At 39.5% G+C, this 57671-nt stretch carries 44 protein-coding genes and 1 tRNA gene (1 of these 45 running past the window's edge); 19 read left to right on the forward strand and 26 right to left on the reverse strand.

The genetic code is table 11. The features are described 5' to 3' along the window. The 3 genes from ACHEVO_RS01410 to ACHEVO_RS01420 all read right to left on the reverse strand — a co-directional run. A partial coding sequence (locus ACHEVO_RS01410) for a hypothetical protein (RefSeq protein ID WP_394123627.1) occupies positions 1–1065 on the reverse strand: 1065 nt, incomplete at its 3' end. Positions 1066–1991: 926 nt separating this feature from the next. Further along, positions 1992–2675, reverse strand: a complete 684-nt coding sequence (locus tag ACHEVO_RS01415) for a cupin domain-containing protein (RefSeq protein ID WP_394123628.1) — start codon at positions 2673–2675, stop codon at positions 1992–1994. A gap of 92 nt (positions 2676–2767) precedes the next feature. Next, complete coding sequence (locus tag ACHEVO_RS01420; protein ID WP_057760594.1) at positions 2768–3631, reverse strand: universal stress protein; 864 nt, start codon at positions 3629–3631, stop codon at positions 2768–2770. 363 nt (positions 3632–3994) lie between these two features. Here ACHEVO_RS01420 and ACHEVO_RS01425 point away from each other — a divergent pair, with 363 nt between their 5' ends. The 7 genes from ACHEVO_RS01425 (at position 3995) to ACHEVO_RS01455 (ending at position 12519) form a co-directional block, all read left to right on the forward strand. Then, complete coding sequence (locus ACHEVO_RS01425; RefSeq protein WP_394123629.1) at positions 3995–4528, forward strand: DUF2058 domain-containing protein; 534 nt, start codon at positions 3995–3997, stop codon at positions 4526–4528. 455 nt (positions 4529–4983) lie between these two features. After that, entirely contained in the window at positions 4984–5388 is a 405-nt protein-coding gene (locus tag ACHEVO_RS01430) for a hypothetical protein (protein ID WP_102078490.1), read from the forward strand. Between the two features lie 362 nt (positions 5389–5750). Next, the gene (locus ACHEVO_RS01435) at positions 5751–7799 is read left to right on the forward strand and encodes an FAD-dependent oxidoreductase (protein WP_394123630.1); all 2049 of its coding nucleotides are present in this window, start codon (positions 5751–5753) and stop codon (positions 7797–7799) included. Between the two features lie 196 nt (positions 7800–7995). After that, a complete protein-coding gene (locus tag ACHEVO_RS01440) occupies positions 7996–9294 on the forward strand; it encodes an ABC transporter substrate-binding protein (RefSeq protein ID WP_394123631.1) in 1299 nt (432 codons plus the stop codon). Beyond that, on the forward strand, positions 9291–11054 hold the full coding sequence (locus tag ACHEVO_RS01445; RefSeq protein WP_394123632.1) for an ABC transporter permease: 1764 nt from the start codon (positions 9291–9293) through the stop codon (positions 11052–11054). The genes ACHEVO_RS01440 and ACHEVO_RS01445 overlap by 4 nt, the downstream gene beginning before the upstream one ends. Positions 11055–11179: 125 nt before the next feature. Further along, on the forward strand, positions 11180–11812 hold the full coding sequence (locus tag ACHEVO_RS01450) for an ATP-binding cassette domain-containing protein (RefSeq protein WP_394123633.1): 633 nt from the start codon (positions 11180–11182) through the stop codon (positions 11810–11812). Positions 11813–11892: 80 nt separating this feature from the next. Beyond that, entirely contained in the window at positions 11893–12519 is a 627-nt protein-coding gene (locus ACHEVO_RS01455) for a CDP-alcohol phosphatidyltransferase family protein (protein WP_394123634.1), read from the forward strand. Between the two features lie 43 nt (positions 12520–12562). Here the strand turns inward: ACHEVO_RS01455 and ACHEVO_RS01460 are convergent, their stop codons facing one another. From ACHEVO_RS01460 to speB, 6 genes are all read right to left on the reverse strand, one after another. After that, positions 12563–13174 (reverse strand): TetR/AcrR family transcriptional regulator, encoded by a 612-nt coding sequence (locus tag ACHEVO_RS01460; protein ID WP_394123635.1) that lies wholly within the window; start codon positions 13172–13174, stop codon positions 12563–12565. Between the two features lie 248 nt (positions 13175–13422). Further along, entirely contained in the window at positions 13423–14964 is a 1542-nt protein-coding gene (locus ACHEVO_RS01465) for an aldehyde dehydrogenase family protein (protein WP_394123636.1), read from the reverse strand. 156 nt (positions 14965–15120) lie between these two features. Then, positions 15121–16527 carry a YjiH family protein gene (locus tag ACHEVO_RS01470; RefSeq protein WP_290165634.1) on the reverse strand — a complete coding sequence of 469 codons (1407 nt, stop codon included), beginning with the start codon at positions 16525–16527 and terminating at the stop codon, positions 15121–15123. Beyond that, positions 16508–18319 carry a D-lactate dehydrogenase gene (gene dld, locus ACHEVO_RS01475; RefSeq protein ID WP_394123637.1) on the reverse strand — a complete coding sequence of 604 codons (1812 nt, stop codon included), beginning with the start codon at positions 18317–18319 and terminating at the stop codon, positions 16508–16510. Before dld ends, ACHEVO_RS01470 begins: the two co-directional genes overlap by 20 nt. Before the next feature lie 105 nt (positions 18320–18424). After that, positions 18425–20146: a 5-guanidino-2-oxopentanoate decarboxylase gene (locus ACHEVO_RS01480; protein WP_394123638.1), complete on the reverse strand. Its 1722-nt coding sequence runs from the start codon at positions 20144–20146 to the stop codon at positions 18425–18427. Between the two features lie 149 nt (positions 20147–20295). Further along, on the reverse strand, positions 20296–21264 hold the full coding sequence (gene speB, locus ACHEVO_RS01485) for an agmatinase (RefSeq protein ID WP_379544586.1): 969 nt from the start codon (positions 21262–21264) through the stop codon (positions 20296–20298). A gap of 320 nt (positions 21265–21584) precedes the next feature. Here speB and ACHEVO_RS01490 point away from each other — a divergent pair, with 320 nt between their 5' ends. Further along, positions 21585–22505, forward strand: coding sequence for a LysR family transcriptional regulator (locus ACHEVO_RS01490; protein ID WP_201567603.1), 921 nt, complete (start codon positions 21585–21587; stop codon positions 22503–22505). Between the two features lie 147 nt (positions 22506–22652). Here ACHEVO_RS01490 and ACHEVO_RS01495 read toward each other — a convergent pair whose 3' ends face one another. The 3 genes from ACHEVO_RS01495 to ACHEVO_RS01505 form a co-directional block, all read right to left on the reverse strand. Continuing rightward, positions 22653–24443: a potassium/proton antiporter gene (locus tag ACHEVO_RS01495; RefSeq protein WP_379544587.1), complete on the reverse strand. Its 1791-nt coding sequence runs from the start codon at positions 24441–24443 to the stop codon at positions 22653–22655. Positions 24444–24706: 263 nt separating this feature from the next. Next, positions 24707–25042 (reverse strand): GlpM family protein, encoded by a 336-nt coding sequence (locus ACHEVO_RS01500; protein WP_394123639.1) that lies wholly within the window; start codon positions 25040–25042, stop codon positions 24707–24709. Between the two features lie 189 nt (positions 25043–25231). Further along, positions 25232–26902, reverse strand: a complete 1671-nt coding sequence (locus tag ACHEVO_RS01505) for an alpha-keto acid decarboxylase family protein (protein ID WP_394123640.1) — start codon at positions 26900–26902, stop codon at positions 25232–25234. 260 nt (positions 26903–27162) lie between these two features. Between ACHEVO_RS01505 and ACHEVO_RS01510 the strand changes: the two genes are divergently transcribed. Next, positions 27163–27237: transfer RNA gene (locus ACHEVO_RS01510), tRNA-Gly, on the forward strand. Positions 27238–27721: 484 nt separating this feature from the next. Here ACHEVO_RS01510 and ACHEVO_RS01515 read toward each other — a convergent pair. Both ACHEVO_RS01515 and ACHEVO_RS01520 read right to left on the reverse strand, forming a co-directional pair. Then, complete coding sequence (locus ACHEVO_RS01515) at positions 27722–28204, reverse strand: tetratricopeptide repeat protein (RefSeq protein ID WP_394123641.1); 483 nt, start codon at positions 28202–28204, stop codon at positions 27722–27724. Positions 28205–28466: 262 nt separating this feature from the next. Further along, positions 28467–28802 carry a helix-turn-helix domain-containing protein gene (locus ACHEVO_RS01520; protein WP_394123642.1) on the reverse strand — a complete coding sequence of 112 codons (336 nt, stop codon included), beginning with the start codon at positions 28800–28802 and terminating at the stop codon, positions 28467–28469. A 23-nt stretch (positions 28803–28825) separates the two neighbouring features. Here ACHEVO_RS01520 and ACHEVO_RS01525 point away from each other — a divergent pair, with 23 nt between their 5' ends. From ACHEVO_RS01525 to ACHEVO_RS01540, 4 genes are read left to right on the forward strand one after another with little or no spacing between them, the layout of a single operon-like run. After that, on the forward strand, positions 28826–29041 hold the full coding sequence (locus ACHEVO_RS01525; protein WP_021815097.1) for a hypothetical protein: 216 nt from the start codon (positions 28826–28828) through the stop codon (positions 29039–29041). A 26-nt stretch (positions 29042–29067) separates the two neighbouring features. Beyond that, positions 29068–30312, forward strand: coding sequence for an Arm DNA-binding domain-containing protein (locus tag ACHEVO_RS01530; RefSeq protein ID WP_394123643.1), 1245 nt, complete (start codon positions 29068–29070; stop codon positions 30310–30312). Further along, entirely contained in the window at positions 30309–30602 is a 294-nt protein-coding gene (locus tag ACHEVO_RS01535) for a hypothetical protein (RefSeq protein WP_394123644.1), read from the forward strand. The genes ACHEVO_RS01530 and ACHEVO_RS01535 overlap by 4 nt, the downstream gene beginning before the upstream one ends. A 10-nt stretch (positions 30603–30612) precedes the next feature. Further along, the gene (locus ACHEVO_RS01540) at positions 30613–30921 is read left to right on the forward strand and encodes a hypothetical protein (RefSeq protein WP_394123645.1); all 309 of its coding nucleotides are present in this window, start codon (positions 30613–30615) and stop codon (positions 30919–30921) included. Between the two features lie 332 nt (positions 30922–31253). Here the strand turns inward: ACHEVO_RS01540 and ACHEVO_RS01545 are convergent, their stop codons facing one another. Together ACHEVO_RS01545 and ACHEVO_RS01550 are read right to left on the reverse strand one after the other, a co-directional pair. Further along, positions 31254–33797 (reverse strand): hypothetical protein, encoded by a 2544-nt coding sequence (locus ACHEVO_RS01545; RefSeq protein ID WP_394123646.1) that lies wholly within the window; start codon positions 33795–33797, stop codon positions 31254–31256. Positions 33798–33808: 11 nt separating this feature from the next. Continuing rightward, entirely contained in the window at positions 33809–36709 is a 2901-nt protein-coding gene (locus ACHEVO_RS01550; RefSeq protein WP_394123647.1) for a hypothetical protein, read from the reverse strand. A gap of 364 nt (positions 36710–37073) precedes the next feature. Between ACHEVO_RS01550 and ACHEVO_RS01555 the strand changes: the two genes are divergently transcribed. Then, on the forward strand, positions 37074–37322 hold the full coding sequence (locus ACHEVO_RS01555; RefSeq protein ID WP_394123912.1) for an IS630 transposase-related protein: 249 nt from the start codon (positions 37074–37076) through the stop codon (positions 37320–37322). A 13-nt stretch (positions 37323–37335) separates the two neighbouring features. Continuing rightward, positions 37336–37815 carry a transposase gene (locus tag ACHEVO_RS01560; RefSeq protein WP_394123648.1) on the forward strand — a complete coding sequence of 160 codons (480 nt, stop codon included), beginning with the start codon at positions 37336–37338 and terminating at the stop codon, positions 37813–37815. A 17-nt stretch (positions 37816–37832) separates the two neighbouring features. Here the strand turns inward: ACHEVO_RS01560 and ACHEVO_RS01565 are convergent, their stop codons facing one another. The 7 genes from ACHEVO_RS01565 to ACHEVO_RS01595 all read right to left on the reverse strand — a co-directional run bounded on the left by ACHEVO_RS01565 (position 37833) and on the right by ACHEVO_RS01595 (position 46943). Further along, positions 37833–38372, reverse strand: a complete 540-nt coding sequence (locus ACHEVO_RS01565) for a tetratricopeptide repeat protein (protein WP_394123649.1) — start codon at positions 38370–38372, stop codon at positions 37833–37835. Between the two features lie 516 nt (positions 38373–38888). Continuing rightward, the gene (locus tag ACHEVO_RS01570) at positions 38889–40103 is read right to left on the reverse strand and encodes a DUF3427 domain-containing protein (protein ID WP_394123650.1); all 1215 of its coding nucleotides are present in this window, start codon (positions 40101–40103) and stop codon (positions 38889–38891) included. A gap of 126 nt (positions 40104–40229) precedes the next feature. Beyond that, the gene (locus tag ACHEVO_RS01575; RefSeq protein ID WP_394123651.1) at positions 40230–42680 is read right to left on the reverse strand and encodes a GAP1-N1 domain-containing protein; all 2451 of its coding nucleotides are present in this window, start codon (positions 42678–42680) and stop codon (positions 40230–40232) included. Then, complete coding sequence (locus tag ACHEVO_RS01580) at positions 42673–43518, reverse strand: TRAFAC clade GTPase domain-containing protein (protein WP_394123652.1); 846 nt, start codon at positions 43516–43518, stop codon at positions 42673–42675. The genes ACHEVO_RS01575 and ACHEVO_RS01580 overlap by 8 nt, the downstream gene beginning before the upstream one ends. Continuing rightward, complete coding sequence (locus ACHEVO_RS01585; RefSeq protein WP_201591437.1) at positions 43511–44488, reverse strand: TRAFAC clade GTPase domain-containing protein; 978 nt, start codon at positions 44486–44488, stop codon at positions 43511–43513. Before ACHEVO_RS01585 ends, ACHEVO_RS01580 begins: the two co-directional genes overlap by 8 nt. Positions 44489–44490: 2 nt before the next feature. Further along, positions 44491–45621 (reverse strand): GTPase-associated system all-helical protein GASH, encoded by a 1131-nt coding sequence (locus ACHEVO_RS01590; RefSeq protein ID WP_394123653.1) that lies wholly within the window; start codon positions 45619–45621, stop codon positions 44491–44493. A gap of 17 nt (positions 45622–45638) precedes the next feature. Then, positions 45639–46943 (reverse strand): 5'-methylthioadenosine/S-adenosylhomocysteine nucleosidase family protein, encoded by a 1305-nt coding sequence (locus ACHEVO_RS01595; protein ID WP_394123654.1) that lies wholly within the window; start codon positions 46941–46943, stop codon positions 45639–45641. Positions 46944–47359: 416 nt separating this feature from the next. Here ACHEVO_RS01595 and ACHEVO_RS01600 point away from each other — a divergent pair, with 416 nt between their 5' ends. From ACHEVO_RS01600 to ACHEVO_RS01615, 4 genes are all read left to right on the forward strand, one after another. Next, the gene (locus tag ACHEVO_RS01600) at positions 47360–48244 is read left to right on the forward strand and encodes a hypothetical protein (protein ID WP_394123655.1); all 885 of its coding nucleotides are present in this window, start codon (positions 47360–47362) and stop codon (positions 48242–48244) included. Between the two features lie 610 nt (positions 48245–48854). Beyond that, positions 48855–51161: a hypothetical protein gene (locus ACHEVO_RS01605; RefSeq protein WP_394123656.1), complete on the forward strand. Its 2307-nt coding sequence runs from the start codon at positions 48855–48857 to the stop codon at positions 51159–51161. Continuing rightward, complete coding sequence (locus ACHEVO_RS01610) at positions 51158–52561, forward strand: hypothetical protein (protein WP_394123657.1); 1404 nt, start codon at positions 51158–51160, stop codon at positions 52559–52561. Before ACHEVO_RS01605 ends, ACHEVO_RS01610 begins: the two co-directional genes overlap by 4 nt. Beyond that, positions 52554–53102 (forward strand): condensin complex protein MksE, encoded by a 549-nt coding sequence (locus ACHEVO_RS01615; protein ID WP_394123658.1) that lies wholly within the window; start codon positions 52554–52556, stop codon positions 53100–53102. The genes ACHEVO_RS01610 and ACHEVO_RS01615 overlap by 8 nt, the downstream gene beginning before the upstream one ends. A gap of 206 nt (positions 53103–53308) precedes the next feature. Here ACHEVO_RS01615 and ACHEVO_RS01620 read toward each other — a convergent pair whose 3' ends face one another. The 3 genes in view from ACHEVO_RS01620 to ACHEVO_RS01630 are tightly spaced (each overlapping or abutting the next) and all read right to left on the reverse strand, a layout consistent with a single transcriptional unit that may run on beyond the window. After that, the gene (locus ACHEVO_RS01620; protein ID WP_394123659.1) at positions 53309–54127 is read right to left on the reverse strand and encodes an efflux RND transporter periplasmic adaptor subunit; all 819 of its coding nucleotides are present in this window, start codon (positions 54125–54127) and stop codon (positions 53309–53311) included. Then, entirely contained in the window at positions 54124–56139 is a 2016-nt protein-coding gene (locus ACHEVO_RS01625; RefSeq protein ID WP_394123660.1) for a preprotein translocase subunit SecA, read from the reverse strand. The genes ACHEVO_RS01620 and ACHEVO_RS01625 overlap by 4 nt, the downstream gene beginning before the upstream one ends. Then, positions 56132–57671, reverse strand: partial view of a hypothetical protein gene (locus ACHEVO_RS01630; protein WP_394123661.1) — the 3' portion only. 656 nt of this gene lie beyond the right edge of the window; the window shows 1540 of its 2196 coding nt (coding positions 657–2196); its start codon lies beyond the right edge, outside the window; the stop codon is at positions 56132–56134. Before ACHEVO_RS01630 ends, ACHEVO_RS01625 begins: the two co-directional genes overlap by 8 nt.

Here is a 57671-nt window from a genome sequence, read left to right on the forward strand (position 1 = left end):
TGCTTCATTGGTTAAGGTGATGATGTCACCTGCGGTACCAGTGCCGGTCACATTAAACCCAGCACCTGCTTCAATCGTATTGATAATGTCATCGCCTGTGACTGCATTGATGACAGGCGCATCAGCATCCGCGTCAGCATCAGCATCAGCATCAGCATCAGCATCAGCATCAGCATCAGCATCAGCATCAGCATCAGCATCGGCATCAGCATCAGCATCGGCATCAGCATCGGCGTCAGCATCGGCGTCAGCATCGGCATCAGCGTCGGCATCAGCGTCTGCATCAGCGTCTGCATCAGCGTCTGCATCAGCGTCTGCATCAGCGTCTGCATCGGCGTCTGCATCGGCATCGGCATCAGCATCGGCATCGGCATCGGCATCGGCGTCTGCATCGGCGTCTGCATCGGCATCGGCATCGGCATCAGCGTCGGCATCTGCATCGGCATCAGCGTCGGCATCAGCGTCGGCATCAGCGTCGGCATCTGCATCAGCGTCGGCATCGGCATCTGCATCTGCATCTGCATCTGCATCTGCATCAGCATCAGCATCAGCATCAGCATCACTATCATCGCCACTGCTAGAAAAAGCAGCGGATGCTAAACCTAGTCCTGCTAGACCCAATAACCATGGTGCAAGATTGTTTTCTTCACTATTTGTGAAACTTTGCCACCAAGTATTCGTTTGTACGTTCTCGCTAACTAATTGGTCCTGAACATCACTTCCTTGTAACTCATTTGCATAATCTACAATTTGACCTGTTTCAGTCGAATAATAGTGATAACTGCCGTCTTCAGCAATACCTACAATTGCACTGTCAATAGTATCGTAAAATTCTTTAATAATTAGATCAGGATTTACGCTTTCTCCTTCAAATGAAACATGAAGATCTTTGTCTACTCTTTTAGTAGCGATACTTTTTGGCGCGCGGCCTGCTGTTTCATCAAAAAACTCATAGTTTGTTTTGTCGATAGCTTGAATGACTGTGGGTTGGTTACTCTGGGTAAATACTTTGTGCTCAGTAATTGTTTGAATTTTATCATTTACTTTAACTGTGATAGTGCTCATAGGATCATCCTTGATTAATTAATTCTAAATACATATCAATCTAGAATAATGTTTTCGTTTATTAGTATTGTTTACATAATCTTTTATTAAAAAAACTACAGTATCATTTGTATAAAAAGTCGCTCTAAAATATCAATATATTTAATAAAACACATATTTAAATAAAATATTAGTTAAACCTTAATATCAATGTATAAGAAATAACAACCTCACATAATGATGCATTCTATCAACAAAAATCTAATTCACAAATAGTTTAGAGAACTTTTGTTACTTATTATTAGACTTTGTAAATATTCATTTTTTCGTTAGAAAATACTTGTATACGTTTCATAGCAAGCTACGGATATATTTTATGCTGTTACTTTTATAATAATATGCTAGGTTTATAGGTCAACAGAGTTTGTTTGCTTATTTGTAAATAATATTCTATTTTTCGAATATAATCTGATTTTAAAAGGTATATTATCTTTAGATTAACCTGTATAAATACGTTTCAGTAGTTAACCTTATAGATAACAAGTAGGTTTGATAAGAGAATAGAACTACAATGAATATTTTTTATAAACCAAGATTCTTTAGTAAATAGATAATAAAAATATAAATAATATTCATTCTCATCTATTATAGAAATAAATAGAATTTTTGATGGTAAAAAGACAAGATCAGCCAAAATCGCTATTTAAAAGCACTTTATCTAATTACTTAGGCTAATTTTCTAGAAGAAACTATTTGGAAGGTTAGAATTTTTCGAAGGCAGATAAAAAAAAGATGATACTTGGTATCTTTTTTTATGAAGTTCACACGAAAGTGAGTATTACTTATAATATATTACTTTTTTGAAGTGATAATTTGGTACGTCATGATTAAGAACTAGAGGTACCAAATTATTTTTATATTTTGTCTATACAATTAATAAGTGCTATTTAAGTTTCCTCAATGTCTAAACCGATGACATGATTAAGATGGCCAGTTTTTAAGTATATGGTCGCACCCTCCATCCCTGCTTTTATTTGTACGCTTTCATCTACCGGTAGGCGTATCCAGCTATTCTGCTGATATACCTGTCCACCCTCTATTAGCTCGCCTGCTACAACTAATATTTCTGCACCGCCATGGACTGTCTCGGTGAATAGCAACTCGCCTGCATCGATACGCTGTAGACTAACGTGCTCTAACCCATCGGAAAAAAGCGGGCAGATAGTACGACTACCTTGTTGCTGCCAATTAGCATCTTTATAAGTGTCGATAGCCACGTGCTGCGTTTCGTCAGACGACATTTGCCTCAATTTAACGAAAATGACAGCACCTTCGTCACTATAAGGTCGATGACCTGAAGACGGTGGATTACGTAGATACCAACCTGCTGGATAATGAGTGTCATCTGCAGAAAAAGTGCCTGACAATACCAATATCTCTTCGCCGCCTGGATGCAGATGATGCGGGAAGTAAGAGTTTGGCGCGTAACGCACAAGACTGGTAGCGCGAGCCTTCTCCGCGCCCACACGATCAAGCATCACACGCTCTACACCATTTTGTGGTGACTTAATCCATTGATGTGCTTCGGGGGCCAGTGAAGCACGTTGTGAAAAATCTGCATTGATAAGCATAAAGTATTCCAAAGGTATTAAATGATTAGGGCGTACCCACAATATAAGACTGAAGACACGCCCTAGACGATAAACACAAATATATGACGTTATTACCGCACGAGAATGACCGGCGATAACGTGCTAGCGATAATTTCTGTCGTTGTACTTCCGAGAAACAATTGCTGCCATTTCGAATGTCCGTACGCACCCACCACCATAATGTCGACATTGTTCTCTACCTGAAATTTTAGCAATCCATCCACCGCATCAGAAGCAGATAAGTGATGTGCTTCAACGACAAATCCTGCATCTTCTAACTGTGCGGCGGCGGCGCTCATACTTTGTTTGGCGGCGTCATTATGATTGCCCACCATCACGATGTGACCTTTTAAACCTTTTAATAGTGGACTTTTTGACACCATTCGTGCCGCTTTAATAGAAGTTTTACTACCATCAAAGGCAATCATATAAGAACTTGGCTCTTCAAATTTTTCTGAGCAAATCAATATAGGAATATCTGACCCGCGAGCGACTGTCTCGATCTGACTACCAATATTAATCCGACTGTTCTTATGATCCTCTCCGCGGCGTCCCATCACAATCGCACGATTTTCTTCTTTGAAATGCTCAATACTAGGAAGCAGTTTGCCATGGCGTTGATAAACGCGAACATTGACATCAGCGAAACTGCTTTGAATGTGGCTTTTGGCATCTTGTACCAACGCATTACTATAGCTGTTGACGACTTTTGCTCTTTGCTCATCCAACTGGGACAACTCTTCTAATAAAAACTGACGGCTGTTTATGCCTATAGCACCTGATAAATCTCGTCTGGTCGATGCTGGTATGTCACTGACATGCAATAATCCAACAGGTACGTTTAGTTTACTGGCATACCATGCTGCATAGTCACAAACCGATTCAGTCACTGCCGAGCCGTCAATACAGGCCAAAATGTGCTGTGATGTTGTCATAATCTGTCCTTAAATTAATTATTTAATCCTATACAGCTTGTTAGATCTAACCAAGCTATGCTCTTCGACTAGGGTATGTTTCATTTACCTTATAATAGTTACCCTTTTAAAAATTACCTTATTAAGTAAATTTACCCCTTCATTTGATAATAACCAATTTACACAGCTTCATCCAGCGATGTGTGCGACCCTTTTGCAATAATTGCAATTTGTTACTGACAGCATCGTGCATGGCTCACCGCAGACTGATACCTAGCTATATATAAAGTCTTATCATCGTCTGACCACATGCGCTAGCAAAGTTTGCTACAATGTATTTTTTAATATTTATGATTTCGGTATCGTTATTTAGGTGATTGGATTATGGCAAAAAATGCCCTACAGGCTCAATTATTAAAGGCTGGCTTGGTTGATAGCAAAAAGGCCAAGAAGATCAGCAAGCAAACGCAACATGCCAAGCGTACTGGTGACTCAGAAAGCGTCGAAGCAAAGAAAGCGCTGGCAGAGGCGCAAGCTCAAAAGCTAGAAAAGGATCAAAAGCTTAATCAAGAGAAACAGCGCGTATTGGAAGAGAAAGCATTAAAGGCCAATATTGTCCAAATGATTAAGCAGCATCAGATTACTGAGACAGAAGGTGAAGTTAGCTATCAGTTTGTCGATGAGTCCAAAGTAAAGAAAATCGCTATCACTCAGAAACTCTACGATCAAATCGTGGCCGGTCACGTGGTTATCACACGTTTGGAAGAGAGCTACGCGCTATTGCCTCGTCCATTGGCTGACCGTATCGATTCAAAAATGGAAGGCTTTATGGTTGTGTCAAACGACACTGCTGAGGAAACATTGGCAGAAGACGATCCGTATGCCGCTTATGTGATTCCAGATGACTTGATGTGGTAAGGCATTATTTTACTGCTGTTGGCTTTACTATAGTGTTATAAGCATTCCCTCAAAAGCCCTTTATGGAATTTACGTTCTATAAAGGGCTTTTTGCGTTTATACGGGTTATGCAAATCTTTATAGCGCAAAATAAACGTTAAATGTGTCGATAGACTCAATCAAACGTACACAAATCGGGCTTCTTTAACCTAACATTGCTGGTTTGGTTAAAGAAAGTAACCTAGTCATATAATTGCCAGAATATGGATATAATCAACTTGAACAGTTATTCAATAACCACTACAATGCGTTTTTAGTACATTTTGTGGTAATACTTTGTTTATTTTTGAGTAATCACTCAACATTGTTCATATTTTACCTGTGTTTGTTACCTGATAGTTCGGTGCCATCGTGCCCGTTTTATTTGCTTAATTTGTTCCAATTCACTTTTACTTTTTCTCAAAAAGAGATAATTCATGCCAAAACATTTGCCACTCTCACTATTGTTTCTTCGCCTTGGTGTTTTCATCGTGTTCTTCTTTTGGACACTCGACAAATTCGTAAACCCTGAGCATGCCGCCAATGTGTTTGCTAAATTCTACGCACTAGAAAACTTGGGCATCACTATTGTTTACCTGATTGGTAGCTTGCAAATTATTCTTATCTTCTCGTTTGTCATGGGTCTATTCAAAAAATGGACATACGGCATTATCTTATTACTACACGCCGCTTCTACTTTTGCCTCCTTTGGTCTTTACTTAACGCCTTTTGATAACTTGTTGTTCTTTGCCGCCTGGCCAATGCTGGCAGCCTGTTTGGCGCTATTCCTAATGAGAGACTATGACACCCTAACATTGGGTAAAAATACGTCTCCAGTATAAATGTCAGCGGCAGTGTTTATTGCTTAAGTAGTATAAATATCAGACAGCAAGACATAATTTATATACTATTAAGCCTGCCGACTTAAATTTTTTATCGTAGTTAGGCGATTTAGATGATTCGATTTGATCGCCACGTTACTCAACTATAATTACTTAGGTATTGTTACTTAAGTTTAGTTATTCAGATGATGAGTATTCTACTGTTTGAGTAATAACTACGATTTTAGCCTTCGCTCCCTTATTTGGCCGGATTTTCCATGATTAAAAGAATATTTTTAATACTATTAATATTGATATTAGCGGCAAGCTTTTTTTATTTTGACCTAAATCAATTATTGACGCTTGATGGCTTAAAAGGGTCGATGGCGCAATTTAATGAATACAAAGCGCAGTCACCGCTGTTGATTATCGGTGGGTTTTTCTTACTATATGTTGTCGTTACTGCCCTCTCCTTACCAGGCGCTGCGATTTTGACGCTAGCCGCGGGTGCGCTATTTGGTTTGGTTCAGGGCTTACTCGTTGCCTCATTTGCATCGAGTATTGGTGCGACCATTGCCTTCTTGGCATCGCGGTATTTACTGCGTGATACCATCAAACAGCGCTTTCCTGAGCGGTTGGCAGCTATTGATGCAGGTGTCGAAAAAGAAGGTGGATTTTATTTATTTACCTTACGTCTGGTACCCATATTTCCATTCTTTTTGATTAACCTACTGATGGGTGTGACGTCTATTAAAACATGGACTTACTACTGGGTCAGTCAAATCGGTATGCTGGCTGGGACGTTTGTCTTTGTCAATGCAGGGACACAGCTGGCACAGATAGACAGCTTATCAGGTATTTTATCTTTCAACTTAATTGTCTCGTTTGCGTTATTAGGTTTCTTCCCATTAATAGCAAAAGGAGTGTTGAACATGTTTAAAAAACGCCGTGTTTATAAAAACCATACCAAACCTAAAAAGTTCGATCGCAATATGATTGTGATTGGCGCAGGCGCTGGAGGATTGGTTACAAGCTACATTGCTGCTGCCGTCAAAGCAAAAGTCACGCTGATTGAAGCAGGTGAGATGGGTGGTGATTGTCTAAATTATGGCTGTGTACCTAGTAAGGCCATCATTAAAAGCGCAAAAATCGCTGATCAAATTCGCCATGGTGAAAACTACGGTCTAGAGAATACTGTACCGCAGTTTTCGTTCAAAAAAGTGATGGCACGCGTACAGCAAGTAGTGGCTGATATCGCACCGCACGATAGTGTTGAACGCTATACCAATCTGGGCGTCGATGTGGTCAAAGGATATGCCAAATTGATTGACCCATGGACAGTAGAAATTCAACTAAATGACGGCGGTATGCAAACCCTAACAGCGCGTACTATCGTGATCGCCACTGGCGCTCGCCCATTTGTACCACCTCTGCCAGGTATAGAAGAAACAGGTTACGTAACCAGCGACACGCTATGGACTAAGTTTGCTGAACTAGAAGAAGCTCCGAAAAAGCTAGTAGTACTGGGCGGTGGTCCAATCGGTAGCGAGCTTGCTCAAAGCTTTGCTCGATTGGGTTCTAATGTGACGCAAATTGAGATGAGCGATCGCATTATGGGTAAAGAAGACCTTGAAGTGTCTACCTTTGCTCACCAGTCGCTTACTGAAAGCGGTGTCAATATTTTGACCTCACATCAAGCAATGCGCTGCGAAATACGTGATGGTAAAAAATACATTATCGTCAAACACAATGAAACAGAAATCGATATCGAGTATGATGAGCTACTTTGTGCCGTTGGCCGTAGCGCACGCCTTGAAGGTTATGGTTTAGAGGCGCTAGGTATCGAAACCAATCGTACGATCGTAACTAATGAATATCTCGAGACGTTATATCCTAATATTTTTGCTGCAGGCGATATCGTTGGCCCATACCAGTTTACTCATGTTGCTGCCCATCAGGGTTGGTACGCCGCAGTGAATGGTTTATTTGGCAACCTGAAAAAGTTTAAAGTAGATTATCGCGTCATTCCTTGGGTTACGTTTATCGATCCCGAAGTCGCTCGTGTCGGTATCAACGAGCAAGAAGCCATTGATAAAGGCATCGATTACGAGATTACTCGTTTTGAGTTTGAAGAGCTCGATCGCGCCATTACGGATAGCGCGGCTAAAGGCTTTATCAAAGTCATTACGCCAAAAGGTAAAGACAAAATATTGGGTGTTACGGTAGTGTCTGAACATGCAGGTGACCTAATCGCTGAGTTTGTACTGGCCATGAAACATGGTCTGGGTCTCAATAAAATATTGGGCACCATTCATAGCTACCCTACTTGGGCAGAAGGCAACAAATACGCCGCTGGTGAGTGGAAACGTGCTCATGCCCCTGAGACCGTATTAAGCTGGTTAGAAAAATACCATACTTGGCGTCGCGGTTAATTAGTGATAGTTAGTTAATATCAGTTAATTAAGGGCAGTTTGCTGATCAACGTCATTAAATGATGCAATTAGCAGCAAAGTGTTAAAAGACTCCAATAAAGCTGGTTTAGATTTTGTGGTATCTGTTTGGTTTGACATGGCAGACTATAAAATCTTTACCAGCTTTACTAACATTTAAATCATAACGGAAACTTGAATGCGCGTTATTACCACTTTACCGATGCTCAAACGTCTTACGCGATATAGCACCTACGCTATGGTGATGAGCATTTGTATTGGTATATCAGCAAGCACAGCATCGCCAACTACTGCCAATATTAACCAAGACCTATCACCTTGGCAGCAGATAGAAGCCCAAGGCAGCAACCAAGATGTTTACTTTTATGCATGGGGCGGTGATCCGCAAATTAACGCCTATCTACAATGGGTCGCCGATCAAGTCGATGATAAATATAATATCAACTTAGTCCATGTCAAATTGAGCGATACCAGCGAAGCAGTCAGTCGTGTACTGGCAGAAAAATCTGCTCATAATGACGATCAAGGCAGTGTGGATCTCATCTGGATTAATGGTGCTAACTTTGCCACCATGAGTGAGAGCTCATTACTACTCAAGCAATGGGCAAACAAGCTGCCCAATTTTGCGTTGACTGATCCGGACAATAATCCAACCGTAAACTTTGACTTTGGTGTGCCGACCAACGGTATGGAAGCACCATGGGGACAAGCCTCTCTGACGTTTTATTATGACAGCTTATCGACCAGTAAACCGCCAACAACGCTAACTGAACTGACCACTTGGACAGCAAAAAACCCTGGCCGCTTTAGCTACCCAAAGCCGCCTGATTTTTTGGGTATGAGTTTCTTAAAATACGTCTTAGTTATGCTGCATGAGCAACAAGACGCTCAAACGGGTAAAAACACTAGCGCACAGCTCAACTTGCCTGCCACTGAAGAAAATGCCGCGCTCGTATTAGATCCGCTATGGGCGTTTTTGGATGACTTTCATCCAACCTTATGGCGTAAGGGCGAGCAGTTCGTGCAGACAGGTGCGCAGATGCGGCGCTTGGTCGATGATACGGAGCTGAGTCTCGCGTTTACCTTTTCAGCACCAGAGGTTCCTGCGGCCGTACAGCGCTATGACTTACCCCAGAGCATTCGCAGCTATGCCATGAGCGACGGCAGCTTAAGCAATACTCATTTTGTCGCCATTCCTTATAACGCTAGCCATCCTCAGGCGGCACAATTAGTAGCCAACTTTTTGATGAGTCCAGAAGCCCAAGCAAAAAAACAAACCCCTTCGGTATGGGGTGACAAAAGCGTACTGGTTCAGTCTACACTTAGCCCTGCACAACAAGCATTATTCAAAACCAAGCAGCCTCATCCAAGCGCTCTGCCCTTTGACAGTGTCAAACGCACGGTAAGCGAGCCGCATCCAAGTTGGGTAGAGGCCATTCAGCAAGGCTGGCAAGCACGTTATGGGGTGAGTCCATGAGCCACGGTTTTGATAAAATAACGAAAAAAGGTGATAGTCCTAGACCTATTACGCTTGAGAAAAAAGACCTGTTTACGCGTATCGTGTCTTTTAGTCCCAAACTCTTAATTCTTATATTAATATTACCGGTACTCTGTGGCCTCATCTGTGTACTACTGCCTGCCCTAAGCTGGCTTCCTGCCCTAGAAAAGACGACCTTGAATCTGCAAGGGTTTATAGACCTGTGGCAAACGCCTGGCATCATGCAGATGGCTGCATTAAGTCTTGCTACAGGACTTATCAGCACCCTACTCGCTTTTGTCATTGCCCTGATGATATTGGCCGCGTTTTTTAACAGTGTTTGGTTGCAGCGTATTGAGCATTTATTAAGCCCTATCTTGGTCATTCCTCATGCAGCTGCAGCCATTGCCGTTGGGTTTTTGATTGCGCCGTCTGGTATGTTTGCACGGCTCATCTCCCCATGGCTAACTGGTTGGGAGATGGCACCCGATGGTATGTTTCCGCATGATCCATACGGTATCAGTATCATCTTAGGCTTAACCTTAAAAGAGCTGCCGTTTTTATTATTAATGGCACTGGGCGCGCTTTCTCAGCCTGAGCTTGGCAAAAAATTGCGCCAACAATATACCGTTGCACTCAATTTAGGTTATTACCCAATTACTGCTTTCTTTAAAGTGGTCTTGCCCCTGTTATATCCTTTTCTACGTTTACCGATTTTGGCCGTGTTGGCCTATGCCAGTGCGAGCGTTGAGATGCCGTTGATATTGGGCCCTAACACACCACCAACGCTTGCTGTCTCTATCATACAATGGTTCAATGATGTTGATCTTACTCTACGTATTAAGGCATCAGCAGGCGCATTATTGCAGCTCGTACTGACAGCAGGTTTAGTCGCTTTTTGGCTGGGTGGCGAAAAAGCGATCAAAGCAATATTTAATGTTTCATCAGTCAATGGCAAACGTCATTATGCAGATACTATCTGGCAAAAAGTCACCGCTATACTTACCGTAGGCGTGATTGGTTTTATGCTACTGTCACTCGCTGGCCTTGTATTATGGGCATTTGCAGGATTTTGGCGGTTTCCGGCGATGCTACCAGAGCAATTCGTAATATTACACTTTCAAAGTGCCTTTACCCAAATGAGCACACCATTGGTCAATACGCTTAGCATTGGTGCCGTTAGTACTGCCTTTGCTGTTTTTCTGACTTTACTATGCTTGGAAGCTGAGCAACTGAGTGCTAAGCCATTGTCACACTTCACCAGTTTTATTATTTACTTACCGCTATTGGTGCCAAGTATCGCATTTCTATTCGGCTTGGTATGGTTACAGCAGTTGGCCAATCATCAATCAGAATTTTTTAACGTGGTATTCGCCCATCTTTTATTCGTGCTACCGTACGTGTTTTTATCATTGGCCAGTAGTTATCGACGCTTAGACTCACGTTTCGCTCATGTGGCCGCCAGCCTTGGTGCTGCACCAATGAAAGTATTTTTTCAGATAAAGCTGCCGCAGTTATTTGCCCCTATTTTAATTGCTATAGCGCTCGGTCTAGCGATCAGCTTTGGCCAGTACTTGCCAACTCTATTGGCGGGTGGCGGACGTATTGCCACTATCACAACAGAAGCAGTGACACTGGCAAATGGAGCCAGTAGGCGCACCAGTGCTGTCTATGCCATTATGCAAATGGCGCTACCGCTCATCGGTTTTATATTGGCTTGGGTGCTACCCAAATACTTCTTTAGAAGTGGCGCGCGGTAGCAAGCTGCTCATGAATAAGAACAGTTGTGAAAAGTATCAGCTATCGAAAACAGCCGTTATGAAAAAACTAGCTGCTAAAAATACTAAAATAATTAGTCATAGAAAACGCAAATAAAGGGTTCCTGATGCCATCATCTCTACAGATAAAAGACTTACAGCTGTTTCGTCAAAACGAGCAGTTATTGAGTATCAATGAGCACATCGCTGGTGGCGACATCCTAACCGTGATGGGCCCTTCTGGTAGTGGCAAATCCAGCTTACTAAACTGGCTAACAGGCACTTTGGCTAGCGATTTTACCGCGACTGGTACTGTCTGGCTAAACGATGAAAATGTGACTCACCTGCCTGCGCATTTGCGCCGGATTGGTGTTCTGTATCAAGACGCATTGCTGTTTTCGCATCTATCAGTCGCAGGCAACATTGCTTTTGCCATGCCAAAAGGAAATAAAAAACAGCGAGTTGAAAAAATAGCGCAGTCTTTAGCGCAAGTGGGCTTAGAAGGGATGGGAGATCGTCATCCTGACAATCTATCAGGTGGCCAACAAGCACGTGTCGCCCTACTACGCACGTTACTGAGTGAGCCCAAAGCGATACTACTTGATGAGCCGTTTAGCAAACTTGATACTCAATTAAGAATGGATACACGGCAATTGGTATTCGATCAGATTCGTACTCATAAGCTGCCTGCTATTATGGTCACGCACGACCAAAGCGACGCCGAAGCAGCCAATGGCAAAGTTATTTATGTAGGACGATAATTTTAAATATCAGAGTCAAATATCAACGCTAAAAACCCAATCAAAGTATCAAAATAAGCAAAATACAAAAGGCAGCTCGCATGTTAGACAAGTTTATTACGCCCGTTATCAAGCCACTGCTAACCCCAATAGTAGCGACATTGCATAAGCTCGGTATTACGGCTGATCAGCTCACGGTAGCTGGATTCTTGGTTGGTATGTTGGCATTACCACTCCTCGCGTTTGAGCTATGGTATGGCGCACTGGCAGTGATTATATTGAATCGTATTTTTGATGGGCTGGATGGCGCAATGGCACGCTATGCCCAGCAAAGCTCAAGCGCAGGCGGCTATTTAGATATCACCCTCGATTTTTTGTTTTATGCTGCGGTACCACTCGGGTTTATTTTGGCCAACCCTGCACAAAACGCTATTGCAGGTGCCTTGTTGTTAGCGGCATTTATTGGGACAGGTTCGAGCTTTTTGGCTTTTGCGATTTCTGCAGAAAAATTTCAATTAGATAAGCCTCAGTTTAAATATAAGAGCTTTTATTATCTCAACGGCCTCACCGAGGGCACCGAGACTATTGCTCTTTTTATTGCTCTTTGCATTTGGCCTCAGCATTTTGTGCTACTTGCTGGTATCTTTGCTACTGCCTGCGCTGTTACTATTTTTACTCGTATACATGGTGGATATCATACCCTCAAGCAGCTCGAATCTACCAAGTAAGCGTCTGAGATATACGCCGTATCAAAACCCAGTCATCATACCGCTAAGCATTTACCGAATCATCGAGTCGCAGTGCTTCTATAGATAAAGCCATATCTTCAGCAAGGGCGTGTACCGTCGAGCTCTCTATGTCACGCTGTGCAAAGGCACGCAGTCCCATGACTTCTGCCTGTAAGCGGCGACCAAGTCTAACCGGATCAAGCTCACTATCCATCTCACCGACATTCTGCGCTTCTCTAAAGCATTCTATAAATCGCGTCTCCATACCTGCCAGCAGCATTTCCACCTTGGTTAACGCTGTCTGCTCACGCGCGCCCAGCTCCAGTAAGCTTTTGACCAACATACAGGCTCGGCTCGGTAACGCCTTATCACGAATCCCACCAAGCTGACGTATATAAGCGGCCAGCCCTAATAAAGGCGTTTCATGATGGCTCAACACTCGCTCAAGCTCAGTCAATCCTAGACGCGCATAGTATTCTAGCGCTTCTTGAAACAGGCCTTCTTTATTACCGAAAGCGGCATAGATACTGCCTGGGCGCATATCGAGCGCTTGCTCGATATCTTTTAGAGACGTGGCATGAAAGCCCTTTTGCCAAAAAAGCTGTAGCGCACGCTCCAAGGCGTCATGACGGTTGTAAAGTGCGGTGCGTGACATAATGTGCCCCATTTAAAAAGCCGTGACCTCATATAGAAATGGGCACGGCTATAAAACTTGAATGATTGCTCAATTTTATCCTGAATGGGTGCGACAGTAAAGTTAATATAAGAAACGGTCTGGTAAACAAACGTAATGCTAGGGCGCGACTTAGCTATCAACAATCACTCTACAATAATTCAACAGTCATGCTGATAGCTAGTAAATGGTCTCTACAGTGGCTAATGACAATCTAGTTAAAAATCCAATTAATCGGTCAACAATACATGTTTGCTCTTCTGATAAGCGGACAAACCATCACCGCCCAACTCACGGCCGATACCGCTTTGCTTAAATCCGCCCCAGCCTGCTTCTGGCAGTACGATTTGTTGCTCGTTAATCCAGATATGCCCGGCTTTTATTTGTAGCGCCATCTCAAGCGCGGCAGTCTCATCAGCGCTCACGATGGTTGCTGCTAAAGCAAACTTGCTATCATTGGCTAGGCGAATAGCCTCTGCGTCGTCAGTAAAGGTTGCACAGACTAATACAGGGCCAAACACTTCTTCCGTCCACAATTGACTGGTCGTTGGCACATTCGTATAGACAGTTGGCGTTACAAAATAGCCAGATGCTTCTAATAGTTCACCGCCGGTTAAACAGTCCAGATTTTCAGCTGTCGCAATATCAAAGAATTTCTTAACTTGATTCAGCTGCTGCTCGCTCACCAATGGACCCATTTGCGTCTCTGTCGCAAAACCATCACCAATTTGCAGACTTTCCGTTTTGACTTTTAATGTGTCAAACAGCTGCTCAGCGATATCTTGATGTACAACCAATCGCGACGTGGCCGAGCATATCTGACCTGCATTGGTAAATATACCGCCAATGATTAAATCACAAGCATAATCAATATCAGCATCTGCGCATACCACGATGGCAGACTTACCACCCAACTCTAGGCTAATGTCTTTGATGCCTTTTGCTGCTTGAACCATCACCTTTTCGCCGACTACATTACTACCAGTAAACGATACTTTATCAATCAACGGATGGCTGGTCATAGCAGTGCCCACTTCAGCAGCACCCGGTAAGATATTAACCACCCCTTTTGGCAAGCCTATCTCAGATAGGATATTACCTAGCATAAGCTCTGGTAATAATGTCACTTCAGACGGTTTCAATAGCAAGGTACAGCCTGCCGCTAGCGCAGGTGCCAGCTTCCAAGAAGTCGTCACCATTGGGAAGTTCCAAGGGGTAATCAGCGCACAAATACCCACTGGCGAGTATGTCTTTAACAAGCGTATACCTGACTCAAGCGTTGAGACTTTAGACCATGTGGCCTGATCTGTGATGAGATTGGCATAGTAGCGATAGCAGGCAATAGCATCCCCTACGTCTATCTTTGCCTCTTCAATTGGCTTGCCGTTGTTTAATACAGACAGTCCAACCAACTTATCGAATTGCTGTTCCATAGACTCCGCAATCGCATTTAGATAGCGGGCACGCTCACTTACACTAACCTGTGACCAGCTAGCAGACGCTTCGGAAGCCGCTTGGACTGCCGGCTCTACATGAGTACTGGTGCATAAGCGCGTCGTTGCAATCACCTCGCCTGAATTTGGATCATATAGGGCATGGTTTTCTGCATTATCAGAGTCTATATTATTAGAAGATATACCATCAGCATCAGTCGTAAGCGCTTCAATCGTCACCCAGTTGCCATTGATATAAGCGGCATTTAATACGACTTCATTTTGCGCCGTTTGTATGGCAGTTTCTCTGGTCAAATCTATAGAATTCAGCATTTCCATGATGGTCAATCGCCTTATATTTTTTTAAAAAACTGTTTTTATGTGCGTAACGTCCGTAATATGATTGGCTAAATGGTCGGTTTAACTGACTACAGAAAAACCGACCATTTGTATATTATCGTCAGGCTAGATGCCTTGTGAATACTAGACACGCCACTAATACAGTAGATGCGCCACAGACGTAATTACTACCAAGCTGATAAGCGTACGAAGGATAAAGATTAAAAATAGCTCTAATACATTTAGCTTAATATTTGACTTCAAAATCAACGCACCCACTTCAGACATGTAGATAATCTGAGTGATTGAGGCCGCACCAACGATGAATCGTGTCATCTCACTCTCGATACTTTTTCCGACCAAGGCTGGCAAGTACATATCCGCAAAGCCCATGATCATGGCAGGTGCTGCTTTTGCTGCCTCTGGAATCTGCAACCATTCAAGCAGCGGTACTAGCGGTGTGGCCAACCAGTTAAAGACTGGTGTGTATTCTGCTAAACCAAGGCCAATCGTACCAATCGCAAAAATAACAGGGATTAGACCAAAGTAGATATCAAACAGGTTGTTTACACTGCCCTTGAACACGTGACCCAAGCTAGGCATAGAGTGTGCACGAGTGACAGCGCGATTGACCGCCCATTGGTACGTTGTATATTCAGCAGGAATGCCTTCGTCCAGCATGCTTTTGCCCGAGTGATACGTATCTGGCTTGAGTGACAATGGCGGTATACGCGGCATAATAATCGCAGCGATGAAACCTGTTAGCGCGATGGTCAGATAAAAGAAGACAAAGTTATTGTCCACGCCAATGGTTTTGGCAACCACATAGGTAAAGGCGATAGAAGTGACAGAAAAGGTGGTCGCGATGACTGCGGCTTCACGCTGGCTGTAAAAACTCTTGTCATACTCTTGCATGGTGACCAGCAAACCGATAGAGGCAGCACCAAACCAAGAAGACATCGCATCAACCGCAGAACGACCAGGCAGTTTGAAAAGCTTGATAAATACTTTACTGGCTAAAGTACCCAAGAACTCCATCAGACCAAAATCAGTCAAAAACGGCAGTGATAAAATGGCAAAGAAGAACAACGGAATCAGAATAGGAATCAAATCTTCAAAAATGACACCGCCCGTATTGCGATTGATAATAAACTCGGGGCCGACTTGTAGATAAATCATCCAAACAAACAGCATGCCTAAAAATCGAGTTGCTAGCCAAAACCAATCAATATCAAAGAGTTTTTTGGTCAGCGAGCCTTCATCTAGATTGGGTTTTAGTACCTTGACTGCCAACGCCCCAATACAGGATATCGACACAATCGCCATTGTAATGTATGCCACATAACTGCCTAACGCGGCTTGTAGAGCATCGGTCAACACACCCAATAAAATCGTGACTTTACCATCCCATTGAAACGGTATGATAAATAACGCAATACCCAATGCTGAGAATAATAAAAACTTCCACATTGCTGCTCGCCACTGACCTGCTTTTGGCGTCTCTGGATCGACCGTATTATTCCCTAAAATCGGCTGCTGCGACTTATCCATATAGTTCGACATTTAACTTCTCCTTGATGGGCGATGATTGCCAGTTTTTCCATTTCTCTGTCTGACCAATACCTGGGTTGAGCGAATTGGTTGGATCCAGTTTTTTATAAAAATAATGTAGCTCAGTTTTAGCAGGATACGCATGCCCCACATTGTGCTCAGCAGGATACTCAATATGACGCTTATCATAAAATGCCAGCAGTTCATCCTTGAACTGCTTGGCATTGGTCTTAGGTTTCAATAAATAGTCTTGGTGCATGACATGACAGAAAAAATGCCCCAAATAAAAGGTTTTTCTGACTTGTTCTTGCAAGTGTTCAGGTAGAGTCTCATCCCAATCTACGGCATTTCTAGGTAAGGCAATATCGGTCGATAGCAGCTCGCCAAATTTATCTTGATTTAAATTATGATAACGAAACATGGCAGCGGTGGCGGCACTGCGAAATACCAATAACGATTGTGATTCAAGCTCTGTACATATATGCAGCGCACCTTGATACTGCTGTAGATGGTTTTGCAAAAAATTCTGCGCAGCGGCGATATTGTTGCCATCATTTTTATCAGAATTTTTATTAATGCCATTATCAAAACCATCTGCGACTTTTATAATCAAATGGTATTTATATGAGCATGCCTGCGTGGTCAAAATGGCTGGTAATGACGGCGGCATAAACTTAGATGTTAGTTGCAGTATCCAATCTGGCAGCGTCTTTGGGAGATGCCACTTATCCAGATAGTAGCCAATCTTTGCTTGCAGTCGATATAGCGACCCTATCTTGCTGGCAGGGAGCTTACGCATACTCAAGCAAGTGTCTCGGCCATAGTGCATGGTAATGTCGTTATAGTCTTTATGCATATACTCAGCCGACACAGGCAATTTCAACTCGCTTTTTAACCATTGTTTTCTGAGTGTGGTCAAGGTATCAGCGTCGTTGGTCGAGATATAAAACGTTTGCTCGTTTTTAGGCTTGGCAAAGGTCGCTACCCTCACCGCAAATACAATGACCTTGCCAGCTGAACCAGATGCTTCATACAGACCGTTGGGATCATTGTTAAATCGAGCAGGTGTCCCTGCCTCACAATCACGGACTTCGTGTTGATAATGGTAGTTGGTACATGCTTTACTGTTCGTACTATTCAGATTTTCATTGAATGTACCAGCCTGTAGAGTTTCAAGCATTTCCTCTGGGCGTGTACCTAAATCAACTCCTAAGTGATTGATTAACTCAAACTGCCCTGAGGTATTACGTTTGGCAAATAACGCCATCTCAGTATAAGCAGGTCCACGCTGCACCAACATCCCGCCCGAGCTATTGCAGATGCCGCCTATCACCGATGCGCCCACACAACTAGAGCCCAGTACTGAATGCGGCTCACGCCCTAATGGAGCAAGAATAGACTCTAATTGCTGCAAAGTAGCGGCTGGCAAAGCAACCAGTTCTGCTGCATCGTTGAGTAAATGCACGCCGCTCAATAACTGCATAGAGATTACGATTAGTGATCGATCATAATCTCCATTCGGCGTTGAACCACCCGTCAGACCTGTATTGGCCGCTTGAGCAATGATAATCACATCAAAAGCTGCACAGATATTAATGACGCGCCATAGTGCCACAAGAGAGTGCGGTATCACAACTGCTACGGTCGCGTCCGTGACAGCCTCAATCGCACCTTGCACATAAGACTGCTGTTGGCTAGGTTTTGTCAATACATTGGTCGTACCAACGACAGCAGCAAGCTCCGTCAACAAACGCGGTATTTGCTCATGTCTACTTTCTGACATTTCTCTAGCATTGGGCGTCATGAACGTCTTTCCTTGCGTAACCAGAGTTTGTCATTTTTTTGTCGTTTTTTAGACCTGTGACTATCAGTCTCGTTATTATCCGTGGCATTAGCGCCAGTATTACTGTTAATTAAAATAAGTCACTGTCTTAGCCATTTCTTTTAGAAAGTCATCTGCTTCATCAATCTCATAAATGATTGGCTGTTTACCCTTCGTGTCTGTCTTTAATGCGTCTAGCAATTGCTGCTTATCGGTGATTCTACGATAGCCAGCGCCAAACCCTGCTGCTAGTGGCTCAAAGTTTGGTGTTTTGATATTGACGCCAATTAGTGGTAAACCGCCCTCTTCCATGTAACGACGAATCTCACCGTAACCTTGGTTGTTCCATAGCAAAACAATCAATGGTAGCTCAAGCTCAGCGGCGCAGATGAGCTCGGCAATCGTAAATTGAATACCGCCGTCACCCATTAGACTGACGACAGGTAGATTTGAGCCAACCATGGCCCCAATAGCAGCAGGCAACCCATAACCTAATGTGCCAAAACCTGTCGATGAGTTAAACCATTTACGCGTCGCCAAGGCTTCAAGACCAAGGTTACCGCTATAGACAGGCTGCGTTGAATCACCAACGAAAATGACGTCTTCTACCTCATCTCTAATCAGCTTCAGTAATGCATTTTGACCCGCAAAGTCTGTCATTACGTCCTTCAAGATGGCATGCTTTGCCTCATTGACACGTGATAATGCTTGATGATCGAATGTCTGACCTTCTAAGCGACTATATAAACCACTAATCGCCATCTGCGCGTCGGACAGTACCGCGATATCTGCTCTAAATGGACGCTGCAATTGCTGGGCATCACAGTCGATACGTACCAGCGTGCCATTTATCTTAAACTCACCATTAAAGAACACATCATAGTCAGTCTCCCCAAGCTCAGTCCCAATCGCTAATACCCAGTCCGCCTCGGTAATCACGGCTCGGCCTGCGTCTAATGACTGGTTGCTACCTAAACTTAATGGATGACCAGGTGGCAGCAAGCCTTTGGCATTAATCGTCAAAAACGTTGGCGCATCTATCAACTCTGCCAATCGCTGTGCATCGTGATCGACATCGACGCAGCCGCCCCCATAAAGTATTACGGGGTTTTTTGCGGTTTGTAGTGACTGTACGATTAGGTCTAATTGTGTAGGATTCGGCAATGGTCTTGTGACCTGCGGTAGGCTCAAACTATTTATATCGGTTTGGCTATTTGCTACAGCATTTAAACTAGGCGGCTTAGCAACATGGCTGGCATCAGCAGTGATGATATCGATAGGCAGCTGAATATGTACAGGGCCAGGACGCGCACCATTAAATAAGGCAAAAGCTTCTGCAATGACTTTTGGTAGCGATTCAGGTTGCCAAATAGTCTTACTCGTCAATGCTACTTTACTAATCATGCCTTGCTGATCATGCAACTCATGCAAATGCCCTTCCTCACTACCCGTGTCTTTGACTTTATTGACACTAGAAATCACTAGCATCGGTATCGAATCAGCCAGTGCTTGCGCCATCGCCGTCATAATGTTGGTCATACCAGGGCCAGTGATGATGAAACATACGCCAATCTTGCCAGAGGCACGGTAGTAACCATCTGCCATAAACCCAGCACCTTGTTCATGACGCGGTGTCACATGACGGATATTGGTACTAGGCAAGCCGCGATACAGCTCTACCGTGTGTACACCAGGGATACCAAAAACGGTCTCTACACCATAATACTCTAGCCACTGCACCAATAGCTCACCACAGGTCAATGATGATGTGTCAGACAAAGAAGAAGGCGTTTGCGTTAATTGGGTCATGGGTCAGTCATCCTAAAAAATTTCGCTGAATATTCAGATAATTATCAATACCTCAAAACAACCTTTGTATTTTTTCTTTCATACCGATTATTAGTCACTAATTACTGGCTGCAAAGGCTGCTCATTATAGAGGTAATAAATGATGGCTATTAATAAACTGCCTTAACCTTGTCGTCATAGCGTACGCCCGGCAGGATGCATAGCATCTCGAACAATAAGTTCGCTGCCAATACCGAGGTATTACCAAATGGATCATACGGTGGTGATACTTCAACCAAATCTCCGCCCACTACATCTAGGCCGCGCATACCGCGTATGATTTCGATACCTTGAGTAGAGGTCAGACCACCGATTTCAGCAGTACCCGTACCTGGGGCAAACGCAGGATCAATACCGTCGATATCGAAGCTTAAATAGACAGGACCATCTCCTAGCTTTTCGCGTACTTCAGCCATGAGCGGTGTTAGCGACTTATACCAGCACTCTTCAGCAGGTACCACACGGAATCCTTGCTCAGTTGACCAGTCAAACTCTTCAGCGCTGTAGCCTGTACCACGTAGACCAATCTGTACCACACGATTGCCATCGATGAGGTTTTCTTCAACAGCGCGGCGGAACGGCGTACCATGCGCGATTTTTTCGCCAAACATATCATCATTGATATCAGCATGAGCATCGATATGCACCATACCGACAGGGCCATGTTTTTTAGCAAGTGCGCGCAGAATAGGCAACGCGATAGTATGATCGCCACCTAGCGTTAAAGGAATCGCGCCGTGTCTGACGATTTTATCGGTATAGAATTTTTCGATGATATCAACGCTTTTTAGCAGGTTGAATGTATTGATAGGCACATCGCCGATGTCAGCGACTTGTAGTGATTCAAAAGGCGCAGCGCGAGTGGCCACATTGTAGGGACGAATCATTCTTGACTCATCACGAATCTGTCTAGGACCCAATCTTGCACCGCTACGGTTGGATGCACCAATGTCTAAAGGTACGCCAACGAACGCCACATCTAACCCTTCAGCATCGGCTTGAGTTGGCAGACGCATCATAGAAGCGAAACCACCAAATCTTGGCATATCATTGCCGCTTAATGGTTGATTGAATGTCATAAGTTACTTCCTTGTTCTATTTGGTTTAAGTACACAATTTGCTACATGCCATTGACAATACATAAATATAAGAGCATGAACCATGGTAAAATTCAGAAGCAAACTTCTATTTTTTCGTAGTAAACGAAATTTACATATTATTATCAGAAGTTTTGACAAGCAGAATGTTTTGTTAGGTAATCTTAAAACCTTGATAAAATTAGCTTTTATTTTTTATTTCTTAGTAGATGGTACGAATACATATAGAAAAGTAAGGTTGATGAAAATTACTCAATTCTTATCCATTACTATTTAATTAATTTGATATAGGGTGGCGATCGATGCTAGATGAGCTAATAAAAATAGATATAAAAACGCTGCGTAGCTTTATGGCTATCGTAGAGTGCCAAGGCGTGACAGCTGCTCAGTCACGCTTGAATGTCACGACTTCTGTCATCAGTGGACATTTGACGCATTTAGAAGACCGCTTAGGAATGACGCTGTGTCATCGTGGTCGAGCAGGATTTAAGCTCACAGAGGACGGTGCGGCAGTGTATGAGGCTTGTTTGAGCTTTACCGAGGCCGTTGCCAGCTTTCAACATCAGTTGCACTACATCCGTCAGTTAGACTCTGTGCGTGGTGGTCATATCAGACTGTGTTTAATCGATCAGATGCCGACGCTTTTTTATGATGCGCTGCGTCAATGTTTGGCTGCAAGCTACCGTGACAATCCATTGATACACTTTTCGATTGACGTGCAAAGTCCTGAGAGCATGATAGAAAAGCTCCTCGGTAACGAGAGTGATATTGGTGTGGGGTATTTTGGTAGCTTTCCGCCGCTATTGACCTTTCAACCTGCTTTTATCGAAACACAAGTCGTCTGCTGCGGGCGTGAGCATCGTTCATTTCATGAGCCTGACAAGCTAACATTTGAGGAATTAGAGCAAGACCATCATTGGGTGAAACGAGGCTATATTACTGATGTCAGTATCAATCATATTCGCCCAAAAATACTGAGCGCAACTACCTATCAGATGGAAGCCACCGCGCAGCTTATCCTAGCAGGTCACCATGTTGGTTACTTGCCACGCGATCTAGCAATGCGCTATGAAGAGATGGGGCTGATGAAAATACTGCTGCCTGATGAGGCAAGCTATGAAGTGAAGCATCACTGGGCATACAGAGAAAACCTACACAAACATGTGGCAGATTTTTTGAACAAAATGATAAATTTGTTGTCAGAGAATTATTCTAAAGCCTAATTTATCAGCAAAACTGGCTCCTTTTATTTTAACTGCTTTCTATTTTCAAGCTATTAGTAGCTAGTGAGTCGTTTCTAACTGAATACTTTTAATAGCTAATTGCCTTACTATTTTGATCATTAGCCATTACAAAGTTACGATAAACATTTAAGCGGTCGCTGCTTGATCTTGGTGCTTTAGACCAATGGTTCTCAGCTTCCCTTTGTCATCGACTTCCTTAATGACCAATGACCATTCATCACTTATCACGACGGTGTCGCCTGACACTGGCGCAGTACCTAAATGCGATTTTACGTACTCAGCTACCGTCTGCTCCCACATATTTTTTGCGCTGTCTTCATCGGACGTTTTGAGTGTTTTTACCAGAGTCTCAGATGCCATAATTCCTGTAAAAAACGGCAAATCTCCAAGCTTAACACTCGGTGATAACAACCAATCGCCATAGAAGTCATCGATAGCTTTGCGATCTAATGTTGTGTCATTAAAAATCTTGGCGATTTTGCTCGCGTGATTACCTCTCATGGCATACCAGACACTGTCGCCGAATTTTAGCTTTGTGTTATCATCGACTACTACGATTTGCTGATTACGGACTAGCGCAAAGACACTGATTTCATCTGGATTGATACCTTTGGAGATACCCATAGGATGACGCCCAATGGCAAATGCACCCGACTTTGCCTCAAACTCATACAGCGTGATACTGGCCTTATCGGACACCCAGACTTCATGTTCTTCTTTCGGGTCTTTATTGGTTGGAATACGTACTTTAAATAGATTTGCCATCGTCGGGATGGTCGTACCTTGCAAAATCAACGACAGAACCACGACACCAAAGGCAATATCAAACAGCATAAAGGCGTTATCTATACCAGCCATGACGGGTAAAATTGCCAAAGTAATAGGCACTGCACCGCGTAAACCAACCCAAGAGATAAACCCGATCTCTCTGTCTTTAAATTTGAAAGGTTTGACACTGGTATAGACGGCAATAGGACGCGCTACAAAGATCATAAAGAGCGCGATCGCAACAGAATAATGCCAGACATTGAGGACGTTTGATGGAGTGACCAATAGTCCTAATACCACAAACAGCACTGCCTGAGATAGCCAAGCAAAGCTGTCCATCACTCGCATGACATGCTCAGTTGAACGTACCTTGTGGTTGCCGATTAGCACACCAGTGAGGTATACCGCCAAAAATCCACTGCCGCCAATGAGATTGGTCGCGGCGAACACAGCCAAACCAGCAGAGAGGATTAAAATGGCGTACATGCCTTCTGCTAAATGCACCTTGGGCAATAATCGGGATAAGAAATAACCGAACAGCAAGCCCATGCCTAGCCCAAAGCTCAGCTGCTGTAGTAATAGAACTAAAAAGCCGAATACTGTCTGACCATCAGGATCAACATTTAAAGCAATCAAACCAGTGACTAACAAAATAGCCAAGGGATCGTTGGCACCAGACTCAAGTTCAAGCGTGGCTTGCACACGGTCGTTAAGCTTGACGCCGCCATTACGTAATAGAGAAAATACCGCTGCTGCATCGGTTGAGCCGACAATCGCTGCCATCAGTAAACCAAAGCGCCAATCGACATCAAGTAGCCAAGTGACAAATACACCTAGCACCATGACCGTGACCAACACGCCCCACGTGGCCAGCGTAATCGCAGGTTTTAGACCCACTCGGAACGATTTAAAGGACGTACGTAAACCACCATCTAGCAAGATACAGGCTAAGGCGGCCTGCCCAACGAAATTGGCTAGCGCATATTGAGAGAACTCAATACCCAAGATACCCTGCTCGCCTGCCAACATACCCACTATCAAAAACAGCAACAACAATGGTACGCCTAAGCGCGCCGATAATGTACTCGCCATGATACTGGCGAAAATTAGTACTGCGCCTACGAGATACAGGATATTTAAGGTATCCATTTTTTTTGAGCCCTATTTTTTATTATTAAGAATAGTAATTGATTGCGATGGGTTTTTCGTTATCTTGCTGTTAGTAGATATTACACCAGTGAGCCTATCATAAGCGGCCATTATTCAAAATATGAATGACAATTATTTATGGCGATATTAGCATCACCATCAGAGCTAGCAGCCAATACTAAATCAATAAAAAAGTTCAAATATTAAAGTGAAGCCCACAAAATGCTATTGCTATGCTAAAAGAGTTTACGTCTTAATATTACTTAACCCTGAATGTATTGCCATGTCAGTACCAGAATCGCAGCCGCAACCGTCCAAGCGACCACACCTAATAGCAGTGCCTTGTATAAACTCATATAACTGATGCTAAAAAATACCACAAAGGTATAAATCAAATGCGGTATGACACCAAGCATACTAAATATCAGTGCGACCTTTAAATCAGCGGGACTGCGCTCAGTACCAACGATAAAGTGACTGATTAACGTAAAGGTGGGAAATAGTGGCGCAAGTGCCGCCAAATAGAAAAATCGGGTTTGGGCGAATAATTGAATCGCCAGTACCATCAATGCGCCGATAAGCATTTTTAACCAAATCACGACGAGTCCATCTCCTGTTGACTATCAAGGCTGAACGTAGCCCAATCCGCCATGATACTAAAGTCTGCAAACTGACATAAGAGCAATCGCTGATTAATTAATCCGTATGATAAAAAAATGCAAAAACCCCACTTAGCTAAGTTGCTAAATGGGGCTGTTACTTTTATTCATTAAGCTTTTACGAATGACTTAATCCTTTTTTGGCTTTAGTGCGGCGCTGATGTCTGCTAGCAATGGCGGAATATCATGCTTGTCTGCAATCACCTCAATCATTATAAGCTTATCGGTAGTCACAGCAGCTTTGTCAAAAGCAGATTTTAGCTCGCCTGCTGTCTCTGCTTTGAGTAATAGGCTATTTGCTTCTGTCGCGCCAAACGCTCGCGGCATGATTTGCCAATCGCATTTAGGAATATCGTTATAGTACTGGTTTTCGCCATGAATTGCGCGCTCTACCGTATAGCCGTCATTATTGATTAAGACGATCACAGGATTGATACGCTCTTGAATCATGACCGCCAACTCTTGAACAGTCAACAATGCTGAACCATCACCAATTAATAACACACTGCGTTTATCTGGCGATGCGATTGCCGCGCCCAAGCTGGCAGGTAACGTGTAGCCAATTGAGCCCCACATCGGCTGCCCATATGACGTCACCCCTTCTGGCAGACGCACATCACTGATACCAAAATAGGCTGTCCCTTGTTCAGAAAACACCAAGTTATTGTGGTCTAAGCGGTCAGCGATAATATGCCATAGGTCATCTTGGCGGATAGCCTCACTGTCTTTACCTTTTTGTTCGTGCGGCTTAACTTCTTCACAGAAAGGTTTTGGTACGATATTAATACCAGAGGTCATCACTTCATGTAGGGCTTGCAACGCATCTTTTAGCGCAATCGGTGCAAAGTTCTTACCACTGATAGAAGCACGCTCATAATGTAAATCTACGACCACATCTTCATTGATATCTTGGCTAAACCCTGCGGTAGTAGTGTCAGTATATTGCACCCCTACTTTAATGAGACATTCGCAGTTTTCTACCGCATCTTTGACAATTGGACGCGAAGCAACACCCGCATAAGTGCCTGCCCAACGATCACTATTTTCATCAAGCAGCGTCTTGCCCCAAGATAGCGTGGTATAAGGAATATCTGTATCAGCGATCAGTGCTTTGAGCTGTGACTGTAAGCCCAAACGATGCACCATCAAATCTGCCATTAGTGTCGTGGTCTTGTTTGGCAAAAACTCGGTTAGGGCTTGCTTAAAATCTGATAATGCCGCTTGGCTAGTAATATCTTCTTGGCTATCGATCAACTTGGTCGTTGGTGGATAGATAGGCTGACGCGCAACGTCTGGTGATAACAGTAAGTAACCTGGGCGATGCTTTTTGAGAATCAAGCGAATTACTCTATCAATTTCTGAAGCAGCATTTTCAGGGGTGAGCTGCGCTCGTGCCACCGTTACAGGCTCGACCATCTTAATAAAATGATTGAATACACCATCACCAAGCGAATGATGAATACGGCGCTTTGAGTCTTGTAGCGCTGTGCTTGGTGCACCGACGATATGCAATACCGGTGCGTACTCAGCAAAAGAACCTGCGGTCGCGTTAATCGCTGACAGCTCGCCTACACCAAAGGTCGTCACCATAGCGGCAAACCCACGCTCGCGTGCATAGCCATCGGCAGCATAGCCAGCATTTAGCTCATTGGTATTACCCACCCAGCGTAGCTTGTCAGAGGCTAGAACGTTATCCAAAAAAGTTAAGTTAAAATCACCAGGTACGCCAAATATCTCAGATGCACCCGCTTCTGCGACACGATCAAACAAGTAATCAGCGATGGTATATTGTTGACTCATTTTTTATCCTTATGACTTATCTTTGTAAGTATTGATAATTGTGAATGTTATAACGGTTAAATTATAAAGTGCGTCCTAGCTTATTTATGTACTACAAAGCTTTTGGAATACATATTATAATAAACCGTTATAACATATATCTATGGCCAGAAGACACGCCTATTTTAATAGCTTTAATTTTTTTCGTCATAGGTGTTGACACAATAAAAAAACTGCGTATAATACGCCTTCATCAACTGACGATAGTTAATTGATAATTAGCGGGAATAGCTCAGTGGTAGAGCATAACCTTGCCAAGGTTGGGGTCGAGAGTTCGAATCTCTTTTCCCGCTCCAAATACTTAAAAAGCCTCACTTAACAGTGAGGCTTTTTTTTGTCTAATTTTCAGGGCTTGTAGAGAAATTCTTGAAATATCTTTTTGAATATAGTTAAGTCTAACTACTCAATCAAAAAGCCCATTTTCGGTGCGGTGCCCATTTGGTGCCCAAACCGTGCCCTGCCCTAAAACTGCGTATGCGTATCTGACCACAACCTAGCTATTTTTGGTTCAAAAATCATCATGACACCTAACCTAGTAAATTTGGCACTATGCTGACTTTTGAACCCAACCTCAATTCAGGAAAAAACGTGTTTTTTAGATGCCTAGGTTTTTGGAAATGCGTTTCAAATTTATAGTATTTAATATTGATTTTCACTTAAAAAGCGATGACTACAACCTAATATTAAATGAACAAGTTCACTGATTGCTATGGAGAATGAATTGTTTTCGATACCCCTTGTATCTCGTCCGAAAACTGCCTAATGGTTAGTAACCTATCTTTAATTTAAGATTTGATAGTAATCGCAACCTTCTTTATAGCCGTTCTCACACGATTTGCGAATCCACTCTTTACCAATAACGGTGTTTTGACTCACACCTTTACCGCTGTAGTACATAAAACCAGTCATGAATTGGGCATAAGTATTCCCTTGGCCGGCTGCTTTTTGATACCACTCAACTGCCTTAACATGATCCTGACGCACGCCTTTGCCGTTGTCGTACATCACACCAAGGTTGTATTGAGCGCTACCAATACCTTGATTGGCAGATTTCTGAGTCCATTCAACTGCCTTAATATAATCCTGACGTACGCCTTCGCCATTGTAGTACATTGCTCCAAGAATAAATTGAGCCTCAGCATCTCCTTGGTTAGCCAAACGTTCAGTCTGATCAAAACCCAACGCCATTGCAGAAAAAGAAAACATAGCTGCGACTAAAAAGAGGGTGAGCTTACGTATCAACGATTTATTTATAAAGGTCATGACAAGTCTCAAGCAATTGATTTTATAGTTTATATTTGTACGTTACTGCCATATTAGCAAATATATTTTAGAGCAACCGAGCCGGTGAATTTTTTGTGCCCAAAACAATTTACCGTGACATCCGCTATAAGAATACAACATTATTACCTAAAACATTTAAGCGTCCTTTCTGATGAAGAATGCCTGTTCCAGAAAGGCTATATTTTCTACTAGGAAACCTTTAGCTAGAAATTCCCTATTAGCGGTTATCGTGATAGTTAATTCACTCTTTTCCTGAAGAGTCGTCCTCACCAAGTTCATCTGGAACATACTTCAAAATATCCCCTGGCGTTACTTCTAATACATTACATAGCTTACTCAAAGTATCGAACTCAATTCTAGTCGTATCATCATTATAGATTCTATGCAGCGTCGATTTACTGATATCTGTCATTCTCACTAAATCTGCTACACGCAACCTTCTTTCTGCTAAAAGAACCGGTAAGTTACATGAAATCACAATAAATTCCTTATTGGTAAGTAAAAAGTACTTGCCAATGACTACTTTTCTGATAATATAGTACTCGTTGGCAACAACAAAGTGTTTATTAAAAACCATTTAATACTGACTGGAGAACTATTATGTCACAGACCTATCTCACCACTCAAGAATTAGCCGATCGTATCAAATACGATGCACGTACTATCCGTAACCAACTTAAAGACACTGTTTTGATTGAAAACATCCATTACATTCGTCCTTTTGGCGGTCGCAAGATTCTGTATGTATGGGAGCGTATCGAAGAGGATATGTGCAAGCCGGTAATGAGCGCTATCAACGGTATGGCTTTACAGTAAGTTTTATTTAAACAAGGAGTCAAATAATGGCGTCAATAAGATCGAGACGTGGCAAGCTATTCGTAGATTTTCGATATATGAATATGCGTTGCCGTGAGACGACTAATCTCACAGACACTCCAGCTAATCGAAAGAAGCTGGCTAAAATTATCGAAAAAATGGAAGCAGAAATTACCCTAGGCATCTTCGACTATGCTGCTTACTTCCCAAAGAGTGAACGAGCGCAGGAGATGACGGCACTGGCTGATAGAGCCGAAGCTTGTATCAGTCGCAATCCGACCTTTAAGGAGTTTTCGGAAACGTTTTTTGAGGAGAGGAAGATTGAATGGCGACCGAGCTATCGGCAAAAGATACAGATTATTTTGGAAAAGTATTTGTTACCTGAGTTTGGTGGTAAAGCGGTACATGCCATAAAAAAAACAGACCTGCTGACCTTCCGTAGCTCTCTCGCCAAAGTTCGTTACGGTAAAGATGGTCAGTCAAGTCTGTCAGTAGCACGAATCAATCAGATCATGATACTTCTTCGTATGATACTAGAAGAAGCGTCAGATCGCCATGAGTTTGAGATGCCTTATAAAAATATTAAGAATCTCAAACAAGCGCGTCCTGATGTGAACCCTTTTACATTGAGCGAGGTATGGTTATTTTTAAAGCATGTACGTGCTGATTATAGGCCCTACTACGCTATCCGCTTCTTTACGGGAATGCGTACCAGTGAGATTGACGGGCTTAAGTGGGACTGCATTAACTTTGATCGTCGTGAGATCAGTATCAAAGGTGCATTAGTCAATGGTGAGATGGGTCCAACCAAGACGTTAGGCTCACAACGTGATATTGCGATATCACAGCTGGTATACGATGCCTTGTTAGAGCAGAAGGCTCGCACCTATGGTAAGTCAGAGTTCGTATTCTGCAACTCACAGGGCAATCCGATGGAGTACCGTAATGTGAATAGACGGGTATGGAAACCCACACTGGCCCTACTCGGTTTGAAACATCGGCGTGCTTATCAGACTCGGCATACAGCAGCGACGCTTTGGCTAGCTGCTGGGGAGAATCCTGAGTGGATAGCTCGGCAGATGGGTCACAGTAGTACGGAGATGCTGTTTCGAGTGTATAGCCGATATGTCCCTGATATTACGCGTCAGGATGGCTCAGCAATGGATAACTTGCTACTGGCAAGCAAAGAGAAGTTAACAAGTGCATCGAATAGCTCTGGATCTGAAGCACTCATCACGAATGCACAAACTGACAAGGAGACGTCACAATGAAAATCATTAATTATGAGGAGCTGTTTGGTGAGTTTAAACCTGACGGTGCAATTAGTGCGGATGCGAATGTTATCGCTAACTCATTGATGCGTGAGTTGTATATTTCATCTGGTCATAATCTAGCACGCTTCTTAGGAGTGAAGCGCTGCTTTAACAATGATATGGCAATGCGTGTGTGGGTTCAGAAGCGCTTGGATGCTCAGGATGGGTACTTTGTGGAAGATATGAGCAACAAGCTTCAAAGCGAGCTTTATGAGCTATTGCCGTATTCTAGCTATGGCGGCTACTAAGGAGAGTATAGTGAGTGTCAAACTTCAGCCTAATATGACGCAGAGTCCATACGATATCAAAATATGTGAGGATTACTGGGCATATGATAATCAGAGCGGCTTTATTAAACATGTGAAAACGCTTTGTGAAAAGTATGAGGTAAGTCCTCAAATACTTTTTGAGACAATCGCTCAGTGTTATGCCTACTTGGACGATGTTGTATGTGAATACTGCGGTTATGCTTGTCCAATTGAAGTACCTGCTGATATTCCTTATATGCGTGCAAAAGACAGTTGGTTATGTGCAATATGTGAGCATGCTCTATGGCAGAAGCATTAAGTCGTTAGATAACTCTTTGAGAAATCACATAACCAGATAGTTAAAGCTATCTGATTATGTGTATTAACTGCTACTTCCCAAGATTCAATTATCTAGTTTATGTAAAGTTCTATCAGATAGATTTTGAGATAAACTGCCTACTGCCCTACTAGTGCAAGTTGTGGCAGCAAACAGCGGCTCTATAACCATTTTTTAGACATCATAAAAATAATAAAAGTCATAGCGATAACAGATATATTAATTGAAATACTACTTTATTAAATAGTGAACTTCTGATCCTAGTTATCATTAGCTGTGAAGATATTGTGACTAACGACAACTAGTAGAAACGACTAATGGAAGTGATAAACTTGACTACTATTATTTAGTTTTTCGATAACTTTTAACGATTTTGAATCTGTATATCCGAATTTATTTTTGAGTGCTGAATATAGATGATAATATTCACCTCTTAAGTCTGTAGCAAAAATTCCTGGATCATCTGAACCTAATATGATTTGCATTTTCGCATCTCCTTTAACAGCCCTACTTTTAATTCTTAGCCACCGAAAAATATGATGGTCATTTAAGGATCGATAATGACTGATTCTGACATTACTAGTTAAAAGGCTTTCAATAATTATTTTTTTTTCGCACACAATTTTTTGCACACATTGCTGTAGCTCAATTATCTGCTGATAGGTAAAAGACTTATTATCTATATGGATAAGCTCTTGTCTACGATTACGAACGGCTGTATTGAACCATGTTACTTCTGCTAGTGCTAAGGCTCGTTTATCGAGCTTCTCAAGTTCATTGAATTCCTTTTGAGATAAAATATTTGTCTTATCATTCAAGTAGGCTTGTACTTTCTCAGGATCAAGATACCGATAACTATATGCCAGTTGCAATATATGTATATTGAGTTGGATTAAATCACACTCATTACCATTCATGTAGTAAGAAGCATTTTCATATATTTCATGATATAAATGACTAATCTTCGTATCTAGATCTAATACATTAAAGCCTCGTAAATCATACTTCAATGTCATTTTCTGAATAAATATTAGATTATCAAGCCACTCTCCACGCTTTAAATAAATTTTCTTTGGGGTGCTTTTTTGCCAGAGTTTAGGATGAATTCCAATAGCAGTTGCATGACCCAATCTATCTCCATTTTGTAGTTGTAAAAATTCAATTGCTTCAAATATTGCTCGTATGCCACTAACTAAATTTTCGAAGTCTTCACCCACATGATATGTAAAGTGCTTAATGCCTTTTCGTCGACAATAACTATATATGGGTGCAAAAACTTCTGGTGGTGTATCTAGCTCATTTGCTGCTGCATCTATACCTTGAACAACTGTACGTAGCTCAGGGATAGCTTCTAACATGTTCATAAGCACGGTTGCTCTATTCCATAAATCTTTTCTTAATGATGTAAAATTATAGCTGTTATCAGACTTCTCCGGTTTTTTGATAAAGTGAGCAACTAAATATAAGCGCATAGACTGCTTTTTAGCTTCTTTAACAAGTGTAGATAAATCATGGCTAATTAAGCTATTTTTTATTGACGATGGATCTGTCAAGTTATTGATACCAACTTCTTGACTGTACTGAATAAATCCTACAAGAATTTCTCTAATTAGCTTACTATTTTTATCTGCTATATCTTTTGGTGCAAACCTTCCTTCAACGACCGCCATATCGCTATGTCCATCACGATAAGGGCCATGTAATTGGAAAAATCTATTTTTATAGGTTTTCTCTGCCAGCTCTCTAGCATTATCTTCAGCAAATTTTTGAAAATTATCAAAGCCATACTGGTCGCTTCTTTGTACAAATAAGCGATGTAAAGAATTCATGCATACGATATATAATAAATAAGCGATATCAAAAAACACTTCAGGTTTTTCTTTAGATTGGTTCAAAAGCTTGTACTGTACTCGTACTTGCCAATGCAGTTCACGTATATGAGTATCAATATGTGCATGATTAGACAAATCGTAGATAAACTTATCATTCTTAGTAGCATCAATATTGCCAAACTGCTTTCTTTCATATTCTAGGTAACTTGTGAGATTATCGGCGTCCCCTTTGATCACTTGTAGAATCTGTTTCTTTATATCAATTAATTCATCATTTTTTGGGTTTTCATTTGAATTAGCTAACCATGTGAGTAGACCTTCCCTGAGAGAACGTGCTAACAAAAGCAAGTGATGATAATCACTTAGGGTTTGTAGATAAGGATTAATAACGTAGAGAAGCTTAACCTTTTCACTTTCTTGGCCACCTTGCAGTGTTTGAATGAAACGATCAGGCTGAACTAAAGCTTGATACCAGCAGTGTTCAAACGAAGATGTACCGTTCAAATGCATATGTATTTCATAAAGCCGTGCATCACGTATATATTTTTCAAGTAGTGGCTCGTTAGGATATAAGTATGGGCAATAACCTAGCTTCTGTTTGAGTGTATCAAGTAAATGAAAAGTCTCATTTATACAATCACCATATTTAAAATGGGCGAACTTACAAGCGAGTACAGGTAAACTACTATTATTCGATATTGAAGTTTGCCAATCATTAAACTTCTGCGTTTGAATACTAACTTTATCGCCTTTATCAAAATAATGTTTTACTAAAGGCTTAAATATCGCTAAACTCCAGCTTTTGTACTCTTGTTGTGTTAGCTCCAGTTGTGTCCACTGACGATTAAAGACATAGTCAGGTTGGGTTGTATTACGTTGATACCATGTAGTATATACTTGATGACGCATTTTCTGCTTCATAGAAGATTCGAACTGATTTGTTGATTCAATCAGATATTGCAATTCTTGTTGCAAGACTTTGTATAAAGCATTATCTGCGATAATATACTGATTTAAGTTAGGCATAAGCTATGTACCTAATTACTTAACGCAATTGGAATCGCACTAATATAATACATATCCACCTTAGTTGAAGCGATTGAATTATTATATTTCGTAGCTGCCTCCCAAGTACCGTATCCAAATATTCCTTTAATATTCTCACCCTCTTTACTCGTTAAGATAGACTTAATAAAATCAACAATTTTATCGTTACCTCTTTTATCTTTCCACCTAACCTCGGCAGCAGCATCAAATTCACTAAGGTCGTATGTTAAATAAGGCATGAGTAAAGGACATGTTATTAAACCAAAGGTTAATGGAAAGAACTTAGAAAAATCACTACTTGAATCTAATACCTTTGTCACTTTGGCTAAGCTATTCCCAAGCTTATCAACTGTCGTAGCAACGTTTTCCGCAGTCTGTAACATCTTAGAAATGTCATGTAATTTATCCTTATCAGCTTTAGAGCCTTGATAAGAAAACCTACTTTCCTCAATCAAAAATGCATTAACTATTGCAGCGATAGAAATACACATAAATTCATGTAACAACACATTGCTACCAGCTTTAACATCAGGAATAACTCTTTTTTTAGCAAAAAAACTTCCTTTTCTAAACTCTTCACTCACACGATTGAGTGAATAAAATACTCTAGCCCATATTTTTCCTTGAAGGACAGATGAAACACCAAAACTGTTAGGCTGTATTTTTTTCCATTCCCATAGCTTTTGCGCTACATCTTCAATGTGTTCATCATCAACACCATTGTTTTCTCTATTAAGGAAATCATCTGTTTCGTTAGTTGAATCAGAATCAACATCAGAACTAGAGTTAAAAAACGGTGGAGCACCGTAAGTTGGAATCTCTAATCTTTTAAGTAACAATTGATAGAGTGTACCTTTATTATCATCTGTTATATCACGATCTAGTAACTCTGATATGAAAGAGAGTAAAGTATAACAAGATATATAATCATTTGTTCCTGAAGAGGAGTTGATCGCATGAGAAGCAACTACGATTGTTATACCAGCGTATAGACTAGATTTAAATTCATCCTTCTTAAGGACAGAACTATTTAATATAGTATCCTTCAATCTATCTAAAGTTCCAGACTGCGCAATTATAGAATTATTGTTTTCATTTTCATCTTTATCTTTGGCAACTTTTGTAGCAGTTTCTAAATACTTTCTCAATTTAGTATCGCTTTTGCGCTTAGTCCTAACAACACCAGAAGCTAGCATTAGTTGTCCTCTTGAAATATGCTCTAGGACTATTGGACTGTAATGAGCTGCTATATTATACAAGTTGTCTTTACCATTTAATCCAATATAGTTGCTATACTGATTAATTAAATCATTATTTTTTTCAATTTCTGAGTATTTTTCAGATTTTGATACTTTAATTTTTAGTTTCTCTGAATTTTCTACGTAAGTCATAAATATATTACAAGCAGCACCTGTCGTTATCATTGCATTTAGAGTATTCGCCAAGACTATACTATTGTTATTATCATCCTTGCTAATATTCGGCTGCGTATAATTTGCTATTGCTGCTGATAATAGTAGTTGCGCTATATTGAAAGTGGTAAAGTTAGTGTCAGGCCTTGCGTAGAATCCAGTTTCGAGTTCGCCATATTGAGCATACAATTTGACCATAGTCTTACCTATGTCATTAGGTGAAACTTTTTGTCTGTTTAACTCCTCAACCTCAACTCTTTCACCAAATAACTCAGTAAAAAACACCTGACTAATACCGTCAATTAAGTGATAAGGGTTAAGTTTGAGTGAAGTACTTAGACTATCCTGTTCCAATTTATAGGCAAGTTGCAAAATAGAGCGGATCGGCTGTTTAAGTATGACATTGATAAATTTATCGGCTTCATCTTCAGTTAAGTACAACCCGTTGCAAAAAACCTCTCTCCAATAATCCTTAATACTTTTTTTATTCTTCTTATCAATAATCTCTATTTCAATATTAGAATGTCCATTGACAAGAGTATAAACATCTTGCAATTGAAGTCGCTGATGTACAGGCAATATTTTCAATAAATACTGCTGAGTTAAATGCATCGCCATTGATTTTTTATCTTTGATTTGGCTATCATTATTACTTGTTGAAGCTTTAGAACCACCTAAACTTTCAAGTTTTTTCTCATAAACGATAAAATTGTAAAGCTCCTCATCTCCTGTGATAACGACACAAACTTTAGGATGAGTAATATAACAGCGTAGTATCTCAAGTACCTGATAAGCTGCTGCTGTTTCTGTATCTACATCATCAATAGCTATTAATAATAGATCCGTACCTAAGATATTCAAAACCTCTTCAATAAATTCATTAAAGTGATTTTCAAGACTTTGCCCATGCCGAGAGTCTCTAAGCGCTCTACTTAAGAACCACTGAGCATCATCAGTCTGATGAAGGTCATAATTTTTTAGTAGCTTAAGACCTTCTGACATATCTTCTAGCTTTTTACGATACTGTCTCTGAGTATTTTCATCATAACAATTTTTTAATTTAGATTTAACCTCCATATCCATTCTAACGATAATATCGACTAAGAGGTGTTGCTGAGTATCAATTAAAGTAGGGTCGATAAATGCAACAGGAAACACCTTAGGATCTTTATCTTTATTTTCGAGATGATGAAGTAATATAGATTTTAAAAATGTTGTTTTTCCTGCACCTCTTTTTCCGTGAATGAAAATGGTATTGTTACTACGTATTGTATTTAACTGCTTATCAATGGCACTATTACTATATCTAACTTTTGATGCTGTTGATTTATCTATCATTTTTATTAATAGACTATCTAAATCTTTTCTTGTTTTTTGATGAATAAGGTCATTAGCAAGAATATTCCTATCACTGAATAATTTATCTAAATCAATTTTTATTGATTTATTTTCGTTACTATTTTCAATTTTTTCTACCATAATAAGTTCATTCCTTTTTTAACAAAAGTTGAATTAATCTCGGCTCATTCCGTACTAAAACGCATATAAGGTACATTCAAATAATGTGATGTATTACTATCTGTTAGCCTGATTTTTTCTAATACTATATATTTCTTTGATATACTGGCTCAGTGTACTTTTTCTGAGTAAATCGGATTTTTCTACTTTGATCTAATAATCTATGGAGTGAATTTTAGTAATTAGCTTTACCTATCCAAAAATACTTTATTTCTGTGTTAACCTTCTAAATAAATAACTATTCTTTTGTCACCCTAAAAATTAGTTGCTAGATAGAATCTAGAATCACAAGATAGCCTTGATAAAGAATATATAGGCCAGCACCATTCACAGCTGGCAGCAGAACTTAGCCCCTACAACAAAGAGGAATAAAGCACCAACTAAAATACCTGATGACGCATTGATTAAAGACGTAAAAAGATACCCCGATGATTACAACTATGAAAGAGCTCGTCGCTTGAACTATAGTAAAACGGGCATTTTTAATGCTCTAAAGCGTCTTGGTATCAGCCAAAAAAAAGACCTTGGAATATCCAAAAGCCTGTCCAATAAAAAGAGCGGAGTATTAGAGTAAGCTTAATAGTTCTATGCTTCAAGGCTATCCCATTATTTATATGGATGAAAGCGGCTTTGAGGCTGAAACTATTCGTCCTTATGGCTATACACCGATTGGTAAACCTTATATTAATCACTACAACTGGCAAGCAAAAAAGCGAACTAACGTCATCGGTGCTCTCTATAAAAAGATGCTGTTTGCGCTTGATTACTTTGAACAAAATATCAAAAGCCATATATTTTACGACTGGTGCAAGTTCACACTTATTCCAAGCCTTAAAACTAAATTCGTGATTGTAATGGATAATGCTCGGTTTTATAAAAATAAACGTATTCAAAAACTCCTCAACAGGCATGGCCACCGTATTTTATGGTTACCACCGTATGGCTCTGATCTGAACCCTATCGAGAAAAAATGGGCACAGGCTAAATTTCTAAGCCAAGGCTGGATGGAGAATAATCTACCTAAACTATTTCATGATATGGGCTGTATCGATTTTATAAAGACTTAACTATACATAGATGTTGTCTATTCATTTAATTTTTTATAACGGTAACAACTATTTTCATTGCCACTATCACAAGACTTACTATACCACTCTGTTGCTTGAATAGTATCTTGTAAAACACCCTTGCCTTCGTAATACATTAGCCCAAGCTTTCCCTGAGAGTAGCTATTACCTTGTTTAGCTGATTTTTCAAACCACATAAACGCTTGGTAGTAATCTTTAGGTAGATAATATTCTTTAGGTATAGAATCACTATTTTGATACATCAATCCTAGAGATAGTTGAGCATCAGAATCACCTCGCTTTGCTAATTTTTCATTCTCAGAAAAAAACTCATCAATTTTAACTTTAAGTAAATATCTCTCAGCATCAACTAAATCTGCAACTGCTTTTGTATTTGGGTCTGCTGTACTTACTAGCCAAAACTTATTTGAATTCGCCGGGTCTAAGATAAAAGCCTCAAATATTGGTTGTTCTGATGCTATAGCTGATACAGTCATTCCAAAAGATAGCCCTAAAAATATTAGCTTATAAGCAAAAAACTTCTTTATGGATTGCATAACCTTTTTTCCTCAAAAGTGGTTCCATTCAAGTTTGGTATGCTGTAAAGGTATCGAACTATTATCTCCATTTCCAGTGTTTACGTTATTTCTTTTCTGATAATTCAACTCGTGTATAACACTATTAAAAATATTTGCTAGTCGCTAGCCTAATTTGAATATCAGTTCCTTAGTTATACGGAAAGTATATTTTCGAGCGCTCAGATAGGTGACTTTTTTTGTTCAAAAGTTATCTACCCTAATTATTTATTATCGGTAGTATTCATAAAAATGCATCTTGTATGATACTGTTTAATGATAGGAATATCCTGCAATTAGAGAGCAATGCACAACTCTGTGTCAAAGAATATAAATATGATGTTCTTATAGCTATGATACTAGCGTCATCTTTCACTATTTTTTTGGCAGCTTCGGCTTTGAATTATACATAATAGGTGCTAACTTTTTTAGTCATGATAAAATTCTGTAAATCTGATTAGTGAACCCAAAACTTCAAGCGCTATGCACTTAATTTTTCTACTCATCAATTAAATACTTATAGATATCACTTCGAACCTCTGTATGCATATCAAACTCGACTTTCACCACAGAAACGCCAGAGATAGTGGTTTGTTCAAAGCTTTCAGCTCTTGGTGACATGTCGCCCATATAATAAAAGTCATTTCCTTCGTCGTTGTGTTTCTTAATAAATAAAGGAATACGAAATCCACTATGATGAGCTTTGAATAACTGTACTTCTGGACTGTTTAACGTTCGTCTCGATTTAAACATCCAACTAAATACAGACTCATTAATGAAGTCATCTTCATATTTTATAGTGTCAGCGATGTCCTCAGATTTATGATAGTTCACAAAGATAGGGCAATTGGTTTTATCTTGGCTAACCATATACCCACCAACGTTCTGAGCGAGAGGATTAACTGACTTGTTTAAAATCCTAAAAACATCTTTACGTGAATACTTGCGATATAACTGAAAACCATCAAAAAAATTAAACAGTTTGAACTGCTCACTGTATTGATGAATAGCATAATCTGTATTATCTATTAAAAACTTCTCAAAAGTGTCGTTGGCTAAATAAACTAAGAAGTCAGGATGCCAACAGAACGTACCCTCTCTTAATTGAACCACATTGAAGCCATAAATTTCACCTATAGGCTTTAACTCCTTTTCATGTTTTTCAGTCACAAAACCTAAGTTGAGGTTGTTAATCAATGACGATACGACATCAGAGTTCATCTTATAACCGTATCGCTCTTTTATAATCAATGTCAAAGCATCAACCGTAATCACTTCGTCTGCAAGAAGAGCACGTAACACCAAACTTTCTTCAATACGCTTGCTGTTATTAATGTCTTTTGAGAAGGTGCTAATTAGTTTTAGTTCGTTATCATTTAAAGCCGGTAAGGTATCTTTTTCTTGCTGTTTGGCAAAATGATAAAAAGATTTGGCATACTCCACATATGAGAAAGGATCCCGGGAACCATGACGAATAAAGTCCATCATCATAGGTGCGTAACCTAACTTATATTTAAGTAAGTTATAGTCTTTCAATAGATCTTTTTTGGTTTGTAGATTCGCAGTATCAATCGCTTGATAGATACGCTCTTTTGCAACTCTGTCAAAACTTACCGTGGACGAACCTGGAATGAAGCAACTTTCTCTAGCTAATAAGCGACGCAGTGTATCCTTGTTATAGGATTCATCACCGTATAAAGCGATAGGTACCATGAAATTATTTTTATAGTTACCAATAAAGTCGATGACGGTAAGATAGTCTTTATTTTGTGACCAAGGTTGAGAAACACAGGTACCTCTATCACTCCAATGATAGAAACTGCAGTTTGATGAAGAAACTCACATAACTTTTGCTTCAAACGAGGCTTTTAATTCATTGAATTCAGTATTATATGGATATTTTTCTAGCATGATATCAATCAAAGTAAGCACACCTCCTTCTATGTTACCTTTTCTTGCTTTTTTAATCGCTTTAGTCCATTGTTTGCCAAGGTTTCCATTGGAGTTTAAATCTTTGAGTTTGCCACCTGCTTTCTCCCACAGCACTTCTAATTCTTCTGAACCATATAAAGAACTGGCTTCGTCAACTAATCTACTGATAAGATAATCGTCTGGCAATTCATCAAGGTTTATCTTAGACTTAAATAAATAAGCCCACTTTTGTTTTTTTGGTAACAGACTGTAGCAATATTTCAGAGCATTATTAACAATTTTATTATTTCCATATAATTTATACAAAGCTTTAGTTAGTGATATCCATTTATGTGTTTTTATAAACTCTCCTAAATTTTTACCATACTGTCTCCAGTTGTTATTAGTATATTGATCTAAGATATTAATTACTTCAGACTCATGAACATGAACATTCCATCTTATTAATAAATCCATTACCTTGGGCGCTATTTCTGATTTTAAGAAAGTCTCTTTTATGTTTTCTTGAACTAATTTATCAGTCAAATTACTGATACCGTTCTCAACGACATACTTACTTATCGTATTAACTAGTACCTGTGTATCGGACTTACTCAATTTATCCCAAGAAAAACTTTCGTTTAACTGTAATAGTGCTCGCTCAGCAAGATTTTCTTCGAATTTTGTCTCTGCTAGCAGTCCAATCAATCCGTATGTTTCATGACCATTAGTAGCACTACATAAAATACTGTCTATTCCACCGTTAGTAATAATTTTGAATGGTATTGATAACCTATTGTGATAACCCTGTGAAAGCAAATATCTATCAAACTCTTTATCTAGTTCTAAACAAGGTAATAATTTTTCTACGAATGTATTTGTATCCTCAATATTTGAAATCAACCTCTTATCATTGATTGATCTAAAAGCATTTAGTAATTCATTCTCACTATATAACTTAGTTAAGTAATCAAAACCAACTACTTCAGGATGCTCAAAATCTAATATTTTATCCAGAGCTACTATAGGTTGCTCTAGTTTGAATAAGCACCAAGCATATAGTTTTGCCCAGTTTTTTGACCTAGCAAATTTCTTTAGCTTTTCGATATCATTATCATTAGGCTCACTTTCAAAAACTAATCCTAAAATGCCCTTTTCAATACTTTCTGAGTTTGATATAACATCATTCGCTATAGTAGATAAATCTTCTTCTACAATTAGCCATTTAGCCTGTTGAAGCCAGTTAGGTGACAATGTATCAATCCCTCTACCAACACCTTTTTTTAAGGCTGTATACCACCATTTGTCCGCTTTATTGATAGCATCGACTATCAACCTATTCTTATCTTCATCTTTCAATAAAGTAAATTTATTTTCGATGTAACTTTCTAACGAAAGACATAGTAAGTTATAGTTATGATTCCTTTTAAATACTATATTTTGTATTTTTTCTACTTCCGTAAAGCTTAAGCTTGCTAGATTCTCTGCAAGGTATATGAGTGCTTTGTTTACATATATATCTAAGTTACCCTCGGTATCCTCATATGATAAGCTATTTCTAATAAGGTTGATTGCAAGAGATACTGAAGGTTCTATGTTAAACGTGTCTATCAACTCCATAGTTCTTGATAACTTTCTCAGCCTTTGTAATGGAGGTTTTTCTATGGCTAATAAGGTGTTCTCTAAGAGACTCTCAAGAATAGTATCCTCTTGGTTTAAAAGAAACCTTACCGCTCTAGTATCGCTAACCTCATTGTTGTTGCCGGTACTAATAGCAGTATAAGGTTCAATCCATCGAAGCTTATTAGATGCTATAGATGCGACAATATTGAATTCACTGTCGCCGGCTAAGGTTTGAGAAGGACTCCATTTGACGTTACATATTAGCCTTTTCCTAGCTTCTGGCCACAAACCTCTCCAAAGCTCCTTAATGATAGTGGCAAAAGAAGCTAAATTTTCTAAGATTAAAACAGGGTGAGTTGCTATTACTAATGAGTCAAATACGTTTTTTAGCTGCTCATTAGTAATTTCTGGTAGTTTTTCAGAACCCATGATTGACATTAAAATATCTGTCAAATCGTTTAATTTTATCGCTTGATTAACAGGTAACAAGGCAACCTTACTTATAACCATTCCCCCTCTAGAAGCTTCAGAATCGGGATAAGTACACCATAAGCACCAATAATCGTTAAAGACTTCGCATCCGAGAACTGGATACCAAACTACATTCGCTGGCAAATAACCCGCTGGTTTATCCGTGACAGATAGCAGTTGATTTGGAAGCTGTACTTCGGAATTAGTAGTATGGATAAGTTGATGCTTATTGTCTTTTGCACCGTAGGTGGCATAAACAGGAAAATTTAAATTAAGGTCAGTCATTAAGCAACCATTTAATCGGTAAAGTTAGGTCAGTATTTTTCTGCTCAATAGTTTCATCTGGCGATATAACCCAGCCTTGGGTCTCTGGACCTTCATCAATGAAATCGTCATCTTTTGACGCTTCTGTTAATTCCTTTCCTAATGAGGAAAGCCCCCATATGCTTAATTTATCCTTGTTCCAGTTAGCGACCAAATACGAAGCTAGCATTGGTAGTCGTTGCTCCAAAATCATATATGGAGTACCATTTTCAGTATTTACTTCATCGTAACAAGAAAGCAAAACGGCCACCTTAGGACTTTGAACTTTATTAGCTATTTGCGTTTTTGATAATTGTAATAGAATTTGCAATTTTTCTACCCAGTAAGCATTTGCGTCCCAATTTGTGGAATTAGGTGACTCATGCTTTTTTTCTGGTTTTTCATTATTGGCCAATTTTTCAAGAAAATCTGGGAATGTAGGTTCATTTTCCACTCTAATTATAACAAGCCATTTATCACTATCGTCTAATTGATTTTTCCATTTTTCATCTAACGAACGTGTAGAGAAAATAGCATCCCATTGCTCACCTGCGTATTCAGGCCAGTTTATCTCGAACTCTTTACCATTTTTATCTATCAATGATAGTTTTAGGCTATCCCACGTACCAGCCACAGTATGATCGGAAGCCTTACCTTCACTCAATGCTTCAAAAACCTCTCCAAGCATTTCTAAATTTCCTGGGGTTTCATTGATTTTTAGTGAGCTTTGAGGCTCTTTGAGACGACCGTACAGTTGTCCCGCAAAGTGTGTTTTACCACTGTTAGCTCTACCAATAACTAATATGTTTTTTCTAGACATGACTTCCTCGATAGCACATAAAAGATGAATTGGTCACAATAGGTTCAGAAATTATTATCGGTTTTCTGAATGACTCATAATCTATCAATAACTCATGTAGAACATTAGTAACTGAATCTGAATTTTCTATGGTCACTCTATATTGTTTGGCATGCGGAATATTAAATAAGAGCTTATCATTAATTCTTTCTTTCATTTTATCTGAGATCGGATTTTGTGCTAACTCATCAGACTTAGTCCAAATTAAAACTGTAGGTTTGTTTTTGGTAAATGGAACGAGTCTTTCAAATAACATAAGTAACTCTTTTCGTGCCTTTCCTCTATTTTCTCCTGCCAGCTTATTACAATCAGCTGTTATGATAAACATGTCTGAGTTTGTAGCCATCCATTGCGCACCACCCGCATTAGGATCCTCTGAATTTAATGACCAAGTAGTGAACCATTCGCCAGGCGCATCAGTAAGCAACAAATCTATTAAATTGCTTTCACTATCTCTTAATGCCAAATGTAGTAATCCTGGAACTCTGTCGGACTGTCGAGAAGTATGAGGCGGGAAAGTGGACTTAGTTGTATCAAGTCTTGAATAAGATGACAGATTCTCCCATGCTACCAAGCTTTTAGAACCAGCAAACTTATAAGTTAATTCAAGTCCTCTACGTATATAGTTTAGATAAGCAATCAGTAGAAATGTAGTTTTTCCAGTGTCATGTGAACCGAACACACCAATAAGACGACTTTCACCCCGTGCTTGAATTTTACTTAAGTCTTGTATTCCTAAGTTATTACCTGACCACCAAATGCCATATTGTTTTAATTCAGAGCTTTCCGTAGTTTCTTCCGATTCAACCTTAAAGCAGTCACATTCACTAGGATGATCCTTACCTTCAGCACAAGTTCCTCCATCGCTGACATAGCAATCTTTTCCCTCTCTAGAACAAACACCACTTACGAATATCTCACTATCGCTCATATTTATGTCCTTACCTGACGTTCAGCAGATTCTTCTCGAAAAATAGCTTGAGCTAGTTTAGGAAGTGTCATTTTCGTATCTTTGGAGATAATGAGCTTGGAAATAGCTGTATCAGTATCCGACAAATTATCATCAAAAGCAAAGTAGATAAAGTCTTTCAATGACCAGTTATCTTGATATCCTAGAGTAAGCTGTTCAATACTCTGATTTGGAAAATTATCTCTATTTTGAGAATAAAAGTTCCATATTTCTTCTAAAGTAAACTCTTTTTCAATATCTATATCAGGTAAGTTTGCAACTGTTTCAAATAGTAAATAGGACACGCTTGCTGGTGGTGCATTTTCCATAAGAGATAGTAAATCACCTACCATAACAATTAAGGCCATTTTACCTTCAAACTCTTTATAGCTTTTATTTAAGGAAGCAGAATATAAAGACTTACTCCACCAAAGCGTGTCTAACTTAAGATTCTCGTTAGACCTAATATTCTCATTTATAGCTTCTCTATATTCCTCAAATCTCTGATACTGGCTTTGATAAAGACTTTCCCTCGTTGTAAAATCTTCAGATAGTTTGGTATACATGATTTGAAAGTCATTAATGGTTTCTAGCTCACTACTAGGTTTAAATGCAGGAAGCTTTTTTGGAAATGGTATCTTATTATCTTTTTCATTATCTAAAAGCTTTGAACTTGAGTACTCCTCGCTTTCTTTAGCCCATTGCAAAAATACATTTTCAAAAACTTCTTTTTCTTCTGCGAAAATTTTGAAGGGTAGTATGTCTGAAATTGTATTCCACAGTATATAAGCATACCTTTGATTATCTGACGCTACTTGTTGACAAGAATCTAAAAGCATCGAGCGATAGAGTAGAAACGGTGTATCTATGTAGATTGATCTTGCCGACTTCCATACTTCTGTAAAACATTCATCTGCAATTTCTATTGCTGTATCATCACTATTAGGTGTTTGATTTATACTGGTTAATACAAATGCGATAAGCAATGACTCCTCTTTTTTTAATCTTTCTACTAGTAATGTGGTTGCCTCAACCATATCTTCGAAACGCTTATCTATACCATCCAGCTTTTTAATCAAACCTATACTATTGATTTCATCCAATACTTTTGACATTTACTGTACTCCAAATTTTATGATTGGTAAGCGTTTAATAAAGATTTTATAGCTATGTGTTGAGGATTGTCTTTTTGAATGATTTGTAAAAGTGCTTGTGGTGTCACTTGTGAGCCTTGATTTACTTTCTTCCATATGACATGCCAGCGATTATAGGGACGTGATCTATTTTCTAGATCACTCAGCTTACCTCCTGCTCTTTCCCATAAGACTTGGGTTTCGTCAAAGTCTGGATACAACTCTGCAAGCAGACATACTACGTCATCACTCTCCATATTACCGCTCTTAATTTCTGGTAACTTATCTTCTTTACTAGTAAGTAAAGACTCACTATTCCTTAATAGGAGAATAAGCAACTCAGCTGAAGCACGTGCTGCAAAAGTACGGTAACGGTCGTCTTTATAAGGATCTGCAAAATCTGACACTCCTTTTGCAAATATAAATGGTATATCGTAGCTATCAGCTGATGCAGCTAAACCACTTCCCTCCATGTCTAGTCCTAGCACTTTCCTCATATAGCTTGATAAATTATCAAATATTTGTTCATCTTCAGTAACAGTTGCTCCTGTTGCGATAGGAGCAACATGGACAGAAAAACCTGGTTCTGCTGGTAGTCCCTTTGGATTAAATAATAATAACTCTTGAATATAATCTTCACCTACTTCAGTCAACTTAACAGGTTTTTCAACATAACCTCTTTTTCTGAGTCTTAAAACAACATTACTCCAATCTGGACACTTTTTATAAAAGTCATCTTGTTCAGTTGGGTTTTTACCATCAACTAACTGCTTTAATACCCAGTTTTCTTGCGCTTCTAAAGAATACTGAGGTTTTAACTCCATCCATGCCATATCCTGATTCTTATACAACGTACTTGTACGTTGCATATTTTGAACTATTGTTTCACTTGGTTTGTATTGCAACGTATCGCCTTGAAATACTTCAATACCGTTCTCGACAACCCGCTTACCAACATCATAAGACCATAGGCGATCTGCAAAAATAACATCTCCAAGTTGGGTTTTTTCTCTTCTGCCAGCACATATACCGCTCATAGCAAGACATTTGGGGTGTAACTCACCGATTAATTGTCCAACAACAGCTTGTATACTTTCTCTTCCCATTGACGCAACCCATGTTGCAACAACAGTAATAGTAATACCTGAATCGGTCATAAACTCAGCTTTAGAGGCGTTCCTATTACTAACATTAAATTCTTGCCAGTTTTTAGATATGCCATTACTTACTTCAATGAGTTGGTCATACTCATCTTTTAATGCGCACATTATTAAAACATCGATACTAGAGGAGGTTGGGTACATTTTAGATCCTAATCGTAACTTTAAAAATTTTATAGTTTAGCACTACTTCAAAATACTGTAGTGTGTTTGTCCGCATTAACATGAAAAGGTGATTTGAAAGCAGTGGTCATACAAATCAAATATTAATATTTATGGAATATACCAATACCCTACAAAAATTGATAGGCATAAAACAATCACATACGGCAAGAACTGTCGCATCTAAATAAATCAAGCATGAAAAATATTCAATAATAGCTTAAAGTATCTCTGCTAGAGCAAATGCGTAAGATGTTCTATTTACCAGTCGATATCTAGTAAGAGCAAGCGTGTCATATGATAAATTATTACTCAGATTATTAAGCACTGAACATGCCAGCCATTTAGGGCTAGAAATAAAGGTTTCTACTAATGTAGATTGAAGTGTCGGAGAAGCAATGAGCGCGAATAGCCTTAAAAATATGCTTTCAAGTATTGAGAATGGCAAACCGATAAATTTATTACGATTTAAGAAACTAATAGATTCATTGAACTTAGGGGTTTGCTTTGAGCTAAGTGATATCAGAGCCACTAAGTCTTCAGGAAATACCTATCGTGTTATTAGTTTGCCAACAGAACTAGATCAAGTACTAAAGTACTACGTCAATCAGATTGGTGATGACCGTATAAGCAGTGCTCGTCAAAACTTAAGTCATAGTCACAAGGTAATGGGATCTTATTTGCTATTGATACATGATGCTCACCTTTCAGACTTACTACAGTTTTCTAATATGTCTCATCCTATCGTTATAATTATAGATGCTAAGGGAAAGCCTAGCTATCCACCATCTTTTTCTGATGAGCTGGCTTTAGATCCTCGAACTATTGGAGATACGAAACCAAGGAAAGGAAAAGAAGCGGTTATTGTTGAGAACAGACAACTTTTTTTAAATTGGACTCAAACTAAAGAATTCTTACAGACACGTTGCCAATTCAGCAGCTCAAGCTATGATGTGATTTTCGGAGCAGGCAATGATATCAGCAACTCCCTACATCGAGAGTTTCTATCAGATTATCAGAAACTTTATGTATGCGGTGATATCGACTTAGGTGGCGTGACTATTACTAGTAATCTTATTAAATTACTGCCCGATAGCCTGGTTGAGTTTGTCATACCAGATGACCTTGAATACCGATTGAGTCAGGTGGCTAGCTTTACTAAGCCTAAAACCGTATCTGACATTCGTCATATTTGCTCGCATCATGTTGAGTTGGATGCAGTAAGCGATGTAATTACCAAGACTCATAAAACCTTAGAACAAGAGAGTTACTTATATGACTGATATGTTAGCAAGTGAAACCTTAAACTATACCCTGAAGCGCATCGTATTCGTTAACTCTGCAAATCATGCTTATTCAGAGATTCGCCTAGACAGTCATCTGGCCTTATTTGGCGCTAATAATGCTGGCAAAACAGCAAGCCTCGCCGCAACCAAGTTAATGCTTTATCCCGAGACCGACTTTAGTAATTGTCATAAGAAATTTCAATTTAAAGGTAAAACTGGCGTTTATTCAAAAGAAGACTCTTATGAGTTCTACTTTCCTTCACCTCAGTCTTTTTTGATAATGGAGACCCAGAATGATGCTGGTGTAGCCTGTATGGTGCTATATCGTGATAAAGGTTTTCGCTACTACCGTATTTTTTTACCGTTATCTTATGACGAAATCAGACATTTATTTTGGGATGATCAGAGCAAAAATTTTGCTAATGATTTAAGTGTGACCACTATTTTGGCATTTCAAAAGAAACATGGTGGTTTACATATAAGCGATGATAGGCAACTGACAGAACTGATGTATAGCAACTTTACAGGTGCTCATAGTCGTTACAGTATTGTGCCGCTATCTGAAAACACCAATAAAGCGGTACACGCATTTCGCAGTATCTATCAAATGGCATTTGATGCAGGTACAGGTGGTACTGAAGCTTTAGCAGATGCTATTGCCACATTGATTGAGATGAAGCGTGGACGACCACAAGAGCGCATGAATGCTGACTTAGCGAGCCTTGAAGAAGACTACCAAAAGCTATTACAAAAGAATGAAGAACTACAGTGCCTAAAAAATAACAAAGAGAATTATGAACACTTAAAATCTAAATTTGAAGACTTAAAAGCAAAGCGTAAAATATTGACTGAGCAGCATACTATCTTGTCAGGAATTTTGTCGAATAGCAAAGCAAGCTATGCTAATAGCTTTGGTAACTTATCTAAAAAACTCACCGAAGTTCAAAAGTCACATGCAGATTTAGATTCCAGATTCGAAAAAGTTAAAAAAGAAACTAGCAAGCTAGAAGGTGCTACTAATGAGTTGAATAAAACCATACAAAAATATCAAGAGAATATATATCTAGCTGAGCAAGTTCTATCTCAGCATACTGATACTAATGCTATTGAGTTGGCCTCAATACTCAGTGAACGTAGAGAGATACTTAAAAGTCAACAAACAGCACTTCTTGATACTATTCATAGTACTAAAAAATTAGAAGAATTGACCAAGAGTATCAATCAAAATACAGAAAATCTTAAGCATAAGAAGGATACTTTAGAGAACATAGATAATCTTATGTTGACGCAGCTATCAGCTGAAACAGCTGATGTGTTATTTAGTCTAAATAACGACTTTGGTGCGCTCGCATTAAAATTGACATCCGATCAGATTGACTCTATAAAATCATTTACGAATTGGTTTGGCACAACCGGTCAGCAGCTCCTTTTTGACCAAGTCCAGATGCCAAATACGACAACTCGTAGGTTTCAGGTAGAAGAGCAAAGGCAGTCTTTAGTACATTCTATTGCTAAGCTTGAACAGCAGATTAAAGACGATGAAAGTAATAGAACAACGCTCCTCAATGCAACTAATGATGCTAGTGGTGCTTCACGTCAGCAAAGCTTAGAAGAACTTAAAAAAGAAATAGTTACCCTTAACGAGCAGATTGATGCTTTAGAGCGCTATAAGATTAGCCTAAAAGATATTGAAAATGATAAGCAACAGCTCGAAGAAAAAGTAGATTTAAAGTCAGAGCTATCTGAACAACTGGAAATACTTGGGAAAGAAAAAGATCAAGCAGCTCATGAATTGAACAGTATTCTTAGTCAGCGACAAGAACTCGAAAATCAGCAGGATAATTTTGAGCATTATACTAATAGCTTAAATCAAGTAACTACAAGCATAGGTGCAACCCACTATAGCGAAAATGAGATTTCAGAGATTATAGCAGCCTATACCCAAAGGCACGATGAGTCACTCCGCTTAGATATGCGCACTATTAATGACTTAACTCAGCAAAATAACGCTCATACCCGTGATTATAGTGAACTTAAAAATAAAATTGAGAATTTTATACAAAAGGTACCTAATGACAATGTTGATCAGTTTACTAATATACAAACATTGACCCAATTAAGCGATATTATTGCTACTTATAACAATAGTTTTAGCTCGCTTAATTATCAGATTCAAACACAAGCCAATAATATTAGTAGACATAACCAAATCATCAGCAGTCAACTGCGCGAGATCAGTGACGCCAGCCAAATGCTGACCGACTATGTGGCCGCAATTAATACTGAGCTAAATACACATCAAATATCTAATCTTAAGCAGGTTCGCATTAAGCTACACTGCCATGCAGACTTTGAACACGTTCGCAAGCTACAGAAAAATCATGATATTACCCAAACCGAGCTTATGAGTGATGAATTCTATCGCACTCTAATGGCGTTTATGGAAAAACATGCGAACAAACGAACCAAGCTAATTAAAATGCGCGACATCATTAGTAAAATTAATTTTGAATATATTGATGTCAATGGTGTTTTGACTGATAAATCACAGTCTGGTGGTACTACCAGTACTATTACTGCTTCAATCATTGCTATTTTACTCGGACGAATTTTTATGCAAGGGGCTTCTTTTAAGATGCCTATCGTCATTGATGAAATCGGTGATTTAGATGATGACAACACCAGCACAATTATTGATTGTATTGATAAACACGGTTTTTCAGCATTTTGCGCTACGCCGACTCAACGAGCCTCAGTATGTCAATCTGTTAAGCGTTGGATACGTGTGGATTACAACGTGTTCCAGCACCCGCCTACGGTAGCAAGCTGTGTACTTAACATTTTGCCTGAATCAGTTGAGGTTTGGGGTAATATAGATGACGACCAAGCACTCCAAATAGAGGCTTTAGTATGATTAACCGTGATGTACTAATTGAAAAAGTACTAGAGTTTAAGTACGATTTTTTTCAATTTATTGATTATATTAACTCACATGACGGAGCCATGGAGTTTCCTTTTACCACTTACGTTCAGTTTTATAATAAGAAAGTTTTATCGCAGGATAAAGAATCCCTAAAGAACATTTTGAGTCTAGATAATCTGCTTGCTGGCGGCATTTTTACTCATCACGATAAAGTGAGTGGCATGCTCGTCATGTCAAAGGTAGTATACGATTTACTAGTATTTTTGGATGTATCTCGAAATAAAGAGCTAAGTCATGCTAAGTTTGAATCATTAAGGCAACAAACCGAGCAATCTACCATTAACATCATGCATTGTGAAACTGGCTCTCAAGATTACCGCGATCAACTTAATCTATTTTGGGATTTAATCAGTGAGATTTTAACTACCGTTAAAGAAAATATTCGGGTTTTGCATTATAAGGTAGATGAAGTTGCTAACCAATATGGTCAATTTGAAGCTGGTCAGCAAACGCATTCGATTAATGAATTATATGAGACTGCTCAACAGCTACATCACCGTCACATAAAGCCATGTCTAGAGTTTATCAATCCCGATATACAACTTGTTAATCGTAAAAACTTTGTAGAATCTATTGATGCTTTGATGGATTACTATCGGCAAAGTGGTCATGAATCAATTGCTATCGCTATACGTTATAAATTAACAGCGATTACTTCATACTATAAAGATATTGAATCACTTTCTAATAGACTTTTGACTTACTTGTATAGTTTGGCTGAACAGCGCCGCTATTTCATGGCTATTGAACAAAGATATAATGCATTGATGCAAACCTTTGAGAAGCTTTATCGTCATGGAGGACAAAAGAACCTATATCTCACAGCGGACCTTGAAGATATCAGTGATATGGGCTGTTTTGATGGACTCTCCTCTCACAAGTTAAGTTTTTCTGCTAAATTTGACCGTCACCCTGAAAAAAGCATTCAACAGTTTAAGCACTACTTTGAAGAGATTCAGCAACGACCAATTAAACAAAAAGTTGATATTTCTCATGCTCCAAAAATGCCTGATAAAACGCTACAGAGTCGTAAGAATGATATTTTAAAACATATCGCGTCTCTACAAAAAGAGCAGTTCATCGAAGATATCCATCAATACTTAGACAATTATCTTAAAACGTCGATCAATGAGTATACGCTTGTCGATGTACTGTACGGACTTGAGTTTTACTTGTCACTTATTCCAAAAACAAAAATTAGACAACTGAGTGAACGTCGACGCGTAGAGGACGGGAATTATTATTGGGAATATCGAGTACTGACTCGGATCAACAATCAAACTAATCCGCATATGACTGATCTCAAGCTTAAGGAACAAGTGAATGATTGATTTACACAGTAGTATTGAGATATATGACCATTTGATGAATGGCCGTATCATAAACAAAAGACGTCTGGGTTCACATGGTGATTTTGAATCAAACCCTATGTTTGAAGAAATCATCAAAAACTTAGAGTTATATAAGAACCAGTATGATATGTGCGGCTTTAGTTTGGTTGCCAACACAGAGTTCATTTATATAGTTAAAGGCAATGCCTATGATATAGGCAAAACTGAAATTGCAATGAAAGCATATTGTTTGCTATTAATTATAGGTAAGTACGTCACCTCACATAATTATAAGATTGATAAACTCAGTTCCGCTTCAGGTGGATTAATGCTTTCTGATATTGATAAGATTGGATTACTACCAGATACTGTAGAAATACTACAACGAGCTGGTATGAATGAAGATCTCTTCAAAAGCATTAAATCGACTCTAATTGAGCGCCAAATCATGTTTGAAAACCCTATCACTCAGCACTTTGTACTGTCTGATTCAGGTATGGCCTTTTATGAAGAACTCACAGCAGACTTCATCACTGATTGAGAAGTATGTAGCAAGCAAGCTGCCTATAACTAAATATAAAAGCACCTTGGCCACTGGAAATATAAGCTTTTAAAAATTAGTACCAGTTTGGTAGAACTGAATAAGCCAATCAAATTTTCTATAATGAAATCATTAAGCTGGCTAGCTTTGGCTTATGTACTTAGAATATTACCTTTTAATGCTTTGCTATACCTAATGGCAAACGCTTAATACTTCACTGAGCACAATATACCGCTTGGTATTTTATTTCCTGGATTGTTTATATAAGATATCATGCTAAAAGTACCGGAAGCCGCATCAACGGCTGAATCCTTAACAGCAATTTTTGCCTTTATTTGACGATTGAAAGGTGCCTCAGGAGAGATGGTTATAAGGCCACCTTTTTTAAATCGATTAAAATATTTGACTGGTGCAATGATTTGAACTTTTAATCTATCAGTCTGTGCAAGGGTCAGGATAGGATGCTCACCATCAGTAGGACTAACTATCGATCCAGCATCTAAGTACCTTGCTATCACTACACCACTCAACGGGCTATTTATAGTGCGCCGATTCAACTCTGATAGTGAAGTTTTATACTCATACTTTGCTAGGGTCTGACTTTCAATACTGGCATCTAGTTCAGACTCAGCGACTTTCAATTCGTTATTTGCATCATCTAAGGCCTGTGTAGACATAAATTTTGCATCGGATAAGATTTTCATTCTTTCCATTTTTTGCCTAGCAGCATTTACTCGATTTTGGGCAGCAATGATTTGAGCTTGAGTCTGTGAGCGATACTTTGCCGAGTTTGTAGAAGCTTGCTCAACGCTATTGTCTAGCCGTGCAAGCACTTGCCCCTTTTTAACGTAATTGCCCCGCTCTACTTGCACACTACTTAATCTGCCTACTACAGGACTGCGAATGTCTACAGTTTTTATGGGCTTTAACATGCACCCAAATCCTGAAGCTTGCGCAAATTGAGGAGTAAACAGAAGAAAAATAATAGCAGCAGTACTATTTCGAAACTTATCATTGTTAATCATTTTAACTTTCCAATAAACCCAATTTGTTTTTGACGAGTGCGGTCTTGTTTTAACGTATTCATTCTAATTTCATATTGTCTTTGCTGTGCACGATTTTGAGCAGTTTTCATTGCTCGTGAATATAGATATGTTCTCAATATCGGGAAAGATATGTTACTGCCTATGACTTGCCAAATATTTTTATGAGCAAATAACAATGTATCATTGAAACAAACAATCTCTTGGTAAGAACCTTGATTCCCTTGTCTAGCTGAGCGCCCAATCAGCTGTCTATCAATACGCTTAGAATCATGATGTTCCGTGAGAATAACGTGCAATCCCCCACTATTTTTAGCTGTCTCATCCAATTTGATATCTGTTCCACGTCCCGCCATATTGGTAGCTATTGTAATTGTTTTGCTTAATCCTGCTCGAGCAACAATATCGGCCTCTTGCTCATTTTGTCTTGCATTAAGAAGATGGATGGTTAATCCTTCGTTATTATTATTCTTATTGATAAAATCCAGTACTTTTTCTGAAGACTCTACACTACGTGTACCTATGAGTACTGGTTGACCATTTTTCGCCACTTTGACAGCTTCATCTGCCACAGACTTCCATTTATCATCCTGCGTTAAATGACAGTTTGTGCTCATTTTCTTTCTAAGGTTTTTTCTATTAGGGGGTATAATACATACCTTGAGCTCGTAGACGTTCCACATCTCGCGGCTTACTTCAGCAGCAGTTCCTGTCAATCCTGCCAAAAGTATGTACCGCTTAAAAAAACGCTGGAATGTAATTTGGGCGATAGTTTGTCTTGTATTAGAAATATCCAACCCTTCTTTAAGTTCAATCAACTGATGTAGACCTTGTTCCCAACTTCTATCTGGCATTGGTCTACCAGTCGCTTCATCAACGATAACTATTTTTTCTTCCGCGATAATATAATGTTCATCTAAGTGAAATAGATGCAATGCATTTAAAGCTTTTTTGAGGATTAACTTCTGCCAAGCTTTTGTATGCCACATAGGCCTTACACTTTCAGGAGGCAATGATATATTGCGCTCAAAATTCTTTAATAGCTCAATATCATTGTTCACCAAATCAACAATAAAATCTTTACTTTCTATTAATTTTCTTGCTTCATCTAAAGCCCATCGCAAGACAAGTTTTTCCATAATAGATTCAGATTCTTGCGAAATAATTAAAGGCGTGCTTGCTTCATCTATCAGCACGCTGTCTGCTTCATCCACAATGCAAAAATGTAATGCTGGAACGATATGCTGATCGCTATTACTTAAGATATTATGAATGAATTTATTCAAGCTCGCTTTTACTCTTGTTTCTCCATTCGTTATATTGAGCTCATCTTTTAAAACATCAAACACAAGCTCACTAGCACTAACATAGCATATTTGGAGAGCATACTGCTTTTGACGTTCTTCAATTTCCATCTCAGAAGAAATGGACCCACTAGAGATAGAAAAAAAATCAAACAGAGGCGTCATCTCTTCACAGTCTCTAGTAGCTAGGTATTCGTTTGTACTTAACACATGTACTGCTGCACCAGAAGCTGCCGCTATAGTAGCGGCTATGGCAGCGACTACAGTCTTACCTTCACCTGTCTGCATCTCTGCAAGTTGCCCACTTAAGAGTACACGAGCGCCTAAGTACTGAACATCATGAGGATAAAAGCCGAATGTCCGATAGATAGCTTCACCCACACATGCTTGAGCTATATTTAATTGAGGCGTCATATCTTTGTTTATGATTAAGCTCTTTATTGCTAATTCAAAACATTGTCGTAGCTTGAAGTCGTCATAAGTCGCATATTGTTGCGTTAGTTTCCTAATAGCTTTAGCGCTTGAAGTAGCTTGTGATCGTCTATAACTTTTTACTGCATAAAATGACTGTAAATTAGAAAAAGTCCTAATGAGTTTATTAGGATGATTGGGATTGCTCTCCTCCCTTCCTCCCTCTGAAAGGACTAAAGGGTTTTGACGTAACTTGCGTAATAATACTGAATTAAACATTGAATTTCTTAAGGAAAAGTTGACGGCCTTTAATCATCCACTGCCAGCCTAAGGGCATATAGCCCATATCAAAACGAACGTAAACTCGATCGTTAAAGCCTAAAGGTTGCTCTTGTTTTAGAAGCTGATCTTGATTTACCAATAACTCTAAATCGAACACTCGATCTACTGATTTTTTGCCACTAGTATCACTAGGGTCCACAATAATATTACCACCCGCATTAATCCCTAAAGCAGCCGATGGAAGCTCAAATGCAGCTTTAGGAGTTCGACGTACAATTATTGCATCATAACTTTTCCCTAAGTCAGTAGTAGATTTAATTTCAATATTTTTTAAACGTTCTTGTATAAGGTTCATGACATCTTGCTCAACGACCATCCTGATAGTTTGAGTTTGTTTAGGTGCTACATATCCTAAAACATCGCCTTTCTTAACATACGTTCCAATCATTTTATCAATAGACTTTGGATACCATACCCCCTTAATAGGAGACAATACTTCTAAAGCATTAACCTCTTTTTTTAAGATCTGTTCTTGTTTTTCCAATGCATCATACTTAGATTTTAGAGCATAAAAGCTTTGAATATCAGTAGATTGTGCTTGCCTCATCTTTAAAGTTAGCGCCAATATTTCTTGCTGAATGTTTTCAAATTGCTGTGTGAGTTCACGATTACTCAGCAATACAATTCGTTCTGATTTATTGATATGATTACTGGCTGATATATCGGCAGATTCTATCGTTCCATTAGTATTTGCTCTTATAATGTTGCTTTCAGGCAACCAAGCGATACCTTGTTGAACACTATAAAAGGGAAAAGGAACAACGGTCAGTAAAAGAATTATTAATACTAAAAAAAGATAAAAACGTTGTTTCGCTTGCACCCTTTTTTTAATAAGAGAGTTACCTTTATAGATGTGCTTAACTCCCTTATATATGGGCAAACCAAAAGACATCCAAGCAGATACAGCTGCCATAAGAATGCCAACAAAGAAATACTTTTGAGCGACGAACCATATCAACGTAAATATGATGAACACCCTATAAATTGGAGCGATAAAGCCATATACAAACAACCATAAACGCTCTTTGTCATAGCCCATAGGAGGCTTGGCATCCTTTGCGCCAAACATATAGCGATCTGATAGGTAAATCCAGTAATTTTTAGCCCTTTGTGATAAGTTGGGGATCTCAACTAAATCTGTCAAAACATAGTATCCATCGTAACGCATCAATGGATTGCCATTGACCAGTAGACTTGAAACACCTGCAATGAAAATAACATTAAAAGCAAAGGCTCTTACCAATCCTGACTCGACGTTTAACCACACAAATAAGGCGAGGGCTCCTAAAAACAACTCCGCCATTACACCCGTCGCCGCAACTAATGCTCTGACCCATTTAGAGGTAAATCGATAAGAATAGGTTGCGTCTACATAAGGCACTGGCATAAAAATGATTAGCATAAGCCCTATTTCGCGTACTACCCCGCCCCATGCCTTGACTGCCATTCCATGTGCCCATTCATGAACC

It is taken from the genome of Psychrobacter nivimaris, assembly GCF_043419765.1.
In the GTDB taxonomy this organism is placed as follows: domain Bacteria; phylum Pseudomonadota; class Gammaproteobacteria; order Pseudomonadales; family Moraxellaceae; genus Psychrobacter.

Excerpts from the sequence above, each read along its gene's own strand:
- ACHEVO_RS01415 (WP_394123628.1), bottom strand. The coding sequence starts at position 2,675 with ATGCTTATCAATGCAGATTTTTCACAACGTGCTTCACTGGCCCCCGAA.
- ACHEVO_RS01420 (WP_057760594.1), bottom strand. The coding sequence starts at position 3,631 with ATGACAACATCACAGCACATTTTGGCCTGTATTGACGGCTCGGCAGTG.
- ACHEVO_RS01425 (WP_394123629.1), top strand. The coding sequence starts at position 3,995 with ATGGCAAAAAATGCCCTACAGGCTCAATTATTAAAGGCTGGCTTGGTT.
- ACHEVO_RS01430 (WP_102078490.1), top strand. The coding sequence starts at position 4,984 with ATGCCAAAACATTTGCCACTCTCACTATTGTTTCTTCGCCTTGGTGTT.
- ACHEVO_RS01435 (WP_394123630.1), top strand. The coding sequence starts at position 5,751 with ATGGCGCAATTTAATGAATACAAAGCGCAGTCACCGCTGTTGATTATC.
- ACHEVO_RS01440 (WP_394123631.1), top strand. The coding sequence starts at position 7,996 with ATGCGCGTTATTACCACTTTACCGATGCTCAAACGTCTTACGCGATAT.
- ACHEVO_RS01445 (WP_394123632.1), top strand. The coding sequence starts at position 9,291 with ATGAGCCACGGTTTTGATAAAATAACGAAAAAAGGTGATAGTCCTAGA.
- ACHEVO_RS01450 (WP_394123633.1), top strand. The coding sequence starts at position 11,180 with ATGCCATCATCTCTACAGATAAAAGACTTACAGCTGTTTCGTCAAAAC.
- ACHEVO_RS01455 (WP_394123634.1), top strand. The coding sequence starts at position 11,893 with ATGTTAGACAAGTTTATTACGCCCGTTATCAAGCCACTGCTAACCCCA.
- ACHEVO_RS01460 (WP_394123635.1), bottom strand. The coding sequence starts at position 13,174 with ATGTCACGCACCGCACTTTACAACCGTCATGACGCCTTGGAGCGTGCG.
- ACHEVO_RS01465 (WP_394123636.1), bottom strand. The coding sequence starts at position 14,964 with ATGGAAATGCTGAATTCTATAGATTTGACCAGAGAAACTGCCATACAA.
- ACHEVO_RS01470 (WP_290165634.1), bottom strand. The coding sequence starts at position 16,527 with ATGTCGAACTATATGGATAAGTCGCAGCAGCCGATTTTAGGGAATAAT.
- dld (WP_394123637.1), bottom strand. The coding sequence starts at position 18,319 with ATGACGCCCAATGCTAGAGAAATGTCAGAAAGTAGACATGAGCAAATA.
- ACHEVO_RS01480 (WP_394123638.1), bottom strand. The coding sequence starts at position 20,146 with ATGACCCAATTAACGCAAACGCCTTCTTCTTTGTCTGACACATCATCA.
- speB (WP_379544586.1), bottom strand. The coding sequence starts at position 21,264 with ATGACATTCAATCAACCATTAAGCGGCAATGATATGCCAAGATTTGGT.
- ACHEVO_RS01490 (WP_201567603.1), top strand. The coding sequence starts at position 21,585 with ATGCTAGATGAGCTAATAAAAATAGATATAAAAACGCTGCGTAGCTTT.
- ACHEVO_RS01495 (WP_379544587.1), bottom strand. The coding sequence starts at position 24,443 with ATGGATACCTTAAATATCCTGTATCTCGTAGGCGCAGTACTAATTTTC.
- ACHEVO_RS01505 (WP_394123640.1), bottom strand. The coding sequence starts at position 26,902 with ATGAGTCAACAATATACCATCGCTGATTACTTGTTTGATCGTGTCGCA.
- ACHEVO_RS01515 (WP_394123641.1), bottom strand. The coding sequence starts at position 28,204 with ATGACCTTTATAAATAAATCGTTGATACGTAAGCTCACCCTCTTTTTA.
- ACHEVO_RS01520 (WP_394123642.1), bottom strand. The coding sequence starts at position 28,802 with ATGGTTTTTAATAAACACTTTGTTGTTGCCAACGAGTACTATATTATC.
- ACHEVO_RS01525 (WP_021815097.1), top strand. The coding sequence starts at position 28,826 with ATGTCACAGACCTATCTCACCACTCAAGAATTAGCCGATCGTATCAAA.
- ACHEVO_RS01530 (WP_394123643.1), top strand. The coding sequence starts at position 29,068 with ATGGCGTCAATAAGATCGAGACGTGGCAAGCTATTCGTAGATTTTCGA.
- ACHEVO_RS01535 (WP_394123644.1), top strand. The coding sequence starts at position 30,309 with ATGAAAATCATTAATTATGAGGAGCTGTTTGGTGAGTTTAAACCTGAC.
- ACHEVO_RS01545 (WP_394123646.1), bottom strand. The coding sequence starts at position 33,797 with ATGCCTAACTTAAATCAGTATATTATCGCAGATAATGCTTTATACAAA.
- ACHEVO_RS01550 (WP_394123647.1), bottom strand. The coding sequence starts at position 36,709 with ATGGTAGAAAAAATTGAAAATAGTAACGAAAATAAATCAATAAAAATT.
- ACHEVO_RS01560 (WP_394123648.1), top strand. The coding sequence starts at position 37,336 with ATGCTTCAAGGCTATCCCATTATTTATATGGATGAAAGCGGCTTTGAG.
- ACHEVO_RS01565 (WP_394123649.1), bottom strand. The coding sequence starts at position 38,372 with ATGCAATCCATAAAGAAGTTTTTTGCTTATAAGCTAATATTTTTAGGG.
- ACHEVO_RS01570 (WP_394123650.1), bottom strand. The coding sequence starts at position 40,103 with ATGGTACCTATCGCTTTATACGGTGATGAATCCTATAACAAGGATACA.
- ACHEVO_RS01575 (WP_394123651.1), bottom strand. The coding sequence starts at position 42,680 with ATGACTGACCTTAATTTAAATTTTCCTGTTTATGCCACCTACGGTGCA.
- ACHEVO_RS01580 (WP_394123652.1), bottom strand. The coding sequence starts at position 43,518 with ATGTCTAGAAAAAACATATTAGTTATTGGTAGAGCTAACAGTGGTAAA.
- ACHEVO_RS01585 (WP_201591437.1), bottom strand. The coding sequence starts at position 44,488 with ATGAGCGATAGTGAGATATTCGTAAGTGGTGTTTGTTCTAGAGAGGGA.
- ACHEVO_RS01590 (WP_394123653.1), bottom strand. The coding sequence starts at position 45,621 with ATGTCAAAAGTATTGGATGAAATCAATAGTATAGGTTTGATTAAAAAG.
- ACHEVO_RS01595 (WP_394123654.1), bottom strand. The coding sequence starts at position 46,943 with ATGTACCCAACCTCCTCTAGTATCGATGTTTTAATAATGTGCGCATTA.
- ACHEVO_RS01600 (WP_394123655.1), top strand. The coding sequence starts at position 47,360 with ATGAGCGCGAATAGCCTTAAAAATATGCTTTCAAGTATTGAGAATGGC.
- ACHEVO_RS01605 (WP_394123656.1), top strand. The coding sequence starts at position 48,855 with ATGGCATTTGATGCAGGTACAGGTGGTACTGAAGCTTTAGCAGATGCT.
- ACHEVO_RS01610 (WP_394123657.1), top strand. The coding sequence starts at position 51,158 with ATGATTAACCGTGATGTACTAATTGAAAAAGTACTAGAGTTTAAGTAC.
- ACHEVO_RS01615 (WP_394123658.1), top strand. The coding sequence starts at position 52,554 with ATGATTGATTTACACAGTAGTATTGAGATATATGACCATTTGATGAAT.
- ACHEVO_RS01620 (WP_394123659.1), bottom strand. The coding sequence starts at position 54,127 with ATGATTAACAATGATAAGTTTCGAAATAGTACTGCTGCTATTATTTTT.
- ACHEVO_RS01625 (WP_394123660.1), bottom strand. The coding sequence starts at position 56,139 with ATGTTTAATTCAGTATTATTACGCAAGTTACGTCAAAACCCTTTAGTC.